Below are 56,988 nucleotides of genomic sequence, written 5' to 3' on the forward strand. Positions count from 1 at the left end.
CGACCAAATAAGCTCCATCAGCCATTCACTCAACCGCAATGCAGTTGAAATAGCCTGACAATGTACGTTTACAGCCAATTTATATCAAAAGAAAAACCTATGTGAAAGTTACAGTCTCCTCAAACGCAAAATGTGGGTTTATAAGTTCATCATTATGCGTGTCCTTTTCGATTACCTTCAGGAAAAAGTATGATCCGTTTCTGCACGGCACTGAAACCTGCCAGATGTCGGAAGTCTCTTCATCTGAGAAAGATTTTTCTGCCGCTACTTCGCCTTTATTGGTTATAATCTCAAGGCTGGATATTGGTTCGTCATCTTTGACCATGATTGTGAGCAGAATGGAATCATCATCAGTTATAACCGTTGAACCCATCCACGTATCACCTGACTTGAATATGACCCTCATGTTTGTATCGTCAGTCGCGTACGTCCGTCTTTCCTTAAAAGCCGCGAAGAGAGCTTCCCTTGTAAGGTCAGGGGCGATTATAACCGTCCTGTGTGAATTGATATGAAGCACATGGTTGTCCTGGTTTGCCGCTGGCCCCAGCTTCCAGCCCTTGTCCAGTGCGAGTATATAATTGGGCAGGTAATCGTTGGTATAGATGCCGTCATCCTTGTTGCCGGTTTCCATAAGCACGAAATTATCTGCGACTGTTTCATCATATTCAAATTGATTGAACATTTTTTCTTCCCTGCCGGGATGATTGAACTGTGCAATGGCATTTTTCCGGTCAATCCATGAGTAAATGCTTGGTGCCAGGCAGGGGAGGACCGGATCAAACGGTGTAATCAGGAAGTCTGTATAACAAGGCGTATCGAAGATGCATATATGTCCATAGGCGGGATTGCTCCATTCAAAGCCCCTGATAGCTACAAACTCGCCATCGGCATTGGCATCGTCGGCGGCTTTGCCTATCTCTTTCCAGGCCTTGTCATTGAGCCAGTATTTTGGTTTGAGGTTGATGTCCAGCCAAACGTCATGGTCTGTTACCGCACAGAAATCAAGGCCGAGGTCTTTTGCATAGGCAAATGAATCGGCCGGGGTATAACCCTTAACCTCGGGCCAGGAATAATTTGTATGTCCATGAAGGTTTCCGTAATAAATACTCATTTCTCCGAGAAGGCTCTCTTCTGTTATGGGTGTTTTCCGACTGTCATCATTTGTCTGTTCGTCGGAAGTATTCACCGGTTCTTCACTGCCAGAACTGGAGCAGGCACAGAACAAAAGCGCGAAAAGAATGGCGGTGAAAATATAAAGCCTCATCTTCATGAAAGCCTCCTGCGGTCTTCGTCTTAATTATATATGCACACCGGGTGCCAAGCGTAAGTAGCTGAAAAGGTTTCCGAAATTGGTGATAATGGAAAGAATATGCCCATAATTCAGGCAAATTAATGGCAAATTATTACATCTCGAAACGACTGATTAAATTATTGTCTTCAGGTGTGTGGCGGGGCGCTTTTGTTTAAGCCGCCCCGCATAACTTGTAAGATTAAACCGCTTCGATAGAGAGCGCCATTCCCTGGCCGCCTCCTATGCACAGTGATGCAAGGCCGAGCGATATATTTCTTCGCCTCATTTCGTGCATAAGCGCAACAATGATTCGCGCGCCCGTGCAGCCGATCGGGTGGCCGATTGAGATTCCAGAACCGTTTACATTGCAGATATCCTCGGATATGCCCAGTTCGCTGATGCAGGCAATTGCCTGGGAAGCAAAGGCCTCGTTAAGTTCGAAGAGGCCGTAGTCTTTAATGGATGTACCCGTGATCCTCAAGAGTTTGCGGATTGCAGGAATGGGTCCGAGTCCCATGTAAGCCGGATCGAGTCCGCCGGTTGCGTAGCCTTTGATTCTTGCAAGCGGTTTCAGTCCCATGGCTTTGGCCTTGTCTTCATCCATAAGCAGGCATGCCGCCGCGGCGTCATTGATGCCCGATGCATTTCCTGCTGTAACCGTGCCGTCTTTTTTAAATACCGTTGCCAGCTTGCCCATTTTTTCAAGTGTGGTTTCCATTGGCCTTTCGTCTATGTCGAATATTTTGGGGTCGCCCTTTTTCTGGGGGATTACCACAGGAATTATCTCGTCTTTCAGAATACCGCTCTTGATTGCGGCAAGGGCCCTGTTGTGGCTTGCAAGCCCCAGCCTGTCCTGCTCGGCCCGGCTGATACCGTATTTTTCAGCGATATTTTCAGCGGTGATGCCCATATGGTATCCGTAAAAAATCTCAAAAAGGCCGTCAAAGACCATCAGGTCCGTGATCTTGCCGAAGGGCATGTCCATGCGGTATCCCCAGCGTGCCTTGGGCATTGCATACGGGACATCGCTCATATTTTCCATGCCGCCTGCAATAATCGCCGATGCGTCTCCGGCCTTGATCGCCGCTGCGCCCAGTGCTATCGCCTTCATGCCGGATGCGCATACCTTGCTAACCGTAAAAGCGGTCGTTTCCTTCGGAAGACCGGCCATGATCATGGCCTGCCTTGCAGTGTTCTGGCCCTGTCCCGCATAGAGAACATTGCCCATGATAACCTCGTCAATGACTATATCATTGCCGTTTTCGAATCCGGCATATTTTTTTTCAATTTCGCTGAGGCCCTGCCCCTTGAGCTTGTCCGGGGCGTCAGCTTCTGCGTCTGCCGAAACAGCCGGTTTTAGGCCGATTTTTTCCAGCGCACCTTTTATTACGAGTGCACCGAGCTCTTTGACCGGGATATCTTTCAGTGTGCCGCCGAATGCTCCGACTGCTGTCCTTACACCGCTTACCAAGACCACATTTGCCATACAACCCTCCTTGAAAAACTTTCTTTTTTATGTTTTTTCAGAGAGGAAGTATCACATAAACACTATTTAATGGCAAGAATTCATAATTCATTTTTCTGCAGGGTCATACCGCCTGCAACAGGACTGTTCCCGGCCAATCAGGTGTGATATAAATAAAAGAATATTCCAAGCGAGGGGGGAGTTATGGCAGATCTCATAACAGGTGAAGGAAAAATAAGGTTCGGATTTTATGATGAGCCCGTTGACAACATAAACTATGCAGATTATGCGCTGGAAACGCCCATGGATATAAAGGTGCCCAGGCTGCTGAAAAAATTTCTTGTTAACCAGTTTCATTTTTCAGGAATAATAGGCCCGGAAGTAATAGTGGGAATGGCCGTGGTCGATCTCAAGTACATTGCCAATGGGTTTCTGTATGTATACGACCGGAAGACGAAAACCCTTGTTGAAACAAATAAGATCACACCCTTCGGAATAGGCGGCACCATTATCCCGACTGCCAGGAGCTATGACAGCTCGTTTTCATCGGGCGGCCTTGATATTGCAGTAACATCTTTCAGGATGATGGCCAGTGCGCCAGAAATAAACCTCGATATAAAAATTACAAAACCCACTGAACCTTTGCGGCTATGCACACGCACAGGTTACCGGGGATGGGTGTACATGGAGAAAACGACGCCGATACCTGTTTCGGGCAAGGTCACGTGTAAAGGAAAGACATATGAGATATCATCGCCAGATTATATGGGACTTATGGACTGGACGACAGGCACCATGCGCCGTGATACATACTGGGAATGGGCAGCGACCGCGACAACGTTGCCTGACGGAAGGCCATTCGGGCTCAATCTCTGCTGCGGGGTGAACGATACAAGCTTTACCGAAAACGCCTTCTGGCTTGATGGCGCCAGGACAAAGGTCGATACCGTCAATTTCGAATTCGATAATCATGACTTGCACAAGCCCTGGAGGATTACATCCTATGACAAAAGGGTGGCCCTTACATTCAATCCTGAAGGCATGCGCGGGGAGAAGCTTAATGCCGTGCTCGTCAAATCGAAATTCTCGCAGTTCATGGGGACGTTTGAAGGAACGCTCAGAACGGAAAGCGGAGAGATCCTTGAAATAAGAGATATACCTGGGTGGGCGGAGGATCATTATGCCAAATGGTAAATATACAGTATAGGGCGTTATAATTTTGCATACCTTTGTCGCTTCCTAGGCTCGTCACTGCGGCGTACGTCAATGTACGCCTCATTCCTCGCCGTCGTCGCTTCGCGGTCTGCTTTGTTATAACGCCCTATACAGCTTTCGCCGTTGATACCGGGCTTAATAACAATTGAGCATTCATTTTTTGTGACGATTGTTCAAGTTTCCATCACGTGGGATACTGTTGATTGCTGTAAAAACCGCTTTTAGTGCATATCTTCGGCAGAAGCATATAGTTTTTCAGCAATCAAAAAATGAAGATTTCTTTTGGTGATAACACCAGAAATAGGTTGCGCTACGGAGTGGTGTCAGCTGATTTGATTTGTTAAAGTTTGTTTTTATTTTCTAATTCTATTTCTACTGAAACTTCCTTTAGTTTAGAAATAAATTCTGTTCGCTCAGCAAACACATAATAATACCACTTGTTATCAGTATGTTGAATATATTTTTGTTTTGCTGTTTTTATTCCTATGCTTTTAAGATAATTATATGTATATTCTGCGGTTGTTTTCTCATTATCGTTAAATATTCTTACCGCTACCTTGGGAATACTTTCATATAAATAGTCTGCGCCATAAGAAAAACTCCCATCTTTGTACCATCCTGTTGTAGGTATTTCATAATCCTTCATTTTTTATTCCTTTAACGACCAAAATCACTCGCTGCTACCACAGCGGAGCTAGCTACTAAAAAATACCACTGGACGTGACGCGGAGCAAGCGCAGACGCATAGCAACACGCTGGTAGCAGTCGGGTGGATTTTATGGTAAGGCGAAATTTTCCAATAAATCGGTAATCCAATTTTTTATGACTTTAAAGCCAGGGTCAGAAATTCTAGTGAATGAATTTAGCATATTTATACCTATTTCTGATTTATTACTAGATTCTATGTCTGTCACATTTGAAGAAGAAATAATTGATACTAATGCTTTTGATAATTCTTTTATGGAGTAGAGAACTCGAGAAATGTATAGAGCCGCATATTTATCAAAAAATGCTATGTTCTCATTGAACATGATAATTTTTTCATTATCTATTTTTTTGTCTAACTGACTGTTATAAATTTGAAATAGAATGCCATCCTGAGGGCCATTAAAAACTATAGTAGAAGCTCCATAATGCACAATATCATCTCTTACACTTCTCATATTCATAAACCAAGATGAAGCGTATTTAATAATGCTTTCAATACTGCTATCAATACGAGAAGAATTTTTATTTGTCCATTCACACAACTTTCTAAATGAGTCTGGCAATTGCCCGCCATTGGGCAACAATAGTCCTATTGTTTGGGCAACATAATCCATTATTGAGCGTATCTCGGTATGAAAATGCTCAATATCAACACTTACATAACGATGCCAAGAGACATAAATTTCTTTTTTTTCAAGGGCAATGCTTTTTAACCATTCAATTCGCTCAATTATAATTCCAATATTTTTAAAATCTCTGTTGATTTTTTTAATGTAGGAATAAACTTTCTTATATTTCTCATCTTTATCTTCTAATTTTTCAATAAAAATTGCCAGTTGAACTTCTTTAAATTGAGTTTGCAGAAAAGATTCGCCCCCATCATCATTGAACAACAGCGCTACTTCTTCAAGTATTTTTTGAATGTCTGTTTCCATATTTACCCTCTATGTATTAGCCTAACAATTAATATACCCAATGACCTTTTTCGCAGTATTTTATTAAATAATACTTTTACTAACAGTAAATGAAAAGAGAAAATATGTCATAAAATCAGCAGATATCTAGTCTGACCACCGGGTATTTTATGAAAATAAAGACATAAAGCCCAGCGGATATATTATGGATAAATTGTCCGATGTAATCAGAACCGACATTCTTCCCGAGTTTCAAACCTTTCTTTTGGAGAAGAAACTAGTGCCGGAAAGGAATGTTTTCTTTTATGCCTTGCGGGCAAGTAAATATTTCACCAAGCAGTTGAACAGGTAAATAAATTAAGGAGTACATAGCGTCATAACTTTGCAGACCGCGAAGCGACGGCGGCGAGGAACAAGGCGTACATTGACGTACGCCGTAGTGACGAGCCAAGGAAGCGACAAAGGTATGCAAGGTTATGACGTTATGTACCCGTGCGTGACCATTGAATGCCACTCCTTGTATCTGATCGAGAGGATCAGGAAGTCTCTTTCATTGTCGACGTCAAGTGCGGCGCCGCCCTGAGAGGTTTCGACTATCTTGACCTGGGCGTCGAGTATCCCGGATAGAAGGCTTTCAAGCTCAGCCCTTGTAACCGGATAGCTGGTCAGTTTTGCCAGAGGCTTAAGCCCTATCGAGGAGAGTCCGGTCGATATCTGGAGCAGCAGATAGAGCCATAATGTCCTTCCGATATGCCTGGGCCCCAGTTTTACGATCTCTCCTATGGAGCGGATGATGTTCAGCAGCTCTTTCTGGTAGCGATATTCATATACCTTGAGCGCAAGCTCTATGCCGTATTTGAGCTTGAACGGTTTTGCCATGTGCATGTTGTTCTGGCGGAAATTTCCATCCCTGACATGAAAGGTCGCCATCTTGATGCCGGGCTTGCCTTTCCTGGGTTCAAAACGCTTCAGTATGGTCTCAGATGTGATGCCGGCGCAATAATCATATATGGACATGTCACATTTTTTTATGAACTCTTTCAATTCATTTACAGTCAGCAGCGGGATGTCGCCGGCCAGGCCGAGTACGGCCTTTTCCCTGTAATTATTTGAAATATTTTCTGTCAGGATTCCGGTATCGCGATATTCGGGAATGGTCTGAAGAAAAGCCTCCCAGCAATTTTCCATAAGGTTCCGCCGCTGCTCGATTATCCGGACATCAAGATCGCCTATTACTGCCTCGAACTTTTTCTTCGGACCGACTACTACAATCTGCCCGATTTCATCGCAGGACTTGAGTGTTTCGACGATGTGCCTGATGATGGGTTTTCCATCGACTTCCAGCAGGGCCTTGTTTTTCCTGAACACCTTCTTTGAGGCCCTTCCATCCCCGGCGGCTACAATGCAATCAACTATCATGAGAAACCTCCTGAGAGATATAAGCAGAAATATATCTTCTCTTATGCCAAGGTCAAGACGGGCTTCTACACTGCCAGTTTATTCAATATGGACAAGAGAAGCTTCCAGAAGTTGCCGACGCTTTCAATCCTCACCCTCTCAAAAGGCGAATGGGCATGCTCAATGGTCGGGCCGAGCGAGATGGTTTCAATGCCAGGGATCTTGTCCGCTATCACTCCGCATTCAAGGCCCGCATGGATTACTCTGACCTCGGGCTCCCTGCCGAACAGTTCCAGATGGGCCTCTTTGCAGACCCTGAGTATGCCGGAATCAAAATCGGGAATCCATGCGGGATAATCGTGATCGAAGGTGATCTTTGCACCTGCCAGTCTTCCGATTGATGCTATTCTGCCCGCAAGTTCCTCCATCGCCTCTTTATGGATGCTTCTCTGCATGGTTTTGACCGTGACGTGGCCTTCTTCTGTTCTTACAACACCAAGGCTTGTTGATGTCTTGATCATGCCATGAGGGACATCAACAGCCTCAACGCCTGAGGGGATTGCGTTCAGGGCCTCGATTATTGCTGAGGTCTGTTTTACGGAAATCACATCTTCCGGCATGGGTGCATCCTCAAATGTTATTGCGAGTCCTTCATCGATTCCTTTGAGCATTGTCCTGTATTTTCCGAAAAATTCTTCTGCATGCGCTTTCAGTTTTTTCAGTCTTGAAGGAGTAGCTGCTATCAGCGCTTCCGCCTCTCTCGGTATCGAGTTGCGCAGGTTGCCGCCTGATATTGAGGACAATCTGAATGCGATTCCGGATGAGGCCAGAAGGCCCGCCATGATCTTTATCGCATTGCCCCTGCCTTCGTGGATGTCCGTTCCCGAATGTCCGCCTTTGAGACCCTTGACCTTTACGGTTACGGCCTGAAGTCCTCCGGGGGTCTTGACTCTTTTGATACCGAATTTCAGATCTGTTTCTCTGCCGCCTGCGCATCCGATGTACAGGATTCCGTCTTCCTCCGAATCAAGGTTGATGAGTGTCCTGCCGTGAATGAGCGACGCATCCATTTTGACCGCGCCGGTCAGCCCTGTCTCTTCGTCAATTGTAAAGAGAAGTTCAAGCCCGGGATGAGTGAGCGAGAAATCCTCCATTATGGCGAGCATTGCCGCGCAGGCAATGCCGTTATCGGCGCCGAGCGTCGTTCCGCAAGCCTGTACCCATTCTCCGTCCCGGACCAGTCTGATCGGGTCCTTTTCAAAGTCATGCTCGGTATCCTTGTTTTTCTCGCAGATCATATCCAGGTGGGCCTGGAGGATTACGGTTTTGTCATTTGCACTGCCCATGGCAGGTTTATAGACGACCACGTTTCCAGCCGGGTCAGTTTTATAGTCAAGGCCGTATTCTTGTGCCTTGGCTATGACGAAATCCCTTGACTGTGCCTCGTTTTTGGAATTCCTCGGGATTGCCGAGAGCTGGACGAAACTCTGCCAGAGCGACTTTGGTTCAAGGCTGCTTACCGTATCCATTAATTTACCCCCCGATTGCTTTTTTCAATGTCCTGGTTTCAAAGAAGGATTTCAATGTCTGATGTGGTATTGATGTTGGAAAATATCCTTAACGGATCCCCGAATTTATTTATAGATAAATTTCCTATATATTCCGTATTCATCTGTTCGATGAGATTCAATATCTTGAATCTGTTCTTTTCCAGCAGCGTTTTTATGACCGGGATTGCGGCTTTTGAATAGATTGCATGCAGAGGCTCAATGCCCTTTGACAGTCTCGGTATTATTATGTCCGCCTTTTCCTTGAGTCCGGCCATATAACTGATAAGTTTCATATTGAGATTTGGCATGTCCGCAGCGAATATAAAGCAGTAAGGATTGGCTGATGAGACTAGCGCCGTATATATTCCACCGAGCGGCCCACATCCTGGAATGATGTCGGAAACAGTCTTATATCCTGCAATCTCCTGCCTGAAATGGCCGACAAGGATTATTTCCGAAAACAGGGGGTTCAGCACGGAAACGACCTTTTCCACCAGCATGACGCCGTCAAGAGGCTCTATCACCTTGTCGCGGCCGAAGCGGCGGGATTTCCCGCCGATCAGTACCGCTGCTGTTATATCCGGAAGTATGCCCTGTTCAATCAAAGGCTAAATCCACTTCAATATGCCAGCGAATACGATCAGCATGACCGCGTTCAATGCGAACATGCCGCCGATCACTCTGATCTGTGTTTTTGGCTGCCAGTCATAACAGTACATCGCTACTACCCAGAAAGGGATATATACAGTAATGAAGACGGTCAGTGCGCCCCACCATGGATAAACCCAAACAAAGCAGGGCGTCTTTACAAGGAATATCTCGAATATCGAAAAGAAGGCTGCATTAAAGAGGGCTATTAAAAGCCTGTTATTGATGCCTAATATTTTTGCCTTGGGGTCTTCAGGCAGGATTTTGCTGAATATGAGGCCTGCTATTGAAAACATCAGACTCAATTCGACCCCGACGCCAATAAGCAGCAGAAAGGCAGTGCCCGTCGGGACCGTCCACAAAGCATGACCGGTAAAATGCTGAATAAGTGCGTTTACGATTTCCACAAACCAGTGGACCATGTAAAGTGAGAGCCCTGCCGCAATACCCTTCCAGTTCTTTTTCTCTATCTCATTGAAATAGACATAAAAAACCAGAGCAAGAAGAGTTATCACATACCACTGAAAAGGCTGGCCGCTCCTCAGGATGCTCAATGCCTGATCTGTCGCCTGGGGGTTGTTAAGCATAATTTGCCTCCTTCATTTTATTTCTTTATGGAGATGCCTATTATCAATAAACTTGTTCGCGTCGTCAATTGAACAAATGGTTATATTAAAGCTTGCTGAGTAAAACCACACTGTGTTAACGGATTCCTATGCAAAACAGCCTAAAGCATGTCGCAATAATAATGGACGGCAATGGCAGATGGGCACAGAAACGGGGGCTCCCCAGACTATCAGGCCATGAGGCCGGCGCCAGGGCGACCAGAAAGATTGTCGAGCTTGCCAAAGAACGCGGGATAAAATATCTAAGCATTTATGCCTTTTCATCCGAGAACTGGCAACGACCTATTGAAGAGGTTGAGGGATTATGGCAGCTGCTTGACCGTTTTATTGACGAGGAAGTTGGAAGGCTCAGGGAAACAGGGGTCAATTTCAATGTTATCGGTGATGTATCAAGACTTTCCGGCAGGCTCCAGACAAAAATAAGAAATACAATTGATCTTACAAAAGAAAACTCTGATGTCTTTCTCACAATCGCGCTAAGCTACGGCGGCAGGGATGAGATTTTAAGGGCGGTCAGGGCAATTGTTAAAGACGGTGTCGCACCCGAAGATGAAGAGGCCTTTAAAAGATATCTTGATACAAGTGAAATCCCTGACCCGGATTTATTGATAAGAACAGGTGGAGAATGGCGCATAAGCAATTTCATGCTCTGGCAGATCGCCTATACCGAAATATACTTCACGGATATTCTATGGCCTGATTTTGACGGTGCTGCGCTCGATAATGCAATTGCATGGTTTACTTCAAGGCAGCGCCGCTATGGAATGACAAGCGAACAGATCGAGGAAAAATAATGATCACAAGACTCTTAAGCGCCCTGGTTCTGATTATTGTTCTGGCCTTGCCGGTTGCATTCGGCCCCGCATGGGTGGTGCTTGTGTTTGCGATGATCGTCGTACCCTGGTGCGCATTCGAACTCATGAAGGCGACATTGTCTAAAACCGCACACGTCCTGGGCTACATCCTGATGGTGGGAACCGAGGGATTACTTTGGTATGCACATAAGGGAGACTTCATGCTGCTCTTCATGGTCAGCACATGCACTGCTCTATCGATAATTATTGCAGGACTCTACCTTTACGAAAAAGGATGGGCGACAGGCAGGGATGTTGCCATAGCCCTTTCAGGGCTTGTATATCCGTCAGGGCTTTGCTGCTTCGTTGTGATGCTCAGGTACGCGCCTGACGGCAGGTTCTGGATGATATTCGCCATTGTATGCACATTTATTGCCGACGGCGGTGCATATTTCGCCGGGAGGTCTCTTGGCAGGCACAAGCTCAGCCCGAACCTGAGCCCAGAGAAGACGATCGAAGGCCTTGCAGGAGGCATAGCGGCAAGCATGGTGTTCGGCTTAATTTTTGCCCTATGCTATACAAAAATCTCAGAACTGACGACGGTGTGGGAGCCCTTGATAAGGACGTATCCCGTATGGCTTTACATAGTGCTGGGGTTAGCGGCAGCGCTTCTAGGCCTTGCCGGAGACCTGAACGCATCAATGTACAAAAGGGAATTCGCGATCAAGAACTTCGGCAACGTCATCCCCGGGCACGGTGGCATGCTCGACAGAATGGACAGCGGTATAACGGTGGGCGCCGCTCTCTACATAATTCTGAGCTTCATAATCTGAGATGGAAATGATCGTACAGATTGCATATGCCGAAATATACTTCACGAATATTCTGCGGCCTGATTTTGACGGTGCAGCACTCGATAATGAAATTGCATGGTTTACATCTCGGCGGCGCCGTAACTGAATGACATGCAAACAGGTTGAGGGTAAATAATGATCAAAAGACTTTTAAGCGCCCTGGTTCTTGTTATTGTTCTGGCCCTGCCAGTGGTATTCGGCCCGGCATGGGTTCTCCTTCTCTTTGCCATGATTGTAATACCATGGTGCGTATATGAACTTATGCATGCAACTCTTTCAAAAAGCGCTTCCGTCCTCGGTTATATCCTGATGGCGGGTACCGTTGGCTGTTTATGGTATTCGTATCAGGCTGATTTCTTCCTGCTGTATGTTATCATGGCAGGGATTACTCTGAGCATTATTATTGCTGGACTTTACCTTTTCGAGAAAAAGATGGCGACAGGCAGGGATGTCGCGTTGGCTCTCTCGGGAATTATCTATCCCATCGGGCTTTTTACTTTCTGGGTACTTTTAAGGAATGCCCCGGATGGTAGGTTCTGGATGATATTCGGGCTTTTATGCACATTCATTGCCGACGGCGGGGCATATTTTGCCGGGAAGTATCTTGGAAAGCATAAGCTGTCTCCACGGCTGAGTCCTAAAAAAACAGTCGAGGGGCTGATCGGGGGCATTGCTGCAAGCGTGATATTCGGGCTGCTATTGGGGCTGGGCTATGACAAGATAACGGATTCAGTCTCCATTATGGAGCCTTTCATAAGAACTTATCCGGCGGGTCTCTTCATCCTGCTTGGTTTTGTAATCGCACTGCTTGATCTGGCAGGCGATCTCACAGCATCCATGTTCAAGCGCGAGTTCGGAATCAAGGATTTCGGCAATATCATCCCGGGACACGGAGGCATGCTTGACCGTATGGACGGTGTCATACCTGTCGGAGCGGCTTTATACATTATTCTTAGCTTCATTAATTGAGGTTGAATATGGAAAAAGTCATAATCCTTGGATCTACAGGTTCCATAGGAAATTCTGCACTTGATGTGATCAGGTCTAATCCTGACAGATACAAGGTTATCGGTCTGTGTGCCAGAAAAAGCTCGATTCAACTTGCAGAGCAGGCGCGGTTTTTCGGTGTTGAAGATATTGCCATTACCGATGAGACGACAGATGCAGGCGAGAAACACATAATCAAGGGACGCGATGCCGCGATAAATCTCATCAGGAAATTGTCTCCCGATATTGTTGTAAACGGAATATCCGGGGCGGCGGGTTTTCTTCCCACCCTTGAAGCCTTGAAGAAAGGTGTGAAACTCGCACTGGCAAACAAGGAATCCCTTGTGGTGGGGGGAAAGTTTGTAAAAGCCACAGCAAAGAAATACGGGGCGAAGATCATCCCGGTTGATTCCGAACATTCAGCCATTTTCCAGTGTCTTCAGGGAGAAAGAAAAGAAGACGTTGAAAAGATAATCCTGACAGCCTCCGGCGGACCTTTCAAGGACAGGCCCAGAGAAACATTCGCATCGGTCACTCCGGAAGAGGCGCTGAAGCACCCGACCTGGAACATGGGTCCGAGAATCACCATAGACTCTGCAACAATGGTAAACAAGGCCCTTGAGATCATTGAGGCGAGCTGGCTTTTCGACATGCCAGGCGAGAAGATAGATGTCTGGATACATCCTGCGAGCATAGTCCATTCGATCGTGCAGTTCAGAGACTCCAGCTTCAAGGCGCAGGTTGGCATTCCTGATATGAGGGTCCCCATTGCCTATGCCCTTTCATGGCCTGAAAGGCTTCTGCTGGATCTCCCGCGCTTTGATTTCCATGATATGATGTCCCTTGAATTTTCCAAACCCGAAGAGGGCAAGTTCAGGGCGCTTCGCCTTGCTCATGATGCCCTTAAAAAACCGGATACACTGCCGTGCGTAATGAATGCTGCAGATGAGGTTGCTGTCGATGAGTTTCTGAAGAGGAACTTATCATTTGACAGGATACCAATTATAATCGAAAGAACAATGGATAAACTCTCTGGAGAGAAGGCTGATACAATCGAAGAACTTATCGAACTCGACAGGAAGTCAAGAATAACAGCAAAGGAAATGATATGATAACAACAATTGTGGCATTTATTATTCTGCTCGGAATATTGATATTTTTCCACGAACTCGGCCATTTCCTTGTTGCCAAGGCGAGCGGCGTAATGGTTCTGAAATTTTCACTTGGCTTCGGTCCTTCAATTATAAAAAAGAAGATTGGCGAAACTGAATACATGATTTCCGCACTGCCGCTTGGGGGCTATGTAAAGATGCTCGGTGAGGGCAAGCAGAACGGCGAAGAGATGATCATGCCTGTTGATCCTTCACGTTCCTTTGAGGCAAAGCCTCTTAGAATCAAGGCGGCGATTGTTGCCGCAGGGCCGGCCTTCAACCTTGTTCTTGCTTTTTTCATATATGTCCTTGTTTCATGGATCGGCATACCCACGCTTTCACCGGTAATAGGTGAGGTTCAGGAAAAGACCCCCGCATATGACGCCGGACTGATGAAAGGGGATAAGATAGTCTTAATCAATTCCAGTCCAGTGAAGGAGTGGGAAGATATCCCTTCAATCATGTCGAATAATCAGACAGGGAAGCTTAACATTGTAATTGAGCGGAACGGCACCCAGTTCAAAGTGGAGGTCAGGCCCAAAATAGTCAGTGCCAAAAACTTGTTCGGAGAAAACATCAACCGTCCTTTAATAGGCATATCTCCTTCGGGTGAGACATTTATAACAAGATACGGCCCGATATCGGGACTTGGCTACGGCATAAATCAATGCTGGTGGGTTGTAAAAATGACAGGCATTGCATTTTCCAAGATTATTGAAGGGACAGTCCCGATCAAGGAAAGTCTTGGCGGGCCTATCATGATTGCGCAGGTCTCAGGTAAATCATTCAAGGCAGGTCTGCTGCCTTTTCTTGGCCTCATTGCATTTATCAGCATAAATCTGGCCATAATAAACATCCTGCCAATACCCGTACTTGACGGCGGGTATATACTGATATTTCTGATAGAAGGCATAATAAGAAGACCGCTCAAAGACAAACCGAAAGAGATTGCCCAGCAGATAGGGCTTTTTATTCTTATACTCCTGATGCTGTTCGCCTTTTACAATGATATCGCCAGGATAATCGCAGGCAAGTAAGCATGTATATCCTTGCAATTGACACCTCGACCGACATCTGTTCGGTGGCTGTTCTCAGAGATGAAGAACTCCTTGAAGAAACAAGCCGGAAGGTGAAGGCCGGCCATTCGGGCACGGTCCTGAATCTCATCGACGAGGTGCTGAAAAATTCAGGCCTTAATAAAAAAGATATCAATCTGATTGCAACCGGCCTCGGCCCGGGGTCGTTCACGGGCATCCGAATCGGTATTGCCACAGCCAAAGGTCTGGCTGCAGCTCTGAACTGTGAAGTCAGGGGTGTTGTTACACTGGATGCCGTTGCAGCGAATGTGCCCAAGACCGACAGGCATATAATGCCTGTACTGGACGCCAGAAAGGGTGAAATTTTCTGTGCTTTGTATGATAAAGACAGACATAGACTATCGCCTCAGGTCAATATCGAACCGTCTCAGGTCAAAGACATGATATCCGGGCCGACACTTTTTACAGGAAACGCCATAGCTCTTTACGATGAGGTATTCAGCAACAGCCTTGGAAGCCTGTATCAGGCCGCAGATAAAGATCTGTGGTATCCAAGGGCTGCGGTTATAGGAAAGCTTGCTCTCAACCCGTCTTTTGCGGTTAAGGATATCAGTCCCGTTTATATCCGTGCCTCAGATGCGACCCTGCTTTTGAAAAGGATATCACCTGAATCCTGATTAAGCTTTTTATTGACGCCGTCGCTTTAAAAAGGATACCATCCGGTTTGCCTCAATCGATATTAATACTGCCAGGAGGTGTCTAGTGTATAAGGATTTATCAGGGAAAACAGCTCTTGTAACAGGTTCGGGAAAAAAAACCGGAATAGGTTATGCAATTGCCGAGAAACTTGCCTCAAACGGCGCAAACATCATCATTGCAGACATGGGGGCGCTTGCCGGCGCGCAAGGTGAAGTGAGTACCGGCACAGGTAATGAAATGGCAGCCATTGTATCCGAACTTAAAGAACGTTTTAACGTGGATGCGATGTCTGTGGACGTAGATGTGACAAACAACGGTACGATTGCTGCAATGGCAGAGGCTGTAAAGGTCAGATTCGGCAGGGTCGATGTCCTTGTAAATAACGCTGGTGCCTCGTTCGGTGTGCCGAATTCATTCCTCTATTATGATGAGGCGGCATGGATGAAAACGATAGACGTCAATCTTCACGGCCCCTTCAGGGTTTCAAGGGCGATAATTCCCATGATGCCGCCCGGGTCGAGCATTATCAACATGTCCTCACGCGCAGGAAAGGTCCCTCCGTTATTCAACGGAGCTTATGCCGTTGCAAAATCCGGCCTTATCATGCAGACAAAGGTGATGGCGAAAGAGCTTGCGCCGAATATCCGCGTTAATGCAATAGCCCCGGGTCAGATCGGCACGGAACTCGAGCACTGGAGATTCGGTCTGGAGGCAAAGTTCTTCAATACAACGATCGAGGACAGAAGGCAGGAGATGATAAAAACCATACCGATGGCGAGAATAGGAGATCCGGCTGATGTGGCTAATCTGGCGGCATTTCTGGCGTCATCCGAGTCATCGTATATAACCGGTCAGGCCATAAACATGACCGGCGGGCAGCTGATGGAGCTGTAAAAAAGAAAATTAAAAAGAAATTAAGGAGGAAGAATAATGGAAACAGTAATCGGCGGAAAGCTTGCTGCAGATGCGCTTATCGATCTTGGGATAGAATATATCTTCACGATCTCGGGGGGACATATCACACCCATCTACCAATACCTTGAAGGTTCGAACGTAAAGCTGTTCGATACGCGCCATGAGCAGGCTGCGTGCTTTATGGCAGAGGCAGTGGGACGTCTGACAAAGAAGCCGGGAATTGCAATGGTAACGGCAGGCCCCGGTTTTACTAATACACTCTCGGCAATTGCCAATGCGAAGCTTGCAAACTCTCCGATGGTACTTATTTCAGGCTGTGTCGGCATAGAAAGCTGCGAGAAACTGGACCTGCAGGATATGAGACAATTCCCAGTCATTGAGCCGATAGTAAAAAAGGCGTTTTTGTGCCAGAGGGCGGAGCGCATCCCTGAATTCATAGACATGGCATACCGTACCGCGATTACCGGAAGACCCGGACCCGTTTACCTTGAGCTGCCTGTAGACGTGCTCAACACGCCAGTGAGCATGGACAGGGTTAAAAAGACAAAAACCATTCCCATGTCCAGACCTGTCGATCTTGAGAAGACTCCAAAACTGATTGAAATGATACTTGCCTCCGAAAGACCGCTGATCATAGCCGGAAGCGGGGCATGGTATTCTGGAGCGGAGGATGAATTAAAGGCATTTGCCGAAATGACAGGCATCCCTGTAATGACGGTCAATGCAGGCAGGGGGGTTCTGCCCGACACGCACGAACTATGCTTTGAAGGCTCTCTTGCAATCAGACCGGGGGCTGCATTCATGGCGAACGCATCAGCGGATCTCGTCATACTTTTAGGTTCAAGGATAAGCCTCTATTATCTGTTCGGCGATGTCTTCCCTGCAACGGCCAAAATGGTGCACGTTGATATCGAAGCGGAGGAGATCGGCCGAAACCGCTCGATCGATCTGGGCATTGTCAGCGATGTCAAGGCCTTCCTGGGCGAATGCACCAAGGTTATCGGCGCCAAGGCCTTCGGACCCGGGATGCAGAAGAAATTCAGACCATGGGTTGAGACACTCAAAGAGGCTGATATCGCAGGAAAGGCAAACATGAAGGAAAACTGGGAAAGCTCAGGTGTTCCCATTCATCCCATAAGACTTATGAAAGAGCTGAATGACATCATGGACAGGGAAGATGATATCATTATAACCGATGGAGGCGATACGCAGGTCTGGATGGGTATGACCCGGACAGTGAGAAAAGCCGGACATTATATGGACAGCGGCCTGTACGGCTGCCTCGGAGTGGGCATACCTTACGCAAACGCCTCTAAGCTCCTTAATCCTGATAAAAGGGTACTGCTTGTGACAGGCGACGGTTCAGTCGGCTTTAATTTCATGGAATTCGAAACCGCAATAAGAAAATGCCTGCCCACAGTCGTAGTCATAAACAACGATCTGGGGTGGGGCATGATAAGGCATTCCCAGCAGCTCAGAATGGGACATGCAATCGCATGCGGCACCGAGATCGGTCCGATCCAGTACCAGAAGATGGTCGAGGCGATAGGAGGCCTTGGAATACTTGTTGAAAAAATTGAAGACGTAAGACCTGCAGTTGAAAAGGCTTTTGCATCGGGCAAGACCTGCTGCATAAATGTCATGACTGACCCTGCGCCGATAAGCCCTGGAAGTGTGGCGCTCGCTAACATGGGGGCGTATAAGGCTTAAATGAATTGTTAAGCGGGTGGTAAAAGAAGGGACGCGTGCTTTGCTTGCGCGCCCCTGATTCAAGTAAAATCAGATTTCCCGGGATAAGGGAGGCAAGGATGAAGGACGAACAGGGCTATCTCGTTTCAAAGCGTTATGCATGGTACGTATTTTTCCTGCTTTTCCTGCTTTACATGTTCAACTACATGGACAGGCAGGTTATTGTATCTCTCTTTCCTTTTTTAAAGGCGGAATGGTCGCTTAGCGATACACAATGCGGATTTTTCGTAGCGGCGGTATATTGGGCTATAATCATTTTCACCTTTCCTATTGCCCTTCTTGTCGACCGCTGGAGCAGAAAGAAATCTATAGGGATCATGGCTCTACTGTGGAGTGCGGCAACGGCGGCCTGCGCTTTTACAGGCAGTTTTTATCAGCTTTTCGCTACAAGGACAGCAGTCGGAATCGGTGAAGCGGGTTATGCCCCCGGCGGAACCGCAATGATTTCAGCGGCATTCCCGGAAAATAAGCGAGCCTTTGCTATGGGCCTGTGGAACGCATCCATCCCTCTCGGCAGTGTTCTGGGAATAATAGGCGGGGGCATGATTGCCGATCATTTCGGGTGGCGGCATGCTTTCGGATGGCTGGCAATTCCCGGGGCGATCGTGGCCCTTCTTTTCTTCCAGATCAGGGACTACAAGACCGTTGATCTTACAAAGACAACCGAACCGGGCAAAAAAGTTTCAATGGGTTTTAAAGAAATCAGCCGTGATTTTATATATAAGCCATCGCTCATTTTCGCTTATCTCGGGTTTGCAGGCAGCGTCTTTGTAACGACCTCGCTTATAAGCTGGCTTCCAACTTATTACCACAGACTTGAAGGGCTTCCGATGGCTCAGGCCGGAACCAAAGGCTCACTTGTCCTGCTTCTTGCGGTGATAGGGACTCCGCTGGGAGGTTTTCTGGCGGACCGCTGGCTTAGAAGAAGAGAGAATGCCAGGCCGCTATTCTGTGCGGCATCTTCAGCAGTAACCGCCGTGACACTTTTCATAGCCTTTTCTGTCGTGGGCGATAACCTGGAATATCCGATACTGCTTTTTGCCGGCATGGCGGGGTCGGCTTTTGTCCCAGCGGCGGTTGCAATAACGCAGGATGTTGTTCATCCGGGTGTGCGCGCGATATCGTATTCCCTGTGCGTGATTGTTCAGCACCTGCTGGGAAGCGCCCTTGGCCCAATTTTCATAGGCTTCATGTCCGATAAATTCGGTCTTGTGACTGCCCTTAAATTCCTGCCGATATTTTCACTGTTTGCAGGGGTGATGTTCCTGATGGGCTCTTTCTGGTATGTGAGAGACTATGCAAAGACGGAAAAAATTGCAGTTGAAGTTCAGGAATAAATAAACCTTAAGGCAACCCGTACATCGTGCGGGTTGCCTGTCATGACTGTTATTCTTCTTCTATGGATTCGTCATAGAACGATACGTAATCGGTGCGGTTTTTATCAAGAAAACTCATGGCAGAGCGCGGATGGATATTGAGCTGACCGGTAATCATGTACGGGATGTCGAAGCCCCAGGATATCTTCTGCCTGAGCGGTACGATGTGATCCTGTATGCATTTTATAAAAGGCCTTTGATGGAACTTGGGATTCTTAAGAAAACCGAGCAGAAGTTCAATCGGACAGTTGCCTGCTCCACGCCCCAGACCAGCAACTGTTGCATCCAGAAAGCTTGCACCAAGTATGAGCGCCTCGATTGTATTCGCATATGCAAGCTGCTGGTTGTTGTGGGTATGTATACCGACCTGTTTGCCTGATGCCCAGGCATATTTGAGATATTTGCGCGTAAGGGCCTGGATGTCTTCCGAATACAAAGCACCGAAACTGTCGACAAGGTAAATGACCTTGACCTCGCTCTGGGCGATTATTTCAAGGGCCTCGTCAAGCTCATGTTCTCTGACAACGGAGATTGCCATGAGGTTCAGCGTTGTCTCATAGCCCTTGTCGTGAATGGCCTTTATCATATCCAGGGCGGTGGGAACCTGGTGAATATAGGTTGCCACGCGGTACATGTCTATTACACTCTGGGATTTCTGCGGGATATCTTCATGATAATCCGTGCGCTCAGCGTCCGCCATGACGGAAAGCTTCAAGTCCGTATCATTGTCACCCACGATACGCCTGACATCATCTTCACTGCAGAATTTCCATGTGCCGAATTCAGACGGGGAATATATCTTTCTCGAACCCTTGTAGCCTATTTCCATATAGTCGATGCCTGCGGCGACACAGGTGTCATATATCGCCTTGACGAATACGTCATCAAAATTGCAGTTGTTGATGAGGCCGCCGTCACGGATCGTACAGTCGAGCACTTTTATGTCCGGCCTGAAGGTCAGCCAGGTGCCTTTTTTTTCAGTTAAGTTGCCTTCTGAATTTCTCTTTTCCATACAAACTCCCTCAATATATTCTTTCGTAACCTGCCGTCACATGCAGAGGTGCAAGTTCAAATAATTGCCATTTCAACAGATTTTAATCAAGAGCAAAAAACTGTCTGACTATCATCCTACCGTGATTCGCACCTTTAAAATGCGGTTTTTCCTCATGCGTTCTATGCCCAGCCTCAGGTTCTGCCATTCGATATATTCCCCTTCCTTGGGGATTCTGTCGAGCTGTGAATAAATAAGGCCCGCAACCGTATCCACATCTTCGGGAAAATCGCGGTCGATTATACGCTCCAAGTCCCTCAGTGGAGTGCTTCCGTTCACGATGTACGTATACTGGCCAACGGGTATGATGCCCTCAACCGGCTGGTCGTGTTCGTCCGAAATATCGCCTGTTATCTCTTCGATTATGTCTTCGAGTGTAACGATGCCCTTGACCGTGCCGAACTCATCGACAACAAAGGCCAGATGGCTGCGGGTCTTCTGAAAGTCTATCAGCTGCCTGTAGGTTGACTTTGTTTCAGGGACAAAATGGGCCTCTCTCAGACAGTCCCGCAACGAGAAGGCATCCTTATTACTAAAAAATCTCCATGCATCCCTGGTATGGAAATAGCCTATAATGTTGTCCGTTGTGCCGTCATAAACAGGGTAGCGGGCATATTCCTCTGCAGTAACGATCCTGATGATATCATCTAGCGATGTATTGATCGGAAAAGAGACCACGTCACTCAAAGGGATCAGTGCCTTGCGTACGGGAACGGTATCAAGATCGATGACGTTCATCAGCATTTTTGCCTTCGGTTCGGTTATCGCCCCGTCCTTGTGTCCGACATAAATGGCCGAGCCGATGTCTTCTTCCGTAATATTCTGTCCGTGTGAATCGGGATTTACACCAAAGAGTTTTGCGATTCCCATCGATACAAAATTAATCATGTATACCAGGGGTTTTAAGATAATGATCAGCCATTTCATTGGAGTCGCTATGATCAGCCCCAGGTCATCCGCCCTGTAGGCGGCAATGATTTTAGGCGTAATCTCACTGAACACCAGGATCATGAAGGTCATTATTGCAGTCGCATATAAAATGCCCTCGCTGCCGAACATTACTACAAGTACAGCAGTTGCAAGGGCGGAATTCAGGATGTTTACAAAGTTGTTGAGCAGGAGCAGGGTGCTCAAGAGTCTGTCCGGTTCCTTTATAATTTCATTGAGTCTTCTGGCGGAATGATTTCCCTCTTCCGCCATGCGACGTATTCTTACCCTGTTGACACGCATAAGGGCAGTTTCGGCAGCCGACGTCAGGGCACCTATTATCAGAAGAATCACAAGCGGGATAAGATAAAACAAATTTCCCATCAGTCTCCTCTATCAGAAGAGTGTTAACTGTTCTTTTCGGCGTCTGAGTGTTTCATCATTAATTTCCGGGCGTTCATATTCAATCATCTGCTTCTGCATTCCGGCAGGCGCATCCTTCAGGGCGCTTATGACACCGAACACACCGTCATAGCCGGGTTTCCTGATTACCCTTCCTGAGCGCATATTGGAAACCGCAAGTCCCAGTTTTTCGTCAGAGGCCTTGACGATATCCTCAATAGGGACATCAAGAAGGATGTTCAGTTCAGGGCCGAGCTTCTTTATCAGGGATTCATAGATTCTCTCAACCTTTGCTGAAGCAGGGCCGACATCGAAGCATTCCCCGAGCAGTTCTTTCAGTGGTATTGCATAATCAAACGGCCTTGCCTTCGGCGCTGTGCCATTAACCCTGTCAGACAATTCATGGACGCGGTATAGAACACCTATGGTAAGAGGCTTGCCGCAGACCGGGCAACGGCCATTAAGCTTTTCAGTCTCGTCAGGTTCAAGAGTAACCCCGCAGTCTCGATGGCCGTCCAGATGGTACTTGCCTTCTTCCGGGAAAAATTCGATTGTACCGGCAAGGCCTGAGCCTGTTTTCATGGCATTAAGCATTTCATAATAGCCAGGTTCGCATTCGAAGATAGTCGCCTCCCGGCCCAGCTTGTCTGCGGAATGTGCATCCGAATTCGAGACGAGAAAATAGGCATCAAGACTTTTCACCATGCGGTTCATGGGCGGGTCGGATGAAAGCCCTGTCTCGCAGGCGAAAATATGTTCAGCAAGGTCCAGGTAGCATTCTGAGATGGAATCAAATCCTGATTTTGAGCCAAGCGCCGAAAACCAGGGGGTCCATATGTGTGCAGGGATAATAAAGGCATCGGCGCTTGCATTTAGAACAAGGTCGAGGAGGTTTCTGGAACTCATGCCTATTATAGGCCTGCCATCGGAATTTATATTACCGATTTTTGAAAGTGCTTCGCTGATCCTTCTTGCCACACCCATATCCGGCGCGCCTATCAGGTGATGCACCTTCCTGACCCTGCCATCCTGCTTGTAAATGGTGCTGATTTCGGCGGTGAGCATGAAGGATATCTCTTTGCGGCCGGGTAGAAAGTAAAGCCCGCTGCCGTTTTCCCTGAGCCCGGTCTCGATCTCATCGAGCCATACGGGATGGGTGAAGTCTCCGGTCCCTATGACCTTTATGCCTTTAAGTTCGGCGCCTTGAGCCAGTACCTCAAGGTTGAGCGTCCTGCTGGTCGCGCGAGAAAACCTGGAATGTATGTGAAGGTCTGCAAACAGTCTCATCTAATCACCTTGTTTCTCAAACGGGCTTTATGGTATTTCAAGTTTCATGAAAGCGAAAATACTGATTCTTTTTATCATATCGACCCTTGTTTTCTTAGCATGCTCAAAGGCCAATAACAATAGCCCGGGTCAGAATGAGGCTTCGGGAGGAACGCCCGCATACGGCGATGTCTTTGTGGACTCTTCGATAGGGGATGCCTCCAACCTCATTACGATGCTTGCCACGGACGGCGCCTCCCATGAGGTAGCGGCAAATATCTATAACGGCCTCGTGAAATACGATAAGGACTTTAATATAGTCCCTGATCTGGCAGAAAGCTGGGAGATAAAAAACGACGGCAAGACAATAATCTTTCATCTGAGAAAGAACGTGCTCTGGCATGACGGCAAACCTTTCACCGCAAAGGATGTCATGTTCTCATACAAGATCATAATCGACCCAAAAACACCAACGGCATATGCGGAAAAATATAAAGAGGTGAAGTCTGCCAGGATCATCGACGACTACACGTTTGAGGTCAATTATGACAAGCCGTTTGCCCCCGGTCTCATAAGCTGGGGCCTGGAAATGCTGCCAGAACACCTCTTGAAGGGAAGGGATATAACGACGACCCCGCTTTCGAGGGCTCCTGTCGGAACCGGCCCATACAAGTTCAAAAGCTGGAAGACGGGCGACAGGATAGTTCTTGAGGCATTTGACAAGTACTTCGAAGGCAGACCCTATTTTTCAGGAATAGTCTACCGTGTGATCCCTGATCAGGCGACACAGTTCATGGAACTCAAGGCCCAGAATATCGACATGATGGGCCTGACTCCGCTTCAATATATCAGGCAGACCGATACGCCTGATTTTAAAAAAAATTATACCAGATATAAATATCTGGCCGACGGCTATACATACCTTGCTTTCAATCAGAGAAGGCCGCCTTTCAACGATAAAAAGGTCAGGCAGGCGATAGCCTATGCAATCGATAAGGATGAGATTATCAAAGGCGTGCTTATGGGACTCGGGATGGAAGCGACCGGACCTTATAAACCGGGTACCGTCTGGTACAATCCGAAGGTGAGAAAATATCCGTACAATCCTGAGAAGGCTGTCGAACTGCTCAGGGAGGCCGGTTTCGCGGATTCCAACAATGACGGGATCGTGGAGAAAAAAGGCAAACCGTTTACAATCACAATTATTACAAACCAGGGCAACTCCCTGCGTGAAAAAACCGCTCAGATAATCCAGCAGAGGCTCGGCAGGATAGGCATCAAGGTAAACATAAGGATTGTTGAATGGACATCGTTTATCAAGGAATTCGTTGATAAGTATAATTTCGATGCGATAATCCTGGGTTTCAATATCCTGCAGGATCCTGACTGCTATGCGGTATGGCATTCAAGTAACGCCGTTCCGGGCAATCTCAATCTGGCCAGCTTCAAGAATGCCGAAGTGGACAGGCTTATTGACGAGGGCAGGCACACATTCGATGCGAAGAAAAGGAAGGCCTGTTATGACAGGATTCAGGAGATACTGGCCGAAGAACAGCCTTTTGTTTTCCTTTATGTTCCCTACAGCCTGCCTATAGTAAGCTCGAGGATAAAGGGGATAGTGCCTGCACCCGCAGGAATCAGCTATAATTTTACCAAATGGTATGTCCCGAAAGATATGCAGAAGTATCAGGTAGTACCTTGACATGCTCAGATATCTCTTAAAGCGCTTATTAATCCTGATTCCCACTTTCATCGGAATCACTATAGTCTGCTTTGCGGTCATACACCTGGCCCCCGGTGAGCCTACGGCTTTGCAGTCGGAGCTCAACCCTGACATTTCGAAGCAGGCTATAGAACGCATGAAATCACATTACGGGCTGGATAAGCCCGTTTATGTCCAGTATGCCCTTTGGATGAAAAATCTTGCCCGGCTTGATTTCGGGAAGTCGATTTCATCCGATGAAAGGCCGGTATGGAACAAGATAAAGGAAAGGCTGCCAATAACAATTTATATAAATATTTTAGCCCTTGTGCTGGAATTCCTCCTTGCCATACCGCTCGGAGTTCTTTCGGCCGTCAAACGGGGGAGTCTTTACGACAGGTCGGTCACTGTTGTTGTCTTTATAGGATTTTCAATGCCCGGTTTCTGGCTTGCACTTATCTGCATGGACTTCTTCGGCGTGAGATTGGGCTGGCTTCCGATTTCGGGTGTCATATCGCCGGATTTCTCTCAACTGGGGGCGGCGGGAAAAATATGGGACGTAACAAAACACCTTATGCTGCCTGTCTTCATTTCCGCTTTCGGCTCGCTTGCAGGCCTGAGCCGCTACATGCGCGCAAGCATGCTTGAGATTGTTAAGCAGGACTACATCCTGACCGCCAGGGCAAAGGGCTTAAGCGAATTTGTGGTCATTTACAGGCATGCCATGAGAAACGCCATGCTGCCGGTCATAACAATCCTGGGTTTGTCCATTCCGGGGCTTATCGGAGGCAGCGTAATCTTTGAGAGCATATTCGCCATTCCGGGTCTGGGGCAGCTGTTTTACCAGGCCATTATGATGCGGGACTACAATATGATAATGGGAAGCCTAACGATAGGAGCTGTTCTGACTCTGCTCGGAAATCTAGTGGCCGATATCGCATACAGCGTGGCTGATCCGAGGATAAGGGTGAAGTGATGGGATTCTGGAAGCGTTTTCTGGCTGACAAACTGGCCATAGCGGGACTTGCTGTGGTTCTTGCATTTTTTGCCGTGTCTGTCCTTGCTTCGGCCATTGCGCCATATGATCCGGGCAGGATCGATGTGAACAATATCCTATCACCGCCATCGGCAGAGCACCTTCTCGGTACCGACGACCTTGGAAGAGACGTGTTATCCAGGATGCTTTACGGTGCCGGGATTTCGCTTAAAGTGGGGTTTGTAGCGGTCGGCATCGCCGTCCTGATAGGAATAATCCTGGGAGCGGTTTCGGGATATTACGGCGGATGGATAGATGTTGTAATAATGCGTCTGGTGGATATCATGCTGTGCTTTCCGTCATTTTTTCTTATCCTTTCCGTGATAGCTTTTCTGGAGCCGAGCATTTTCAACATTATGGCGGTTATCGGGCTTACGTCGTGGATGGGCATAACAAGACTGGTGCGTGCTGAATTCCTTAGCCTGAAGGAACGCGATTTCGTACTTGCGGAAAAGGCTATCGGGGCTAGTGCTCCGAGGATTATCTTCATGCATATCCTTCCCAATGCCCTGGCGCCCGTGCTTGTATCTGCAACACTGGGCATCGCAAGTGCTGTCCTTACAGAAAGTGCGCTCTCGTTTCTGGGAATCGGCGTTCAGCCGCCCGTACCCAGCTGGGGTAATATGCTGACACAGGGGAAGGAAGTGCTTGGCGTGGCCTGGTGGATGTCCGTGTTTCCCGGGATAGCGATTTTGCTTACAGTGCTCGGGTATAACCTTCTTGGAGAGGGCATCAGAGACGCCATTGATCCAAGGCTGAAGGGATGATTAAATCACTCCTTGAAATTATTCATATGATGACACAAGATGTTTTTAATAAACCGCATTATGGAGATCTTGAGTGAAGATACTTGAAAACAACCCTATGAATATTCAAAAAGCCGAACTTATTGTCGGGATACCTTCCTTGAATGAGGCAGGGACAATAGCAAACGTTGCCGTTCAGGCGGCAATTGCGCTCGGTGAATATTTTCCGGAAACATCATCAGTAATCATAAATTGCGATAACAACAGCACTGACGGCACAATGGAAGCCTTCATGAATGCCGAAACAGGTGAAATTCCCAAGATATACATAACCACACCCGAAGGTATCAAGGGAAAGGGAAACAATATAAGAAACCTCTTCAAAAAAGCCCTGGCCCTTGAGGCAAAGGCGATTGTGATAATCGATTCGGATATAAGGAATATTTCTCCCTTATGGATAAAGAAGCTCTTTGAACCTCTTCTTGCAGGATTTGAGTATGTGACGACATTGTATATGAGGCACAAGTATGATGACCTTCTGTGCTCGCTCTTTACCTATCCAATGACCAGATGCCTTTACGGCAGAAGGGTGAAACAGCCTATGGGGGGAGAATTCGGCCTGTCTGCGGCAATGGTGAAGGAGCTCCTTAAAAGCCCTCTGTGGAACGAGGATGTTTCGCAGTTCGGCATAGATCTGTGGATGACCGCAATTGCAATAAACGAAGGAATGCAGATTTGCCAGGTTTATCTCGGCGCGCCGAAACTCCATCATGCCAGGGATTATATAATGGAGATTACACCCCTTTTCAGGCAGAGCGTTTCAACGGTTTTCTCAATGATGGAACCGTTCAGCAAAGGGTGGTCAATTACAAAATGGAGCAAGCCTACAGCAATATTCGGTTTTGATGAAGGCGAAATACTTATGCCTCCTGAGACAATGGTGAGCAGGGAAAAGTTGTATTACAAGTTCAAAGCAGGCTTCTCCGACAACTGGGATGCCTACCGGGCAGTGCTTTCGGGTGAAAATTTCCAGAAATTGAGGGAGATCGCATCACTTGAGATGGACAGCTTTGAGATGCCCTCAAGCCTCTGGGCGAGGATTCTTTTCGATTTCGCAATCAGGTTTAATCAGAAGACCTGCGACAGACCCAGAGCAATGGAGTTACTGTTTAAAATGTATCAGGGAATGGTACTGTCGTATGTCAACAAGACATCATCGATGAATAACATGCAGTCTCAGGAGATTGTTGAAGAGATATGCCTGCAGCTTGAGCAGACAAAGCCTTATCTGGTCGACCGCTGGAAGAAATAAGGAGGAAAAAATGGCCAAGGTTCTAATAGTGGATGACGAGAAGCATATCCGGTCACTTTATTCAGACGAACTTAAAGAAGAAGGTTATGAGGTTGCCACTGCTCCAGATGGAAATGATATCTATAACCTTATCGAAAACGAAAAACCCGATGTTATCCTTCTTGATATAAAACTGGCCGACAGCAATGGCCTTGACGTCCTTCAGCAGATAAGGAACAGGTATTATAATCTGCCGGTTATCCTTTGCAGCGCATATGGCAGTTTCAAGGTCGATATCAAAGCCATTGCTGCTGATGCATATGTCGTCAAATCCGCAGACCTGTCCGAACTCAAAAAAAGGATCGCCCAGGTACTGGAAGCAAACGCTTCACTGAAAGAGGCCTGATAAATGGACAAAGCGGATCTTCATGTGCATACAAAGGCCTCCGATGGAGACCTGACTCCGGAAGAAATTGTAGAACTGGCCGGAAAAAGAGAACTCCTTGCAATAGCCGTTACAGACCACGATACTATGACTGGTGTGCCACAGGCCTTGCAGACAGGCAGGAAGCTTGGTGTAAATGTCATTCCCGGTATAGAGATAAGCGCGGTGTATGATCCGGGAACACTTCATATGCTGGGCTATTTCAAAGAGTTCCCGGCAGGTCTTGAAGATGATCTTGAGAAAATCCAGAAGGGCAGGCTCGATCGGTTTCCCAGGATAATCGAAAGGCTCAACAGTATCGGATTTGATATAACCATTGAGGATGTAAGCAGTATCGCAGGTAATGCACAGATAGGAAGGCCCCATATAGCCAAGGCTCTTATAAAAAAGTCATATGTGAAAGATTTTGACGAGGCCTTTGACAAGTATCTGGGAAAAGGAAAACCCGCCTATGTTGAAAAGGAAAAGCTCACATGGGAAGAGACAATAGGGCTTATAAGAAAGCATGAGGGAATATCCGTACTGGCCCATCCCTTTACGCTTGAACTTGAAAGCGGTGGATTGAAAAATCTTATTATCCGCATGAAGACGTCGGGTTTGAGCGGTATGGAGGTCTATTATCCTGAGCATACGTATGAACAGACAAAACTGTATAAAGCAATTGCCGAAGAAGCTGGGCTTATCCTGACAGGCGGTACTGATTTCCATACCCATGATAGAGGGGCATTGCTTGGCGATTGCGGAATAGGCGAAGAATGCCTGAAAATTATTCTTGATCATCTCGATTATCACTGATTTTAATACAACCAAGGAGACGGCTTATGTTTTCAAACGGGGTTCTCGAACAGATAGGAAACACACCGATTGTCAGGCTAACTGCATCTACAGGCGCCAATATATATGCGAAGGCCGAGTATCTGAATCCGGGCGGAAGCATTAAGGACAGGATTGCGCTTTTCATGATCGATGATGCGCTGAAAAGGGGCCTCCTTGATAAAGACACCATAATTGCCGAACCGACTTCAGGCAATACCGGTATAGGCATTTCACTGGTGGGAGGGTTGATGGGGTTCAAAGTTATTATAGTTATGCCTGAAAATATGAGCCAGGAGAGGAGAAAGATTATACGTGCACTGGGTGCTGAGCTTGTACTTACACCTGCTGAAGAAAGCATTGAAGGTTCAATAAAAAAGGTTAATGAAATAAAGGAAGCATACGGAAATGTCTTCATTCCGAATCAGTTTGAAAATCAGGCCAATCCGCTTGCTCATTACATTACGACAGGGCCCGAGATATGGATGCAGCTGGGTCGTAATGTGGACATGTTCGTATCAGGACTCGGAAGCGGCGGAACACTTCAGGGCGTAGGAAAGTTTCTTAAAGAAAGAAACCCTTCAACCAAGATTGTTGCAGTTGAACCGAAGAATGTATCCGCCCTTCTCGGGCATGAACCCGGGCTTCACAGGATTGAAGGCATAGGGGATGGTTTTATACCCCCTGTCCTTGATACATCAATCATAGACGAGATCGTAGAAGTCGATGACGATGATGCCGTTGAAACGTCACGATTACTTGCCAGGAAATCAGGACTCCTGGTGGGTACTTCTTCAGGTGCAAACGTCTGGGCCGCAACGCAGATGGCGAAGAAATACGGAAATCAGAAAGTGATAGCAACGATACTTGCAGACAGGGCGGAAAGATACTTCAGCACAAGTCTTATATAAAATTCAAGGAAAATTAATTCCATTTTTATTGCTATTCTTTGCCTCGAATATAAGGTGTTATAAATTTTAGAGGTTTTAATAGCAAGGAAATTAGCAATGTTACAATTTTCTTGGATTTTGGCATTAACATTGCTACAATTTAATTTGTAATAATGTCTTCAGGAGGAAATAATTATGAAAAGATTTTTTACATATACCATTATCTGTGCGCTCTTTGCCGTAATGCTGATGGGTGCGAGTTCCTGTAACTTCATGACATTGAAGGTTTTTACAAATAACAGCGCCTGTGAAACTGCGACTGCGACAATGATTTTATCTTATTATAAAGGCACCATGATTGGAATACCGCAAACATTTACATTTTACGATCCGGGGTTTGGGCCATACACCGCACCGGATCCCAATGCATCGTCATACAATTTTTTACCTTCACTGGACTATATTATCACAGTTCAGGATCCGGGCAATGGTTTAACGGCTCCGGCCGGAATCTCCATTCCGAAGATAAAGGCATCCGGTAATGTAGAGGTTTATGCACCCTTCAGATATAAGGATGCGGATTCTGCACTGGTGGTCTGGAGCCTTGACGGCAATGGGTTGAACTATGCGACAGACGGTGCAGGATCAACGGTGAATGCTTTAAATATACCCGCCGAAGGGATATCCTGGATAAGTTATACCAACCCTACTGTCGTATTTCCTGAAGGTTCAAGAGATCATAATGGTATTAAAATTAACAATAGCGCCACAACATCGCCTTCAGCGGTTATTGATTTCACCGGTGCGAAAGGCGTTACAATTGAGATGTGGATCAATGCAGATGCCGTATCAGGAAATGCATTTAACCTGTTCCAGATCGGTGACAGCATGTCAGGATATTTTGACAGCAATGGAATTTCATTTACTGCGGGTTCGACAACAATAGCAGCAGAATCCACATTAAGCTCCGGGGTATGGTATCATGTTGCATTTTTATACTCGAATGCGGCCATGAAGATTTATTTTAACGGCAGGGAAGTGGCATCGGCAATTGTAGTTCCAACAGGACTTACACCGACAGGCAGTACTCAGGTTTATGTCGGAGGAAACGCAACAGCTCCTTCGGTTAATCTGAGTCTGGATGAGGTCAAGATTTTCGCTTATGCAGCCAGACAGATTAATATCTCATATGACGCACTGATAGTACCTGAAGATACAGATAAAGACGGCATCTGGAATTCAATCGATAATTGCCCCAATATGGCAAACCCGGACCAGATGGATACAGACCATGATGGTTACGGTAATGCATGTGATAATGACGACGATGGTGATGGTGTTCCTGATTCTTCTGACAACTGTCCGCTGTACCCGAATATCAATCAGCTTGACAGCGATGGCGATGGTTTGGGGAATGCCTGCGACAATTGTCCATTTGTAGCAAATCCCTTGCAGGAAGATTATGACGGTGACGGTGTCGGAGATGTATGTGACAACTGTCCGACAATGTTTAATCCGGGACAGGAAGATACCGATCATGATGGTATCGGTGATATCTGCGATCAGAACTGAGATTATAATACAGTTTGAACTAAAAAAAGAGGGGCTTATAAGCCCCTCTTTTTTTTATATTTTTTCAGGAATGAATTATTACGGAAGGATGGAAATTTCTACTCGGCGGTTCATTGCCATGCCTTCCTCAGTACTGTTCGCAGCAATTGGACGGGTGTCTGCATAAGCTATTGCACACATCTTATCCCCGTTGATGCCGCCTGTTTCAAGGGCCTCCAGAACTGATAGTGCCCTTGTTTGAGAGAGGTACCAGTTATTCGGATATGTTTTTCTCAGGCTGTCAGGAATTGGTGATTTGTCCGTATGGCCGCCGACTTCGATATATGCAGGGTCAATTTGTTTTAATCCCTTTGCGATTTTAACAATAAGCTTTTCACCCTTTGGTTCCAGCCATGCGCTTTTGGGGCCGGCAAAAAGCTCTCTCTGCGGTATTATTATCTTTATTTTGTCATTATTCTTTATAATGAAAACCTGTTTTGCTTTACGTTCCAGGTCTAGCAGATTCAATATGTATTCATATGCCTTTACCGAACGGCTGCTGGTATCTTTTCTTTCCTGAATTATTGTTTTGTAGCTGGACATCTGTTGAAGAAGTGTCTTGTTGTACTGCAGTGCTTCGATGTTTCTGTCAAGAAGCCCCTGCATATCCTGAAGGCATTGGTCCTTATCGATTTTTGACTTTTTCAGATCCTCTTCGAGGGCCGTAATCCTGGCCTTCATGATCGTGTTGTCCTGGGAAACTACTGCGCATGCCTGTTCGCATACTGAAAGCTGAGTCTCAACCGTTTTATATTCGGATTCCGTATGTCTGTGTGCGCATCCTGTAATTAATAAAATGATTGGAAATATTATAAGATAACGGTTCATATTTTACCTGCCTTGTGGAAAATACCCTTAAACAAAAATTGTGTCAATGTGAAGGGGGTAATCAATATCTTAGTATATCCTTCAAGGGATCATTATTATAGAGCGGTCAATATATGGGGTCCATCCGGTGTTATGGCAATTGTATGTTCGAAATGTGCAGACAGTCTTCCATCGGCTGTCAGTGCAGTCCACTTGTCTTTTAATATCCTGATTTTCCACGTCCCCTGATTTATCATGGTTTCTATGGCCAGGGTCATTCCTGTTTCCAGAAGAGGTCCTGTGCCCTTTTTCCCATAATTGGGAATCTGTGGTTCTTCATGAAGTCTTTCACCAATGCCATGGCCCACAAAATCCCTTACAACTGAATATCCGGCATCTTCCGCGGTTTTCTGAATAGCCGAAGAAATGTCATAAAGCCTGTTTCCGGGAACTGCCTGTTCAATGCCAGCATGCATGGCGGCTTCGGAAGTCCGCATGAGAGCTTTGGCGTGAGCTGGCACTTCCCCAACGGGCAGGGTAATTGCGGCGTCAGAGTAGAAGCCGTTAAATAAAACACCGACGTCCAGACCGATTATGTCTCCTTCCTTCAGCTTTATCTGACCAGGTATACCATGGATTATGCAGTCATTGACAGATGTGCACAATGTTGCAGGATATCCCCTGTACCCCTTGAATGCGGGTTTTGCATTGTTCATGACTATGAACTTTTCCGCCTCTGAATCCAGCTGGGCTGTAGTAATTCCCGGTTGAACCATAGGCTTGATATGTTCAAAAAGCATTGCAAGGATTCTCCCTGCATCTCTCATCTTTGTTATTTCAAGGGGGGTCTTTCTCGGTATCATCAGTTCAGGACCTTTTTCAGCGGATATTCTATGATTCCCTTTGCTCCGGCTTTGAGAAGTTTCGGTATAAGGTCCCTGGCCTGAGATTCCTTGATTATTGTTTCGACCGACAACCAGTTCTTGTCATGCAAAGTTGAAACAGTTGGTGATGTCATTGCGGGCAGCATCGATATTATTTCATCTCTGCCCTCGACAGGGACATTCATTTTAAGGCCGGTCATATCTGATGCGGCAAGCGCGCTTTTAAGCATCATCGAGACCTGTTCAATCTTGTTTCTTTTTGCTTCATCTCTCCATGATTCCCTGTTGGCTATTATCTTGGTGTTTGTAACGAGAAGATCCTGCAAAATCTTAAGATTATGGGCTTTTATCGTCGAGCCTGTTTCTGTTACTTCGACAATGGCATCAACCAGACCGTCAACAACCTTTGCCTCTGTTGCTCCCCATGAAAATTCGACGTCAACATTTATACCGCGTTCCGTGAAATATTTTTTTGTATAATTGACAAGCTCGGTTGCAATTTTTTTGCCCTCGAGGTCTTCAGCCTTTTTTATATTCGAGTTTTCTGCTACAGCCAGTACCCATCTTGCCGGTTTTGCGGTTGCCTTTGAATAGACAAGGTCTGCCACTATCTCGACATCGCTTTCATTTTCCAGTATCCAGTCAAGCCCGGTCAAAGCCATGTCAAACAGGCCGTTTTCCACATATCGGGATATTTCCTGAGCACGAACAAGCGCACATTCAATTTCCGGGTCATCAATGGTCGGAAAATAGCTTCGTGAACTCGGTACAATACGCCATCCGGCGTCCTTGAACAGGTCTATCGTGGACTGTTGAAGGCTCCCCTTTGGTATTGCAAGCCTTATAATACTCATTTTTTGTAAACCTCCTTTGGATCAAAAATCCTTTCGCCGTCTGTTATAAGTTTATTGTCAAAGACTTTTCTGTAAAAACATGACCTGTATCCTTCATGACATGCGGCATCACCTATCTGCTCCACTTTAATAAGCACCGCATCTTGGTCACAATCTACCAGTATCTCATGAACGATCTGGACATTTCCGGATTCTTCCCCTTTCCTCCATAATCTGTTTCTTGAACGGCTGAAATAGCAGGCCCTGCCTGTTGCAAGAGTTTCCTCAAAGGCCTCTTTGTTCATCCATGCTATCATCAGAACCTCGCCGGTTCTGTAATCCTGGGCAATTGCCGCAACGAGTCCGCCTGATTTTTCATAATCCAACATTATGCTCATAATATGCCTCCGCTTATCAGCGCTTAACAAATATGCTCTTGGCGGTCAAGGATTCCATCCTTCAGGAATACATTTATTCAACAGGCCTCAGAAAGCGGCATGTCTATTGAATGTTCTTGACATAGTCCTGAAATGGCTTATATTTTTCCACTAATGCCGTACATCAAGGAAAAAAGGATATTCGAACGAATTCCGGTGCCCAATGTCTTTGGCCTGGTAGAGGTCAAAGGTGTCCGAAAAGATGTATCAATCGTCAACGCATGCAGCGGAGGTATGTGTATATCCGGTGCAGCCGTACCGATAGGGACTGTTGTCAAACTCCATATTGACCAGCCTGAGTCTGCACAGGGCAAAATATCTCTGTACTGTAAAGTTGTGTGGGCTCAGAAAAACAACGGAAGTTCCATGTCCGGTCTGGCCCTTCTAAACACCAACAGGATACTTTTTGAAAAGGATCTGGAATACTACGGTAAAATGCTTGAAGCTGTCGTCATTGAAAAATAGGCCGTTATTGACTGATTAACCGCCGATCCTGTTCATATCCCCTTTTCCATTTTTTCCATCTATGTGTATTCCATGACCTGGTTTTAATTTTACTGATTCCTTTATAAATGAAGACAATTCCTTATCGCTGATTCCTTTCCTCATTATACTGAGCAGATCAATGCTGTCTTCCGAAAAAAGGCATAGTTTAAGATGTCCGTTTGCAGTAAGCCTTATGCGGTTGCAGCGACTGCAGAATGAATGTTCGCTCATGGGATCGATAAAACCGATTTTACCCTTTGCCCCTTTTATTTTGAAAACTCTAGCCGGACCGAGGCCGCCTTTAACGGGATCAAGTGTCCCATATTCGGATTCAATGATATCCTTGAGTTCTTCTGCCTTGAAAACATTGCCGTTACCGAATCTGGCAGCACATCCCATCGGCATCAGCTCGATAAAGCGTATCTCTATGTCTTTATCAAGCGCATGCATGGCAAAATTGATTATTTCATCATCATTGAATCCTGATATTGCGACCACATTTATTTTTACTATGAATCCAAGCTCTATCGCTTTCTCGATGCCCCTCATCACATTATCAAAGGCATCGACTCTGGTAATATATGAGTACTTTTCTTTTTTAAGGGTATCCAGACTTATATTCAGTCTGGTGATGCCTGCCGACTTCAGGTCTTGAGCTGCTTCATAAAGGAGAACGCCATTTGTTGTAAGCGATAGGTCATTGATTCCTTCAATTTCTTTTATCCTTTCAATGAAGCCCAATAAGCCTTTTCTGATGAGAGGCTCACCACCCGTAAGACGGACTTTATCAACCCCCATTTCCGAGCATATATGAATAATTCTAAGCATTTCCTCATAGCGCATGATGCCTTCATGAGGAAGCCACTGAACTTCTTCATCCGGCATGCAGTACCTACATCTGAGATTGCACCTGTCGGTTATGGAAATGCGCAGATACCTTATTTTTCTTGAAAAACCGTCAATCAACATGCTTGCCCGTTCTCCACAGGCCATACTGTATTGCATCCCTGACGGGTTGTGTCAAATTATAGATTTGCCAGGCCTTCGATTTCCAGAAGATAGCGTTTTTTTTCTAACCCTGAACTGTATCCCCCGATTGTCGAAGCTGCTATAACCCTGTGGCATGGTACAATAATTATCAGGGGATTTCTGCCGCATATCCCGCCGACTGCCCTTGCAAGCCCCTTATTCCCTGCATCAGCTGCTATTGAACCATAGGTTTTTGTCTCTCCATATGGGATTTCGGAGATTATCTTCATTACTGTTTCGGAAAGGTTCCCTGGAGTTGTTTTATGCCCGATTTTTCTCAGCCAGAGGGTATCATTGTTTCTAAAATACAAGCCGCCGGTAAAAACCTTCAGAGAGCCTTTCAGATAAAGAGAAAGCTCATCGGTGAACCAGTCGAGTTCTCCTTTGTGATCCGGGATGCCGGTGTTTATTGTCGGTTCCCACGAAACTGAGGTTATAAAGTCCTTGTTGCCTGTTATAAAGATATTTCCCAGTGCCGTATTAATCTTGCATTTATGCAGATTTGTCTGTTCCATTGGCACCATTAAAATCAATCATGCCTACAAGCCTTTCAAGGAGCAGTCTTGTTCTTCTCTGTTCTTCGAGAATTGCATCCATTGTTCTTTCAAGTCCGTGATTAACCACCTTCTCGTCAAAAGATACTTCCCTTACAGATGATGGATTGGAATCGATGGCGGCAAGCCTTATAAGGCGTGAAAAAAATTTGTCCGTTTTTGTTTCAATTTCTTTCTGGCTTAGCAGCGTCGATGTTATCATCCTATAGCATCTGGCAGTATCGGATGTCGGGTGTTTAACGATCAACGGGATATGTTCGCCTGCAGCAGGAATGGATATATCATCAAGTAAGACAGGGCCAACGTAATTGATGTGAGTATTTACAAAGCGCTGTGAGACAAGAGAGAGCTTCCTGAATAGTTCGTGGCCGGCGGAATAGTCCTTGACCATGCTTGCAAACATCGAGAATCTCGGATTTTCCCCATTCGACCGTAATTCCTTTATCAATGCATATGACCCGGTGAGGGATTTGTCGTCATTGTTTATGGCGATGACGATTTCAGGTGCACCTGAAAGAAAGCCCAATGTCCTGCTTGAAACCCCGCTGGGGGCATCGGCTATGATAAAATCATATTTTGCCGTTATGTTTTCCAGGTCTTTGCTGATGCAGTTAACCCTGTCTTCATCGGGAACATCGATAATTCTTAGCCCTGACGATGCAGGGATAAGGTCAATTTTATATCCGGTTTTGATTATAATATTTTCAGGATTGGCATCACCTGCAATAACATCCACGAGTGTTTTAAGGGGCATTATTCCCATCATTACATCCAGGTTGCTCAGGCCCATATCCGCATCCACAAGCAGAACCTTGAAATCCATTTTGCCCAGAGCTATACCGGCGTTAAGGACGAAGCTCGTCCTTCCGACACCATCTGACCCTGAAGTAACAGTAATAAGTCTTGGCATGATAATTACCTCTATTACATTACAACCAGTACTACAACACCAGCAAATAGAGTATTTTTCAATAGCAAATTTATCCTTGCAATTGAGCAGGTGTCTTCAGATATGATATGTACACCAAAGCATTTAAAATAGACAGGAGAATTGAATGTCCACTCACGTGACAAGCGATGATCTGAAAAGGTATTTTCTTAAGGATAGATTTGCGTCCTATATAGGCATCGAACTTTTAGATGCCGGAGATGGCAGGGCAAAGGCCAGGCTTGAAATCAAACCGCATCATCTTAACGGCGTGGGTATCGTACACGGGGGCGTCACATACACTCTTGCAGACCTTGCATTCGCTGCAGCAGTCAATTCAAGAGGGCATGTGGCACTGGCGATAAGCAACACCATATCTTATGTGAAGGCGCCGAAGGGAACGGTTATCTTTGCAGAGGCTGCAGAAGTGACAGCAAACCAGAGGCTTGCCACCTATGCAGTTAATATATTTGACGAAGAAGGCGAAATCGTATGTGTTTTTCAGGGAATGGCCTATAAAAAGAGCCAGAAAGTGGATTATTTTGAAACAGCCTGAGGAACCGCCGGATAATTGCCAGGCAGCCGTCAGAAGATTCTTATCATTATAAATATTGCCAGCAGCGCCACACCGATGGCAACCTGGTGTTCATTGTTTTCTATAGCCTGTGCGAACGACCAGGGTTTCATTTCAGCATCCGAGTAAGGAAGAGTTTTAGTGGGTATTAGATAAGGTACTTCGCTTTTATATTTCAGGAATTTTTCCCCGAAGTGCTTTTCAAGTCTTGCCCATTCCTTTTCCTGCTTTCGCGGGATGTATGACAGGAAATAAACCGCTGTTGCAATAACCCATATGACCGAATTTCTTGCCATGATGCACATGCCCGTTGCTATTATAAAACTCCCGAGATACATCGGAGATTGGATATATGCATAAGGTCCTGAAGTTGTGAGCTCTTCATTCTTCTTTATATGACCGGTTGCCCAGAAACGAAGCGCCTCCCCAGCTGCGACAATCAGAATACCGAAGAAGCATGCCATAACTGATGGATTTGCCAGTATTACAAGCAGTCCGGTCATGGCATAAAGAACCGCTGTCCTGCTTGTTATTTTTTCCAGTTTTCGCTGGATATCCATTCCTGCCTCCTCGAGACGATATGTTTGAGTAGACTATACGGTCCCTTCTTCCTGTTTCAGACCGCGCCAGCCAAGATAGCAAAGTGCCGATATGGCCGCAAGTCCGAGCTTGTGTTTCAGGAGGAAGGACAGAAGTATCCTAAGAAATTTAATTGCCATTTTCAGACCTATAATTGAGGCGATAATCAGAACGACAATTTTTATTCCATTGACCGCATCCTCTTTCAAAAACCCGTACCTGATGCCGAGTTCACTTCTGAGGGCCTTTAATTCAGCAATCAGGGCATCAATATCCTTTCTCATTTCTGTCTCAGACATTTTATATCCTTTCCAGCCTGGCTGAATGAAGCCCTGGCACGTGCTAAGTCTTTCTTTGCCTTAATGAGCCCGATAAGGGCCAACAGAATTCCCGGGATAACAAGTGCTCCGGCAACTATGAGTGCCGCCGCCCAGGGCTGAAGCCATATGCAAAGGATAAGCACCGAGGTGACAAGAAACATGAGTCCGCCCAAAGCAAGCAGAATCAGCCCCGCAACTGCAAGGGCTAAACCGACAGGAGCCTGGGATAATCCGGCCTTGACCTCTTTCTTGACATACGCCTTTTCCATGCCGGCCAGTTTCATAATCCCTTTCAGGTATGTTAAGACAAGGGCGGGCAACGATAGTTTTGGTATTTCTTCAACCTTCATCAATCAATCTTCCTTAAATTTTAATCAATTCCCAAGGAGCGGCCGTTTTGCGCTCTTGCGAATTTCTTTTTCATCGGCCCATTCAAGAAGGCCGGTGGATATATTTACTAGATTAAGAGTTATTTTGAAATAGACATCCTCAACCTTGCCAGCCTTTTTCTTTATGGACGTGATTTCACCGTAAAGAAAATAGTCCGCACCGACCTGTTTTCCGATATTCTTTCTCGTGCCGGGGTCTACATAGTCTGTCAGATTCTGATATTCAAGCTGTTTTATGATTTCGTCGTTTGCTTCACTTACAGCCGAAAACTGCACCCTTCCGGACTTGAGCAGGGTAACCTTTATCTTGTCCGTTATGGATTTTGTGTCTATGTGCTCGTCAGTTTTGTTCTTGACGTTTGATACATACATGACAGGCCTTTTCCCTGACTGAAGAAGCGGTGTTGCAAGAAGCGAGTTCACCATCTTTTCAGCGATCATCTGCAGATCGGTAGAGCCGAAGTCCGCTGTGACTGTTTCAACCTGTTCGGGATTGCCGTAACTTACATTGGGCGTGCTGGCGCATCCTGATGAAATAATTATTGCCAGAAGAATGGATAACAGTATCATAAGCTTTTTCATAATTTTGCCTCCTGGTTGGTATTTTACCTGAATTTCATCTAATTGAAAGGTGTGATTGCGTGGGGTCTTCTTATCATCATCTTGTAGCCGACGGATGCTTCGGATGGAGGAGTCGATTTGAATCCCCTTGTTTCCCCGCCGGTCAGAACCGCAGGAATCCAGTTGGTTATCGTGGATGTCTCTACCCCGCTTGAATCATACCATATGAAACGGTATTCAAAACTGACATCCCTGCTGACCTTGTTCTGAAGTTCCACCTGGACTTCGGCCCCGTTTATCCTTATTTCGCCGAAGGTTATCTGACGATTCAAGGCCCCGTCATTGATGATTACGGTCTTTTTTCCATCCAATCTTGCATCGATAATATTTGTAGCAACGCCGCCGCATCCGGCAAGAATCAGGCAGATGAGAATAAAAAGCAGACAATTTTTTTTCATATGTTCCCCCTTATGTTAATATGACTTTGAAGAGACTGTAATATTGCTGTCGGTTGCCCTTGCCAGCACGACAACATGCCTTGCGTTGGGAGGTATCTTAATCTTTTCTGAAAATTTTCCCGGAACGCCCGGCAGTGCCGTTACCGTGAGCTCGTCAGTCCCCCTTGGTACGAAAAGCCTTGCAACATGAATCTGCTTGGGAAGCGTGGACCATGTCCTCAAATCAGCCTGTTCCGTTATGGCAAATGCAACTCCTGCGGCAAGCTGTGCCCAGCCGCCGTACTGCTTGCCGGCTTCCCTTGTTGCGGTACCCTTGAGTGCTGCTCTTACAGCCTGTTTTGCCAGCAAAATCGGATAGTCGTCAAGAAGGTTTCTTGAAGCGATTGCATCAGTGTCGGACACAATGCTGGTCTCGTCAGACAAACCACCCGCAGTTATAAATCCGCCTGTGACGAGAGAGGGGATATAGGCATATACCGGTACGGCAACAGATACAAGGCCCACTGACGGAATGGGGAGCACGAGCTTGAATTCCTCTCTGTACGGGGCGAGCCCCAGTTCGAAAATGACGAATATATCAACTGAATCCTTTGGAAGAGGAGTGAATCTACCGAACCTGTTCTGCCATCTGTCAAGGTCATCCCTGTAGCCGAGGTCCCTGCTCATACGGATCAGATCCCTCTGCAGGGCAACGCAATTCGGGGCTGACAGGATGGCCTTTTTCAGGTCGATGTAGGCCTCGTCCTCTTCGCCGTTCAGTTCATAGACCAGAGAACTTATGTAGTATGCGAATGCATTCTGGTAAATGCTGACCACCGAACTGGCGGTCTCTTTCATCCTGTTATAACTGTCGCTGCCGGATGTTTTGAAGGAATCTTCATAATTCATGCCTTGGGAATCCTTCTTTGCCTTTTCAATATCCTTATAATGTTTATTATACAGGTCCTGCTGGACACGGTATGAGTTCCTGATCTCGACTCTTGCATCTTCCGTATTTCCCATCATCAGATAATTGAGCGCATCCAGAGTATGCACCATTACCTTTTCAAAATTCTGGCCTTCGTACGGGATCACCTTCTCGTTTACAAGAAGCGATGCCGTCTGATAAGCCGCCTCTGAGGCAGAGATTACCGCCTTGTTTTCCTGTTCTTTTATGAGACCCGCTGCCAGCTCAAATTCTTTGGTGCTGAACTGAAAATCGCCTGTTGCCTGCAGAAGCGTTCCCCTTTCCATTCTTATCAGAATTTCGTTGCCTGACTTTGCCTTTGATTCCGGGAATTCCTTAAGGGCCTGCTGGAAATTCCCCTGTGAAATGCTGATCCTGGCTTTTTCGGTATCTCTCGTATAGTTGCTGAAGGCCGCACAGCCGCTCAATGCTGCAGACAGAACGAGACACAAAATTACATAAAAAAATCTTTTCATTAATAATTCCCGGTCACGGTTTAAAACCTGTCCTTTTCTTTGAGTTTCTCATAGGGGTCTCCCGGCAATATCAGAAGGTCCCCCTGTCTGACAGAGGCTTTTGAACCGCTAAAATTCAGCGTGCATGCCTCCTTCTGTACCGAAACTACAGTTGCTTTTCCAATAACGGTTTCCTGTTTCCCGATTATTTTATCGGTATCGGGGTCTTTAATAGATTCTCCTGTCCTGATCACATTATATACGTCTCCTGCGTTGATCCCGAAATTGCTGCCCCTGTTTGCGGTTAATGTGCTGTCCTCAACGTTGATCACCCTGAAAGGAAAGAATGCATTAACCGTTTTTGTTGTGAGGTCATTGCCTAGGGCATCGTACAGGTCATGCATAAAAGGTGTATCGAAAAAAGGGTCATACTTTTCAAGTTCTGCACCATAGGCCTTTTTTTCCAGGGATTTTGTCCGTACTGCTATGCCTTCTCCAATTACAGAGCTTATGATTCTGCCTGTGGCTGTCTCAATTATCCTCAATTCAACCCTGATTACACCCTTGTCCCTTACCTGCTGTTGCTCGGTATAGGGTATTTCCCTTATTTCAAATCCAAGGTCTGCCTGGAAAACCGTACCTATGGCAAGGTATTCGGCGCCTAGCATCTTTCCTTTATTTATGGCGGATGCGGGATCCGTAAGGCCTGCTTCACTCATGGATATCTCACCGAGTATCCTGTCCGCCTTGGCGCGTTCAACCACCGTGAATTTGCCGCTTTCGACCAGATGCCTTATAAAGACGTCGGTGAGATTCGGCAGTTCGATTTCCTTTAGCCTGCTTCTGCCGTTTTGAATGTTTATTTGTGAGTATGTCGTCCCGCCCCATGGGGTATAGCTGCTGACGTTTGTTGCACTTATCCGGCCTGTATTATCTACGGTCCATACGGACAGCCTCGGAACGGCTATTGTTATCATCTTTGCATATGCAGGCCAGCAGCACAGAAAAAAAATCACCAGTAAAATGAAAATCGGGCGGGCTGATTTTCTTATCATGAGAGGCCTCATATATTATCAGTTGAATGCGACTCCAAGGCTCACTACAACGCCTCTTCTGGTGTGATATCCAAGGCCCATCATAAAGCCCTGCACCGCATAACGAAGCCCGAGCATGCCGGTTACTGCATTCTTACTTGATGAATCAACGAGGTATCTGGTCCCTAGAATGGGATCTGTAACCGTCTCTTCGTTCCACCATGCGTATCCTCCTCCTAGATTAAGGAAGAAAGAAGGGGCCAGCTCTGCGCCGAGACATATGTTTGCCTCATATTCATTACCGTCATAGTAATCGCTCGATGGAACATAGCTGCCCAAACCTGCCGGCAATTTTCCATTATAACTGGGGACTTTGTTGCTGCTTTTGGGGACAGACACCGAGAAACCCACCCCAGCACTGAATGACCCGCCGGTAGGATGAAGACTTGAAAGGAAGATGCCTCCGAATTCCGCACCCGCACTCCAGTTCCCGGCGCTTGTTGTATCTGAAGGGGCGCCGAAACCGAAGTTGCCCAGTACATATCCTCCGGCATAAGACATACCCGGTACCGCAAGTGTAAGAAGCATCAGTATGCATATTGTTTTTTTCATGACATGCCTCCAGTGAATTATTGATGTAATAAAAATCTGGCTGAACATTAACATGAAAGCCCTTTATTCTACAATAAGGCATTGTTGGCGGAAGCTTCAGCTTGTTTGTTTGCGGTGAAATTTTTTCTCAAAGCTCTGGAATATTATAAATGTGAGTGTTAATATAAAAATTCATTCTTAATTAAGGATAATACCATGGAACAGGCGATTCAAAGGGCAAAAATACTTATCGAGGCGCTGCCTTATATAAAGGATTTCAGGGGCAGAAGGATTGTAATCAAATATGGCGGGCATGCCATGATCGACCCTGAACTCAAACGCACTTTCGCACGCCAGATAGTACTCCTTCAGTATGTGGGGATTCAGGTCACGGTTGTGCACGGTGGAGGACCGCAGATAAACGAGGCTTTAAATAAGCTTGGAGTAAAGTCTTCGTTTATCGAAGGAAAGCGTGTTACGGATGAAGAAACGCTTAAGGTCGTGGAAATGGTGCTTTCAGGCCAGATAAACAAGGAGATAGTGAACCTTATCAATATAGAAGGCGGCAAGGCCGTCGGCATATCAGGCAAGGACGGAGGGCTTATAAAGGCTGAAAAGCTGCTTATGAAGGACGGTGCGGATGGAAAGCCGGTTGACCTCGGGCTTGTAGGCGAGGTTTCAGGTGTTGATAACGGCATTGTGGACACGGTGGAGGCCGGAGGATTTGTTGCGGTAATCGCACCTCTTGGGGTGGATAAGAAAGGCCGCACATATAATATCAATGCCGATACCGCCGCCGCAGCCATCGCATCAAGCCTTAAGGCTGAAAAGCTAATACTCCTCACAGACGAAGCCGGTGTCCTGGATAAGGGGGGAAGTCTCATTTCCAGTATATACTATGACGAGATTTCCGACATGGTTCTGAATGGCGTTGTAACAGGCGGCATGATACCAAAGATAGAATGCTGCAGGGACGCCATAGGTGCCGGTGTCAGGAAGGCCCATATCATTGACGGCAGGGTTCCCTATTCGATACTGCTTGAAATGCTTACCGACAGCGGGATAGGCACACAGATTACGAAAGGATGAAAGAAGTGGAATATTTAATGAACACACCGGCAAGACTGCCGGTCGGACTTGTAAAAGGAAACGGCTGCCGGGTAACGGACGAGGCAGGAAAGACATATCTGGATATGGTCGCAGGCATTGCGGTCTGCAATCTAGGCCACTGCCATCCTGCGGTTGTCGAAGCCCTCAAATCTCAGGTTGAGACCCTGTTCCACTGCTCCAACCTGTACCGCATACCGGTACAGGAAAGGTTTGCAGAAATGCTTTCCAAGAATGCGTTTAATGGAAAACTGTTTTTCTGCAATTCCGGGGCGGAAGCGAACGAGGGTGCAATAAAGCTTATAAGGCGGTATTCTGCCGATAAAGGTAAACGCGGGTCAAAAATCATCACCTGCTCCGGCTCATTTCACGGCAGGACCATAACAACGGTTGCTGCGACTGGCCAGATCAAGTTCAGAAAAGGATTCGATCCAATAACCGAAGGATTCGTACATGTTGATTACGGCAGTATCGAGGCTGTAAAAGAGGTCCTTGACGAGTCCATTGGCGGGATAATTCTTGAACCTATTCAGGGTGAAAGCGGCATACGGATACCTCCCTCCGGTTATCTTGAAGAACTGAGGGATCTCTGCGACAGAAGCGGCATTCTTCTGTGTCTGGACGAGGTTCAGACAGGGTTTTCAAGGACCGGCAAGCTCTTTGCCTATATGTACGAGAACATGACACCTGATATCATGACCATGGCAAAGGCCATCGCCAACGGATTTCCGGCCGGTGCAATAATGGCCAGAGAAGAAGTTGCCGAGGTCTTCGTTCCGGGTACGCATGCATCGACCTTTGGAGGAAACCCTCTTGCAATGGCGGCTGGGCTTGCAACGCTCGAGGTTATGATAAAGGAAGATATGCCGTCGCGCAGTATGAAGATGGGGGCCTATTTTACAGGCAGGCTACAAGAACTCAAGAAAGTGCATCCGTCATTGATTGAAATACGCGGAAAAGGTCTCATGATAGGCGCAGAATTCGATACGGACATCAGTTTTATGACGAAAGAAGGGCTTGCCAGGGGAATTCTGCTTAATACCATTGGCGATCGGATAATAAGGCTTGTGCCTCCGATCGTTATAACCGAATCAGAGATTGACATGGCGGTTTCTTTGATTGATGAGATACTCAAGGAAAAAGGATTATGAAAAGGGACCTTCTATCATTAAGAGATCTCACAAAAGAAGAGATATACGGGCTGTTCGATAAATCCAGAACCTTTAAAATGGGAGATGTGCCCCAAAGCCTTAAAAACAAAGCCGTAGCGCTTGTCTTTGAAAAGGCCTCGACGCGCACACGGATTTCCTTCGAAGTGGGCGTGTTCCGGCTGGGTGGACACCCCGTGGTTCTGATGCCCGGGGGAAGCCAGATGGCCCGAGGTGAACCGCTAAAGGACACGGCCAGGGTGCTTAACAGGTATTGCGACATGATCGTCATGAGAACCTACGCGCATTCCAATGTAGAGGAAATGGCCAGATATACTGATGTGCCGGTAATAAACGCCCTGACTGATTTGCTCCATCCCTGTCAGGTGCTGGCTGACTGCTTTACAATAATAGAGAAATTCGGAAGTATCGAAGACCGCAAAGTCGCATGGCTGGGTGATGGATTCAATATGGCCAATTCATGGATAAACGCTGCCGCCATTCTTGGTTTTGAGCTCATGCTTGCCTGTCCCAGGGGTTATGAGCCTGATGCCGGGATTATGGACAGGGCTGTCAGGGAAGGGGCAAAGGTGAGCCTTGTAAGCGATCCGATGCTTGCAGTTAAGGGTGCAATAGCAGTGAATACGGATGTGTGGGCCAGTATGGGCCAGGAGGAAGAAACACTTGACAGGGTAAAGGCATTTGATGGTTATAAGGTTACTTCTGAGATCATGGATCATGCGCTTCCAGATGCAGTTTTCATGCACTGCCTTCCAGCACACAGGGACGAAGAGGTCAGCGAGGAGGTTTTCGAGGGACCACGCTCGATCGTGTGGGACCAGACAGAGAACAGACTTTATGTTCAGGAGGCCGTAATGGACTTCCTGGCATCACATAAATAAGGAGAGATGCAACATGGCAAAGGCAAAGAAAAAGATTGTTCTTCTGTATTCAGGCGGACTGGATACTTCGGTTATGCTCAAATGGCTTCAGGATGAATTAGATTATGAAGTGATCTGCTACTGTTCAGATCTGGGTCAGGCTGAAGAGCTTGACGGACTTGATGCTAAGGCAAAGAAAACCGGGGCAAAAAAACTTTATATAGATGACTTGAGGGAAGATTTCGTAAGAGATTACGTATTCCCGGCATTCAGGGCCGATATCGTTTATGAGGGCCTTTACCTCCTCGGGACATCGCTTGCCAGGCCTCTGATTGCAAAGCGCGCCATTGAGATAGCCCATAAGGAAGGGGCCGAAGCGGTCGCCCACGGTGCAACCGGCAAGGGTAACGACCAGGTGCGTTTCGAGCTTACATTCTGGGCGCTGGATCCGCATATAAAGGTGGTAGCCCCGTGGAAAATGGACGAATGGAAGCTCCGTTCGCGCGATAAGATGATTGACTATGCAAAAAAGCATGGCATACCGGTGCCCGTGACCAAGGCGAAGCCTTACAGCATGGACAGGAATCTGCTTCATATCAGCTATGAAGGCGGCATACTGGAAGACCCGTGGAATGCCCCGAATGATGACATGTACATCCTGTCAAAGTCACCTGAGAAGGCGCCGGACAAACCCACTGAAATCACCATCAGTTTCAAGGACGGCGATCCTGTGGCCATTAACGGCAAAAAGATGTCGCCTGCAACGCTCCTTGCAAGGCTTAATGAACTGGGTGGAGAAAACGGTATAGGCCGAGTCGATATCGTCGAGAACAGATATGTAGGTATGAAATCGCGCGGCTGCTATGAGACGCCCGGCGGGACAATAATGAAGATCGCGCACCGTGGAATCGAACAGATCACCATGGACAGGGAGGTCATGCATTTAAGGGATGAACTCATGCCGAAATATGCAAACCTGGTTTATTACGGCTACTGGTTTGCCCCTGAAAGGGTTGCACTGCAGAAGCTTATCGACGAGAGCCAGAAGAATGTTACGGGTGATGTCAGGGTCAAACTCTACAAGGGCAACTGCATTGTGACGGGCCGACGCTCGAAGTATTCTCTGTATAACCCGGAGGTTGCCACTTTTGATGAAGATATGGTCTATGACCAGAAGGATGCAAAGGGCTTCATCAGGCTTAATGCCTTGAGGCTCAGAATGAGGGCTCTGAGGAAAAATGGATAAACCCTGGTCAGGGAGATTCAAGGACGAGACTGATGCTTCAGTAGAAGCGTTCACCGAAAGTGTGAGCTTTGATAAGAGGCTCTGGCGAGAGGATATTGAGGGTTCTATCGCCCATGCAGGCATGCTAGCATGTTGCGGCATCATTTCAGGAGAAGAAGCCGGAGTTATTGTTAACGGACTGAAAGCGATCGCTCTCGATATAGAAAACGGTAATTTTAATTTTGATCCCAAGCTGGAAGACGTTCACATGAATATCGAGGCCGAGCTTATAAAGCGCATCGGTAAGCCCGGCAAGAAGCTCCATACCGCAAGAAGCCGCAATGACCAGGTGGCCCTTGATCTGAGGCTTCATGTAAAAAATGGCCTAAAGGATATAAATGAAGCCCTTATAGGTTTCATGAAGGTCCTGGTGGAGAAGGCATCTGATCATGTCAATGATATAATACCTGGCATGACACACATGCAGTTCGCACAGCCTGTGAGCTTTGCCCACCATCTGCTCGCCTATTTCGAGATGGCATTAAGGGATTACAGACGTGTAAGTGACGCGATAAAGGGATTGAACGAATCGTTTCCGCTTGGAGCGGCAGCCCTTGCAGGCACGCCTCACCCGATAGACCGGTTCATTACGGCAGCGCGGCTTGGTTTTGACTGGCCGTCAAGGAATTCCATGGATGCTGTAAGCGACAGGGACTTTGCCCTTGATGCCATTTATGCCTGCAGTGTCATCATGATGCACCTGAGCAGGCTTGCAGAAGAGATCATAATCTGGAACTCGCAGGCATACGGCCTTATCGAACTCCCGGACAGTTATACGACCGGAAGTTCAATAATGCCCCAGAAAAAGAACCCCGACGTGGCCGAGCTTGTCAGGGGCAAAACCGGACGTGTCTACGGAAACCTGATCAGCCTGCTTACGCTCATGAAAGGCCTGCCCCTTACCTATAACCGTGATATGCAGGAGGATAAGCCGCCGATATTCGACACAATCGATACGACATTATCCTCTCTCGTTGTCATGACTGGACTCGTCAAAGGCATAACGCTGAAAAAGGAATCCGCCATGGCTGCCGTCGATAAAGGTTTTATCACTGCAACGGACATTGCTGACTATCTGGCATCAAAAGGCGTGCCATTCAGGGACGCGCACCATATCACAGGTGAGATTGTCTCCTGGCTGATCGGGGTTAAAAAGACGATAACCGACATGACAATCGAAGACTTCAAGTCATTTTCAGACAAGTTCTGCGAAGACGTGCTGGAATATGTCAAACCCTCCTCATCGGTTGACCGTAGAAAGAGCTTTGGCGGTACCGCAAGAAAAAATGTCAGGGATTCGATAAAAAAGGCCAGGCGTATGCTTGATAAGATGAAAAACTGATTTCATCTACTGTACGAAGATTATGGATATTACGTTCTTTAAAAGAGTATTCAGAAAAAGAGGCAGTTCAGCGTTCAGACATATGGCCTGCCTGCTTTTATTTTTTGCCTTTACCCTTCCGGCCTGCGGCAGAAAGCTTGATCCGCTGCCTCCTGTTGAAGATTCCCCCGCAGTAATAAGGTCGGTAAAAACAGATGGAACGGCTAATATCATCAAGGTCAGAGTCAATGCGGATGATGCCGACATAACACTCCTGGGGAAACCTCAGGGTTTGTGTCCGCAGTGTGAAGATGATCTCATAAAGAAAATTAAAATACATACATCATCCGGTACCGTTATCTTGAGAGATGAAAAACCTGAGGAACCGTGTATGGTTTACAGGGTCCTTTTTGAAAAGGGTGACACCAGGTGGTCGACTCCGGCCAGGGTATACTGCAAATGATTAAATATGATGGAAAGGAAATATTAAAGTATGCATGACTATTCTTACATAAAAAATGAACTCTGCTGCGGCGACATAAAACTTTCAGAAATAGCAGCAGATGTGGGAACCCCTTTTTACTGCTACAGCCTGCCCACTTTAAGACGGCATATAAAGGCTTTTGAAGAGCCTTTGAAAGACGTGCCTCATCAGACCTGCTTTTCGATGAAATCAAATGCTAACATGGCAATATTGAGTTTTATGTCATCCATGGGCCTCGGCGCAGATGTTGTTTCAGGCGGAGAGCTCTTCAAGGCCATGAAGGCTGGCATTCCTGCTGAAAGGATAGTCTATTCGGGTGCGGGCAAGACAACCGCCGAAATAGACATGGCGCTTGAGGCCGGAATAATGATGTTCAATATCGAAAGCCCGGAAGAGCTTGATGTAGTCAATGAGAGGGCGGGCATCATTGGGAAAAAGGCCCCGATAGCAATACGCGTCAATCCGGATGTCGACCCAAAGACCCATCCCTATATTTCCACAGGCATGAAGAAAAACAAGTTCGGCATCGATATAGAAGGTTCGATAGCTCAATATATGAAGGCTAAAAACCTGCCACATGTGGAAACAGTAGGAATCGACTGCCATATCGGCAGCCAGCTTACTGAAATCTCCCCTTTCAGGGATGCGGCTGAACGCCTGAAAATCCTTGTCGGAAAACTTAGAGAAAACAGTATTGCTTTAAAATACCTTGATCTTGGCGGGGGTCTCGGGATTACCTATTCGAATGAAGAACCGCCGCAGCCCGCTGATTATGCAAAAACGGTTATTGAGGAAGTCGGTGGATTGGGGCTCAAACTCGTTTTCGAGCCTGGAAGGGTTCTTGTGGGCAATATAGGAGTTCTTGTTACAACGGTTCAATACAGAAAGGTAACCCCTGCAAAAACATTTATCATCGTCGATGCCGGGATGAATGACCTTGTAAGGCCGTCACTCTATGATGCATATCACGAAATAAAACCTCTTCTTGACAGGAAAACTGATGTCGAAAAGGTGGATGTTGTGGGTCCGATATGCGAATCCAGCGATTTTCTGGCTAAAGACCGCGACCTTCCTCAAGTCGGGCGCGGTGATATGCTGGCAGTGATGAGTGCAGGCGCATACGGTTTTGCCATGAGTTCGAATTACAATGCCAGGACACATATTCCCGAAGTCCTGGTAGATGGGAACAGGTACTTTGTGGTAAGGAAGAGGCAGACTTACGAAGAGCTGATCTCCGGCGAGATTATACCGGAGTCATTGCTGGGAGGATAGACATGTTTTCCGGAGCGATAGTAGCGATTGTAACACCCTTTAAAGACGGCATAGTTGACGAAAAGGCATACAAAAAGCTTATCGATCATGTTATTGCCGGCGGAGTGTCGGGAATCGTTCCCTGCGGAACCACGGGCGAATCAGCCACGATGTCGCACGAAGAGCATAAAAGGATAATCGATCTGAGCGTAGCCGAGGTCGGAGGGCGCGTAAAAGTTATTGCGGGTACAGGCTCGAACTCTACTGATGAGGCGATAAGCCTTACGAAACATGCAAAAAAGGCCGGTGCGGATGGTGTCCTGTCTGTTGTGCCATATTACAACAAGCCTACACCCAAAGGTCTTTTCGCCCATTTCGAAGCAATTGCCAAATCATGCGACATACCGGTGGTGCTTTACAATATACCCGGAAGGACGGGTATAAATATGCCTGCTGCTACAACGATTGCGCTATCAAAAATAGATACGATAGTCGGTATAAAAGAGGCGAGCGGAGACTTGAGCCTGGCGTCGCAGATCATAAAGCATGCACGTGGTGATTTTTCTGTCCTTGCCGGAGATGATGCGCTCACGCTACCGATGCTTTCTATCGGAGGCAAAGGGGTAATTTCAGTAACGGCTAATATCCTGCCGGATAAGGTTGCGGGATTGATAAAGGCCTGGGAATCAGGGGACTCGGCAAAGGCGACCGAGATGCATCTTGATCTTATCGAGTTTCATAATGCCATGTTTATTGAAACCAATCCCATTCCTGTGAAAACAGCACTTTCACTGATGGGATTTATAAACGAAGAATTCAGGCTTCCGCTGTGCAAAATGGATACGGCGAACAAGGAAAAACTGGCTATGGCACTAAGAGAGAAAGGCTGCATATAAGGAGAAGTTCAGTGATTAAAGCCGGTGTTATAGGCATAGGCGGCAGAATGGGAATGCTTATAGCCAGGGGAATAGCTGATGCCCCCGATATGGAGCTTGCCGGTGCACTCGAAATAACAGGCCACAGACTCATAGGAGAAGATGCGGGCCTTTCCATTGGCAGAGAAAGATGCGGTTGTATAGTTTCAGATAATCCAAGGGCGGCCTTTAAAAATGCAGATATTATCATAGATTTTACATTTCCCGAGACCACACTTAAAATGATTTCAATAGCCTCCGAGAATAAAAAAGCAATGGTAATAGGAACTACTGGCTTATCCGATGCACAGAAAACCGAGCTTATGGGTTATGCATGGACGGTTCCCTTTGTTTTTTCTCCCAATATGAGCATTGGCGTAAACGTAATGTTCAAGGTAGTTGAAGAACTGACACGGCTTTTGGGTGATTCCTATGACATAGAAATAGTTGAGGCACATCACAGACTCAAGAAAGATGCACCATCAGGAACAGCACTGGGACTTGCACAGTCCGTTGCAAAAGCAAGAGAAGTTTCTCTGAAGGACAAGGTCCGGTTTGAGCGCCATGGCATGATCGGTGAAAGACCTGATGGAGAAATAGGAATCCAGACTGTAAGGGCAGGCGATATCGTTGGCGACCACACCGTCTATTTTGCCGGCAATGGAGAAAGGATCGAGCTCAAACACCAGGCGCATTCAAGAGAGAACTTTGCGGCAGGTGCTATTAAGGCAACAAGGTGGATTGCCGGAAAGGCCCCTGGGGCCTATACGATGATTGATGTCCTGGGGATCTGAAAAATTATCATGAAAATCGGCAGGGCCATTACCGGGGATAATTTGATCGTTAATTTCTGTATGGTGGATGGCGTCACACCGCGACTCTGTGAAAATGAATCGGGAAAACCGGGTAAAGAGATTTCAATTAAAAAAATTCTTCCGCCTGTTGTTCCTTCAAAGGTGGTGTGTGTAGGTCTTAATTATCGTGATCATGCAAAAGAGCTCGGTCTTGACCTTCCGAAAGAACCGCTCATCTTCATCAAACCGGGCACTTCAGTCATCGGCCATCTTGATAACATCCTTTACCCCGTTCAGTCCGAACGTGTGGATTATGAGGCCGAACTTGCCGTTGTTATATCAAGACCATGTTCAAAGGTAAGCCCTGAAGAAGCGGCAGGTTATGTTCAGGGATATACATGTCTTAACGATGTAACCGCACGGGACCTTCAGATCAAGGACGGACAGTGGACGAGGGCCAAATCATTCGACACCTTCTGCCCCATTGGTCCCCATATTGAAACAGAAATAAGCGATCCCAATAATCTTGATATAAGGCTTGTCCTTAACGGAGAAATCAGGCAGGCATCCAATACCTCGAATCTGATTTTTCCGGTGAATGAGCTTATTTCCACGATCTCTCATATAATGACCCTTAATGAAGGTGATATAATTGCAACCGGGACACCATCAGGTATAGGCCCTATGAATAGGGGCGACAAGGTATGTGTTGAGATAGAAGGCATAGGTGTCCTTGAAAATATGCTTGTATAATGCTCGGTTATCTTTCGATAGGATCAAACATCGGGAACAGAAAGAAATACCTTGAAAACGCCCTGTCAGAATTGACACTTAGAAAAATCAATATATTAAAGAAATCCTCCATATACGAATCGCTGCCGTTTGAAACAGATGATTTTCAGGGAAACTATCTGAATATGGCGGTGATGGTATCATTTGATATGGGGCCGTTTGCGCTTTTAAAAGACTGCCTTGATATTGAAAATAAACTGGGGCGTATAAGACCATATCGCCATGCACCGAGGACTTTGGATATTGACATCCTCATGGTTGAGCATATTTTTATTCGTACGGATGTTCTGATACTGCCGCATCCGGGAATTGAAAAACGTGCTTTTGTAATCTGGCCGCTTGGCGAAATTTCACCGGATATGTTACTGCCGTCAGGCAGATATATTCGTGAGGTTAAAGAATCATTAAAAGATAGTGAAAATTTAAATATATGGAAAATATAGATCAAACTTCAGAATCCGAGCAGAAACGAAAGGTCCTGGTTATTGACGACAATCAGATCGTCAATAAAGTTATTTCAGATTATCTGAAAGAATACGGGTTCATGGTGAATCAGGCATATGACGGTCCTTCAGCCATAGAGATATTCGACAAAGAAAGGCATGATCTTGTTTTTCTTGATTACCGCATGCCGGAAATGGACGGCATGGAGGTTTTAAAGGGAATAAAAAACCTTGATGAAAATGCATTTGTTATCTTCATGACCGGCGAAGGTTCGGAAGATATTGCAGTAACCGCAATGAAATCGGGTGCGGTGGATTATCTGACAAAACCCATATCATATACCGACCTTGCCCATCTGGCCGGAAAGTGGATAAAGGAACATGATCTCCTTCTCGAGAATATCAGATTAAAGACTGTTTCGGAGGCACATAAGAATTATATAGTCAGTATTACGGAAACACTGGGGGAGGCGGTGATTACCACAGATCCTCAAGGCAGGATAAACTTTATGAACTCTACCGCCTTAAGACTCTGGGGGGCAACCGGCAGCCTCAACGGACAGGATATCGGCATTTTATTACATAACCTTCATCGTGACATCTTTGCAGAGCTTAACAGTGCCCTGGATGAAGGAATTGACAAGTATGAGGTTGAGTGTCTGTTCAAAAGACTTGACGGGTGTACTTTCCCGGGATTTATGACTGCATCCAGGCTTAATATAGATCCATACCAAGATTATATAGTCGTAGTTGTGCGCGATCTGAGCGATATCGATGAAATGCGCAGGCGGATGATCAATACGGAAAAGCTTGCATCCCTTGGCAAAGTAGTAGAAGGGGTCGCTCATGAAATAAGAAACTCACTGACCTCACTGGGTGGTTTCTCGAGGAGACTCGGAAAGGTAATTCAGGATTCGGGAGAACCCAAGCTTTATCTCGATTATATCATGGATGATGTAAGAAGACTTGAGAACGTGATCCAGGAAATAGAAGAATATGTAAATTATACAAAAATACATAAACCCATGTTCGTTCAATTGGATATCAGAGATGTTATCGATGAAGCTATTCAACAGATTTTTGCCAATGGATCATTTCCAGGGATCAGGTATATGGTGAATACCCCCGATGGGCTTCCTAATATACAGGCTGACAAGGATTTCATTATTGAAGCGTTCGGAAACATTATAAAAAATGCCTGTGAGGCAATGGGATTGGAGGGGTTGCTGGAAATAAACGTAGAGATTGACCCTGAATACATGATTGTGGATTTTGTCGATACAGGAAGAGGTATTCCGCCGGACGAGATAAAGGAGATATTCAATCCGTTTTTTACCACCAAACAGAAAGGTGCCGGGGTGGGACTGACAAAAGTATATATGATCCTGGAGGAGCATGGCGGTTATATAACTGTAAAAAGTGCTCTCGGCAAAGGCACCAGAATGAGGGTATATCTCCCGAGGTTCCTGTCCCAGAAAAAGCTTATGGCGCAAAGCTGCTGATTTATGATAATTAATGGGTTCACCTGAAAAGACCGATTAGAAAATGTAAGGATAAAAATATGTTTTCATCAAGAGTGAATGGCATAATTAAAATTTTAAGCTTTACGCTGATAGCCATTTCTATCCCCTTTTTCCCATGCAAAGCGGACATTTATAAACAGGTGCTTCCTGACGGTACATTATATTTCACCAACTGCCCCATAGACAGAAGCGATATGAAGCTTTATTTGAAAGAGAAGCGCAAGATAAAAACGAAGTCATATTCCGGCATCAGCCGCATACCGCAGTTCAAGCTTTCAAACAAAAAATACGACCAGTTGATTCAGGAATATTCAAGGCTTCACGGGGTAGACCCCTTACTGGTAAAGTGTGTCATGGAATTGGAATCGGGTTACAATCCCATGGCGCTGTCCTCGAAAGGGGCAATCGGGCTCATGCAGCTCATGCCCGGAACTGCAAGCATTCTAGGCGTCAATCCCTGGGATGAAGAGGAGAACATCAAGGGGGGTACAAGATATCTGGCAGATATGCTGAACCGGTATAACTGGGATATCGAAAAGGCGCTTGCCGCATATAACGCAGGCCCCGGCGCAGTCGATAAATGGGGCGGCATCCCTCCTTATCAGGAAACGCAGGATTATGTTCGAATTATCAAGGCGAATTACAACAGTAAGGTAAAATAACTATGAATATAGCCAATATCCTTACAATGTCCCGCATCGTGATGGTTCCGATTATAGCCGTGCTAATGGTTTATGAATCATTCTGGGCTTCCATTGCGGCGGCGGCTATTTTCGGTCTGGGAACATTTACCGATTTTCTGGATGGGTATCTGGCCAGAAACTACAACATGGAATCAAACCTCGGGAAACTGCTGGACCCTCTTGCAGACAAATTGATGGTATGCACGATCCTGATATTTCTTATTCCGATGGGAAGGGCTCCTGCCTGGATAGTTGCAGTAATAATAGGCCGGGAGCTTGCCGTAACAGGTATAAGGGCAATCGCTTCAGAGCAGAATGTGATAATCGCCGCATCATGGCTGGGGAAATACAAGACAGCCTTTCAGTGTACGGCGATTATCGGACTCCTGATTCATTATACAATACTCGGTATAGAATTTCAGAAAGCAGGCGAATTTTTTCTATTGATAGCCTGCTTCTTCACCATCTGGAGCGGTTGGGATTATATTTACAGCCACATCAAGGCTGTCGCATGATCAGTGAGACGCCTTCTGCTCGGGGGCTGTCGTGATGCCAAGTTGCTCGTAAAGCGGGCAATAACCAGACATAACACTTGAGATCAGGGATGCTCCGCCAAGCATCAGAAGAAGCCCGAACTTACCTTTAAGCCACCCTTTCAAAAAAGCGATAGAAGTCAAAAAAACAATAAGAGCCCTGACAAGTCTGTCGGCTGTTCCTACATTTTTATCCATTGAAGCCTCCATAAGGATTTTGTTTGTAATTATTTCAGTCAAAAACCAGAAGCAGTTTAACCTGAAAATATCATTCCTGGCAATCCCTGATGCTTATTGACACCAGATAATACTTGTTTATTCTTTTCACAAGATATCATGAAGGAGATAACATGGAACTGAGCTTTGTTTATATAACGGCTTCAAATGTGGCTGAGGCAGAAAAAATA

Annotated in this window: 62 protein-coding genes (1 of these 62 only partly in view); 35 read left to right on the top strand and 27 right to left on the bottom strand. The window is 46.4% G+C overall.

Annotated elements, in window-relative coordinates; translation table 11 throughout:
- Window positions 1-97 precede the first annotated feature (97 nt).
- Window positions 98-1,270 (bottom strand): CehA/McbA family metallohydrolase, encoded by a 1,173-nt coding sequence (locus VIS94_13975; protein HEY9162180.1) that lies wholly within the window; start codon window positions 1,268-1,270, stop codon window positions 98-100.
- Window positions 1,271-1,490: 220 nt separating this feature from the next.
- The gene (locus tag VIS94_13980; protein HEY9162181.1) at window positions 1,491-2,777 is read right to left on the bottom strand and encodes an acetyl-CoA C-acetyltransferase; all 1,287 of its coding nucleotides are present in this window, start codon (window positions 2,775-2,777) and stop codon (window positions 1,491-1,493) included.
- Window positions 2,778-2,960: 183 nt separating this feature from the next.
- On the opposite strand from VIS94_13980, the gene VIS94_13985 reads away from it, so the two are divergent.
- Window positions 2,961-3,950: a DUF2804 domain-containing protein gene (locus VIS94_13985; GenBank protein HEY9162182.1), complete on the top strand. Its 990-nt coding sequence runs from the start codon at window positions 2,961-2,963 to the stop codon at window positions 3,948-3,950.
- Between the two features lie 361 nt (window positions 3,951-4,311).
- Here the strand turns inward: VIS94_13985 and VIS94_13990 are convergent, their stop codons facing one another.
- The 6 genes from VIS94_13990 to VIS94_14015 all read right to left on the bottom strand — a co-directional run bounded on the left by VIS94_13990 (window position 4,312) and on the right by VIS94_14015 (window position 9,776).
- On the bottom strand, window positions 4,312-4,617 hold the full coding sequence (locus VIS94_13990; GenBank protein HEY9162183.1) for a hypothetical protein: 306 nt from the start codon (window positions 4,615-4,617) through the stop codon (window positions 4,312-4,314).
- A 130-nt stretch (window positions 4,618-4,747) separates the two neighbouring features.
- Window positions 4,748-5,614, bottom strand: coding sequence for a hypothetical protein (locus VIS94_13995; GenBank protein HEY9162184.1), 867 nt, complete (start codon window positions 5,612-5,614; stop codon window positions 4,748-4,750).
- 453 nt (window positions 5,615-6,067) lie between these two features.
- Window positions 6,068-7,012 carry a nucleotidyltransferase family protein gene (locus VIS94_14000; GenBank protein ID HEY9162185.1) on the bottom strand — a complete coding sequence of 315 codons (945 nt, stop codon included), beginning with the start codon at window positions 7,010-7,012 and terminating at the stop codon, window positions 6,068-6,070.
- Between the two features lie 65 nt (window positions 7,013-7,077).
- Entirely contained in the window at window positions 7,078-8,520 is a 1,443-nt protein-coding gene (locus VIS94_14005) for an aminoacyl-histidine dipeptidase (GenBank protein HEY9162186.1), read from the bottom strand.
- A 38-nt stretch (window positions 8,521-8,558) separates the two neighbouring features.
- A complete protein-coding gene (locus tag VIS94_14010; GenBank protein ID HEY9162187.1) occupies window positions 8,559-9,146 on the bottom strand; it encodes a molybdenum cofactor guanylyltransferase in 588 nt (195 codons plus the stop codon).
- A gap of 3 nt (window positions 9,147-9,149) precedes the next feature.
- Window positions 9,150-9,776 carry a hypothetical protein gene (locus VIS94_14015; protein ID HEY9162188.1) on the bottom strand — a complete coding sequence of 209 codons (627 nt, stop codon included), beginning with the start codon at window positions 9,774-9,776 and terminating at the stop codon, window positions 9,150-9,152.
- A gap of 128 nt (window positions 9,777-9,904) precedes the next feature.
- Between VIS94_14015 and uppS the strand changes: the two genes are divergently transcribed.
- The 9 genes from uppS (at window position 9,905) to VIS94_14060 (ending at window position 19,338) form a co-directional block, all read left to right on the top strand.
- Window positions 9,905-10,609 (top strand): polyprenyl diphosphate synthase, encoded by a 705-nt coding sequence (gene uppS, locus VIS94_14020; GenBank protein ID HEY9162189.1) that lies wholly within the window; start codon window positions 9,905-9,907, stop codon window positions 10,607-10,609.
- A complete protein-coding gene (locus tag VIS94_14025) occupies window positions 10,609-11,442 on the top strand; it encodes a phosphatidate cytidylyltransferase (GenBank protein ID HEY9162190.1) in 834 nt (277 codons plus the stop codon). The genes uppS and VIS94_14025 overlap by 1 nt, the downstream gene beginning before the upstream one ends.
- Window positions 11,443-11,598: 156 nt before the next feature.
- A complete protein-coding gene (locus VIS94_14030) occupies window positions 11,599-12,432 on the top strand; it encodes a phosphatidate cytidylyltransferase (protein ID HEY9162191.1) in 834 nt (277 codons plus the stop codon).
- 8 nt (window positions 12,433-12,440) lie between these two features.
- Window positions 12,441-13,562: a 1-deoxy-D-xylulose-5-phosphate reductoisomerase gene (gene dxr, locus VIS94_14035; protein HEY9162192.1), complete on the top strand. Its 1,122-nt coding sequence runs from the start codon at window positions 12,441-12,443 to the stop codon at window positions 13,560-13,562.
- On the top strand, window positions 13,559-14,638 hold the full coding sequence (gene rseP, locus VIS94_14040) for an RIP metalloprotease RseP (protein HEY9162193.1): 1,080 nt from the start codon (window positions 13,559-13,561) through the stop codon (window positions 14,636-14,638). Before dxr ends, rseP begins: the two co-directional genes overlap by 4 nt.
- 2 nt (window positions 14,639-14,640) lie before the next feature.
- Complete coding sequence (gene tsaB / locus VIS94_14045) at window positions 14,641-15,315, top strand: tRNA (adenosine(37)-N6)-threonylcarbamoyltransferase complex dimerization subunit type 1 TsaB (GenBank protein HEY9162194.1); 675 nt, start codon at window positions 14,641-14,643, stop codon at window positions 15,313-15,315.
- A gap of 85 nt (window positions 15,316-15,400) precedes the next feature.
- Window positions 15,401-16,231 carry an SDR family oxidoreductase gene (locus VIS94_14050; protein HEY9162195.1) on the top strand — a complete coding sequence of 277 codons (831 nt, stop codon included), beginning with the start codon at window positions 15,401-15,403 and terminating at the stop codon, window positions 16,229-16,231.
- Window positions 16,232-16,267: 36 nt separating this feature from the next.
- Window positions 16,268-17,962: a thiamine pyrophosphate-binding protein gene (locus tag VIS94_14055; protein ID HEY9162196.1), complete on the top strand. Its 1,695-nt coding sequence runs from the start codon at window positions 16,268-16,270 to the stop codon at window positions 17,960-17,962.
- 98 nt (window positions 17,963-18,060) lie between these two features.
- Entirely contained in the window at window positions 18,061-19,338 is a 1,278-nt protein-coding gene (locus VIS94_14060; protein HEY9162197.1) for an MFS transporter, read from the top strand.
- A 49-nt stretch (window positions 19,339-19,387) separates the two neighbouring features.
- Here the strand turns inward: VIS94_14060 and VIS94_14065 are convergent, their stop codons facing one another.
- From VIS94_14065 to VIS94_14075, 3 genes are all read right to left on the bottom strand, one after another.
- Window positions 19,388-20,389, bottom strand: a complete 1,002-nt coding sequence (locus VIS94_14065; GenBank protein HEY9162198.1) for an aldolase catalytic domain-containing protein — start codon at window positions 20,387-20,389, stop codon at window positions 19,388-19,390.
- A gap of 111 nt (window positions 20,390-20,500) precedes the next feature.
- Window positions 20,501-21,739, bottom strand: coding sequence for a CNNM domain-containing protein (locus VIS94_14070; protein ID HEY9162199.1), 1,239 nt, complete (start codon window positions 21,737-21,739; stop codon window positions 20,501-20,503).
- Window positions 21,740-21,751: 12 nt separating this feature from the next.
- A complete protein-coding gene (locus VIS94_14075; GenBank protein HEY9162200.1) occupies window positions 21,752-23,044 on the bottom strand; it encodes an endonuclease Q family protein in 1,293 nt (430 codons plus the stop codon).
- A 46-nt stretch (window positions 23,045-23,090) separates the two neighbouring features.
- On the opposite strand from VIS94_14075, the gene VIS94_14080 reads away from it, so the two are divergent.
- The 8 genes from VIS94_14080 to VIS94_14115 all read left to right on the top strand — a co-directional run bounded on the left by VIS94_14080 (window position 23,091) and on the right by VIS94_14115 (window position 31,518).
- Window positions 23,091-24,725, top strand: coding sequence for a peptide-binding protein (locus VIS94_14080; GenBank protein ID HEY9162201.1), 1,635 nt, complete (start codon window positions 23,091-23,093; stop codon window positions 24,723-24,725).
- 1 nt (window position 24,726) lies between these two features.
- Window positions 24,727-25,701 (top strand): ABC transporter permease, encoded by a 975-nt coding sequence (locus VIS94_14085; GenBank protein ID HEY9162202.1) that lies wholly within the window; start codon window positions 24,727-24,729, stop codon window positions 25,699-25,701.
- A complete protein-coding gene (gene opp4C, locus VIS94_14090) occupies window positions 25,701-26,528 on the top strand; it encodes an oligopeptide ABC transporter permease (protein HEY9162203.1) in 828 nt (275 codons plus the stop codon). Before VIS94_14085 ends, opp4C begins: the two co-directional genes overlap by 1 nt.
- A 73-nt stretch (window positions 26,529-26,601) precedes the next feature.
- Window positions 26,602-27,819, top strand: coding sequence for a glycosyltransferase (locus tag VIS94_14095; GenBank protein HEY9162204.1), 1,218 nt, complete (start codon window positions 26,602-26,604; stop codon window positions 27,817-27,819).
- Between the two features lie 10 nt (window positions 27,820-27,829).
- Window positions 27,830-28,204, top strand: a complete 375-nt coding sequence (locus VIS94_14100) for a response regulator (protein HEY9162205.1) — start codon at window positions 27,830-27,832, stop codon at window positions 28,202-28,204.
- A gap of 3 nt (window positions 28,205-28,207) precedes the next feature.
- On the top strand, window positions 28,208-29,038 hold the full coding sequence (locus VIS94_14105) for a PHP domain-containing protein (GenBank protein HEY9162206.1): 831 nt from the start codon (window positions 28,208-28,210) through the stop codon (window positions 29,036-29,038).
- A gap of 26 nt (window positions 29,039-29,064) precedes the next feature.
- On the top strand, window positions 29,065-29,967 hold the full coding sequence (gene cysK / locus VIS94_14110) for a cysteine synthase A (GenBank protein HEY9162207.1): 903 nt from the start codon (window positions 29,065-29,067) through the stop codon (window positions 29,965-29,967).
- Between the two features lie 174 nt (window positions 29,968-30,141).
- Window positions 30,142-31,518, top strand: coding sequence for a thrombospondin type 3 repeat-containing protein (locus VIS94_14115; GenBank protein ID HEY9162208.1), 1,377 nt, complete (start codon window positions 30,142-30,144; stop codon window positions 31,516-31,518).
- Between the two features lie 78 nt (window positions 31,519-31,596).
- Here the strand turns inward: VIS94_14115 and VIS94_14120 are convergent, their stop codons facing one another.
- The 4 genes from VIS94_14120 to hisI all read right to left on the bottom strand — a co-directional run bounded on the left by VIS94_14120 (window position 31,597) and on the right by hisI (window position 34,479).
- Complete coding sequence (locus VIS94_14120) at window positions 31,597-32,385, bottom strand: OmpA family protein (protein HEY9162209.1); 789 nt, start codon at window positions 32,383-32,385, stop codon at window positions 31,597-31,599.
- Between the two features lie 95 nt (window positions 32,386-32,480).
- The gene (gene map / locus VIS94_14125) at window positions 32,481-33,227 is read right to left on the bottom strand and encodes a type I methionyl aminopeptidase (protein ID HEY9162210.1); all 747 of its coding nucleotides are present in this window, start codon (window positions 33,225-33,227) and stop codon (window positions 32,481-32,483) included.
- Entirely contained in the window at window positions 33,227-34,102 is an 876-nt protein-coding gene (gene hisG, locus VIS94_14130) for an ATP phosphoribosyltransferase (GenBank protein HEY9162211.1), read from the bottom strand. The genes map and hisG overlap by 1 nt, the downstream gene beginning before the upstream one ends.
- Window positions 34,099-34,479, bottom strand: coding sequence for a phosphoribosyl-AMP cyclohydrolase (gene hisI, locus VIS94_14135; protein HEY9162212.1), 381 nt, complete (start codon window positions 34,477-34,479; stop codon window positions 34,099-34,101). Before hisI ends, hisG begins: the two co-directional genes overlap by 4 nt.
- A 132-nt stretch (window positions 34,480-34,611) precedes the next feature.
- On the opposite strand from hisI, the gene VIS94_14140 reads away from it, so the two are divergent.
- On the top strand, window positions 34,612-34,983 hold the full coding sequence (locus VIS94_14140) for a PilZ domain-containing protein (protein HEY9162213.1): 372 nt from the start codon (window positions 34,612-34,614) through the stop codon (window positions 34,981-34,983).
- Window positions 34,984-34,998: 15 nt separating this feature from the next.
- On the opposite strand, the gene moaA is transcribed toward VIS94_14140, so the two are convergent.
- Genes moaA through VIS94_14155 form a run of 3 tightly spaced genes read right to left on the bottom strand, consistent with a single transcriptional unit; the run spans window position 34,999 to window position 37,497 of the window.
- Window positions 34,999-35,997, bottom strand: coding sequence for a GTP 3',8-cyclase MoaA (gene moaA, locus VIS94_14145; protein HEY9162214.1), 999 nt, complete (start codon window positions 35,995-35,997; stop codon window positions 34,999-35,001).
- 32 nt (window positions 35,998-36,029) lie between these two features.
- Window positions 36,030-36,548, bottom strand: coding sequence for a methylated-DNA--[protein]-cysteine S-methyltransferase (locus tag VIS94_14150; protein HEY9162215.1), 519 nt, complete (start codon window positions 36,546-36,548; stop codon window positions 36,030-36,032).
- On the bottom strand, window positions 36,526-37,497 hold the full coding sequence (locus VIS94_14155; protein HEY9162216.1) for an AAA family ATPase: 972 nt from the start codon (window positions 37,495-37,497) through the stop codon (window positions 36,526-36,528). Before VIS94_14155 ends, VIS94_14150 begins: the two co-directional genes overlap by 23 nt.
- Before the next feature lie 145 nt (window positions 37,498-37,642).
- Between VIS94_14155 and VIS94_14160 the strand changes: the two genes are divergently transcribed.
- Window positions 37,643-38,071, top strand: coding sequence for a PaaI family thioesterase (locus VIS94_14160; protein ID HEY9162217.1), 429 nt, complete (start codon window positions 37,643-37,645; stop codon window positions 38,069-38,071).
- A 29-nt stretch (window positions 38,072-38,100) separates the two neighbouring features.
- Here the strand turns inward: VIS94_14160 and VIS94_14165 are convergent, their stop codons facing one another.
- The 8 genes from VIS94_14165 to VIS94_14200 are packed head-to-tail and all read right to left on the bottom strand — an operon-like array spanning window position 38,101 to window position 43,443.
- Window positions 38,101-38,649 carry an isoprenylcysteine carboxylmethyltransferase family protein gene (locus tag VIS94_14165; GenBank protein HEY9162218.1) on the bottom strand — a complete coding sequence of 183 codons (549 nt, stop codon included), beginning with the start codon at window positions 38,647-38,649 and terminating at the stop codon, window positions 38,101-38,103.
- Between the two features lie 33 nt (window positions 38,650-38,682).
- Entirely contained in the window at window positions 38,683-38,967 is a 285-nt protein-coding gene (locus tag VIS94_14170; protein ID HEY9162219.1) for a hypothetical protein, read from the bottom strand.
- Entirely contained in the window at window positions 38,949-39,338 is a 390-nt protein-coding gene (locus VIS94_14175; protein HEY9162220.1) for a phage holin family protein, read from the bottom strand. The genes VIS94_14170 and VIS94_14175 overlap by 19 nt, the downstream gene beginning before the upstream one ends.
- A 24-nt stretch (window positions 39,339-39,362) precedes the next feature.
- Window positions 39,363-39,959: a penicillin-binding protein activator LpoB gene (gene lpoB, locus VIS94_14180; GenBank protein ID HEY9162221.1), complete on the bottom strand. Its 597-nt coding sequence runs from the start codon at window positions 39,957-39,959 to the stop codon at window positions 39,363-39,365.
- Between the two features lie 38 nt (window positions 39,960-39,997).
- On the bottom strand, window positions 39,998-40,396 hold the full coding sequence (locus VIS94_14185; GenBank protein HEY9162222.1) for a YcfL family protein: 399 nt from the start codon (window positions 40,394-40,396) through the stop codon (window positions 39,998-40,000).
- A gap of 15 nt (window positions 40,397-40,411) precedes the next feature.
- Entirely contained in the window at window positions 40,412-41,818 is a 1,407-nt protein-coding gene (locus tag VIS94_14190) for a hypothetical protein (GenBank protein HEY9162223.1), read from the bottom strand.
- A gap of 20 nt (window positions 41,819-41,838) precedes the next feature.
- A complete protein-coding gene (locus tag VIS94_14195) occupies window positions 41,839-42,852 on the bottom strand; it encodes a CsgG/HfaB family protein (GenBank protein ID HEY9162224.1) in 1,014 nt (337 codons plus the stop codon).
- A gap of 18 nt (window positions 42,853-42,870) precedes the next feature.
- Window positions 42,871-43,443, bottom strand: a complete 573-nt coding sequence (locus VIS94_14200; GenBank protein ID HEY9162225.1) for a hypothetical protein — start codon at window positions 43,441-43,443, stop codon at window positions 42,871-42,873.
- A gap of 195 nt (window positions 43,444-43,638) precedes the next feature.
- Between VIS94_14200 and argB the strand changes: the two genes are divergently transcribed.
- From argB to pgsA, 14 genes are read left to right on the top strand one after another with little or no spacing between them, the layout of a single operon-like run.
- Window positions 43,639-44,511: an acetylglutamate kinase gene (argB, locus tag VIS94_14205; GenBank protein ID HEY9162226.1), complete on the top strand. Its 873-nt coding sequence runs from the start codon at window positions 43,639-43,641 to the stop codon at window positions 44,509-44,511.
- Between the two features lie 5 nt (window positions 44,512-44,516).
- Entirely contained in the window at window positions 44,517-45,680 is a 1,164-nt protein-coding gene (locus VIS94_14210; protein HEY9162227.1) for an aspartate aminotransferase family protein, read from the top strand.
- Complete coding sequence (gene argF / locus VIS94_14215; GenBank protein HEY9162228.1) at window positions 45,677-46,579, top strand: ornithine carbamoyltransferase; 903 nt, start codon at window positions 45,677-45,679, stop codon at window positions 46,577-46,579. The genes VIS94_14210 and argF overlap by 4 nt, the downstream gene beginning before the upstream one ends.
- Window positions 46,580-46,592: 13 nt before the next feature.
- Window positions 46,593-47,804: an argininosuccinate synthase gene (locus VIS94_14220; GenBank protein ID HEY9162229.1), complete on the top strand. Its 1,212-nt coding sequence runs from the start codon at window positions 46,593-46,595 to the stop codon at window positions 47,802-47,804.
- Window positions 47,797-49,185, top strand: coding sequence for an argininosuccinate lyase (argH, locus tag VIS94_14225; GenBank protein ID HEY9162230.1), 1,389 nt, complete (start codon window positions 47,797-47,799; stop codon window positions 49,183-49,185). The genes VIS94_14220 and argH overlap by 8 nt, the downstream gene beginning before the upstream one ends.
- A 22-nt stretch (window positions 49,186-49,207) precedes the next feature.
- Window positions 49,208-49,627 carry a hypothetical protein gene (locus tag VIS94_14230; protein ID HEY9162231.1) on the top strand — a complete coding sequence of 140 codons (420 nt, stop codon included), beginning with the start codon at window positions 49,208-49,210 and terminating at the stop codon, window positions 49,625-49,627.
- Window positions 49,628-49,657: 30 nt separating this feature from the next.
- The gene (gene lysA, locus VIS94_14235; GenBank protein HEY9162232.1) at window positions 49,658-50,920 is read left to right on the top strand and encodes a diaminopimelate decarboxylase; all 1,263 of its coding nucleotides are present in this window, start codon (window positions 49,658-49,660) and stop codon (window positions 50,918-50,920) included.
- A 2-nt stretch (window positions 50,921-50,922) separates the two neighbouring features.
- Window positions 50,923-51,795, top strand: coding sequence for a 4-hydroxy-tetrahydrodipicolinate synthase (dapA, locus tag VIS94_14240; protein ID HEY9162233.1), 873 nt, complete (start codon window positions 50,923-50,925; stop codon window positions 51,793-51,795).
- Window positions 51,796-51,806: 11 nt separating this feature from the next.
- Window positions 51,807-52,607, top strand: a complete 801-nt coding sequence (gene dapB, locus VIS94_14245; protein HEY9162234.1) for a 4-hydroxy-tetrahydrodipicolinate reductase — start codon at window positions 51,807-51,809, stop codon at window positions 52,605-52,607.
- A 60-nt stretch (window positions 52,608-52,667) separates the two neighbouring features.
- Entirely contained in the window at window positions 52,668-53,360 is a 693-nt protein-coding gene (locus VIS94_14250) for a fumarylacetoacetate hydrolase family protein (GenBank protein HEY9162235.1), read from the top strand.
- Window positions 53,360-53,842, top strand: a complete 483-nt coding sequence (gene folK, locus VIS94_14255) for a 2-amino-4-hydroxy-6-hydroxymethyldihydropteridine diphosphokinase (GenBank protein ID HEY9162236.1) — start codon at window positions 53,360-53,362, stop codon at window positions 53,840-53,842. The genes VIS94_14250 and folK overlap by 1 nt, the downstream gene beginning before the upstream one ends.
- On the top strand, window positions 53,830-55,344 hold the full coding sequence (locus tag VIS94_14260; protein HEY9162237.1) for a response regulator: 1,515 nt from the start codon (window positions 53,830-53,832) through the stop codon (window positions 55,342-55,344). Before folK ends, VIS94_14260 begins: the two co-directional genes overlap by 13 nt.
- A gap of 59 nt (window positions 55,345-55,403) precedes the next feature.
- Window positions 55,404-56,027, top strand: a complete 624-nt coding sequence (locus VIS94_14265) for a lytic transglycosylase domain-containing protein (protein HEY9162238.1) — start codon at window positions 55,404-55,406, stop codon at window positions 56,025-56,027.
- Window positions 56,028-56,029: 2 nt separating this feature from the next.
- Complete coding sequence (gene pgsA, locus VIS94_14270; protein HEY9162239.1) at window positions 56,030-56,563, top strand: CDP-diacylglycerol--glycerol-3-phosphate 3-phosphatidyltransferase; 534 nt, start codon at window positions 56,030-56,032, stop codon at window positions 56,561-56,563.
- Here the strand turns inward: pgsA and VIS94_14275 are convergent, their stop codons facing one another.
- Complete coding sequence (locus tag VIS94_14275) at window positions 56,564-56,779, bottom strand: DUF2892 domain-containing protein (GenBank protein HEY9162240.1); 216 nt, start codon at window positions 56,777-56,779, stop codon at window positions 56,564-56,566.
- Between the two features lie 152 nt (window positions 56,780-56,931).
- Here VIS94_14275 and cutA point away from each other — a divergent pair, with 152 nt between their 5' ends.
- On the top strand, window positions 56,932-56,988 hold the 5' portion of the coding sequence (gene cutA / locus VIS94_14280; GenBank protein ID HEY9162241.1) for a divalent-cation tolerance protein CutA. The gene runs 261 nt beyond the window's last position; only the first 57 of its 318 coding nucleotides appear in the window; it begins with the start codon at window positions 56,932-56,934; its stop codon lies beyond the right edge, outside the window.

It is taken from the genome of Desulfomonilia bacterium, from assembly GCA_036567785.1.
Taxonomy (GTDB): Bacteria; Desulfobacterota; Desulfomonilia; order UBA1062; family UBA1062; genus DATCTV01.

Bases quoted from the DNA above. Each gene is read 5' to 3' on its own strand.
- VIS94_14030 (HEY9162191.1), top strand. From the start codon at position 11,599: ATGATCAAAAGACTTTTAAGCGCCCTGGTTCTTGTTATTGTTCTGGCC.
- lysA (HEY9162232.1), top strand. From the start codon at position 49,658: ATGCATGACTATTCTTACATAAAAAATGAACTCTGCTGCGGCGACATA.
- argB (HEY9162226.1), top strand. From the start codon at position 43,639: ATGGAACAGGCGATTCAAAGGGCAAAAATACTTATCGAGGCGCTGCCT.
- dxr (HEY9162192.1), top strand. From the start codon at position 12,441: ATGGAAAAAGTCATAATCCTTGGATCTACAGGTTCCATAGGAAATTCT.
- VIS94_14120 (HEY9162209.1), bottom strand. From the start codon at position 32,385: ATGAACCGTTATCTTATAATATTTCCAATCATTTTATTAATTACAGGA.
- VIS94_14275 (HEY9162240.1), bottom strand. From the start codon at position 56,779: ATGGATAAAAATGTAGGAACAGCCGACAGACTTGTCAGGGCTCTTATT.
- VIS94_14250 (HEY9162235.1), top strand. From the start codon at position 52,668: ATGGTGGATGGCGTCACACCGCGACTCTGTGAAAATGAATCGGGAAAA.
- moaA (HEY9162214.1), bottom strand. From the start codon at position 35,997: ATGGCCTGTGGAGAACGGGCAAGCATGTTGATTGACGGTTTTTCAAGA.
- VIS94_13995 (HEY9162184.1), bottom strand. From the start codon at position 5,614: ATGGAAACAGACATTCAAAAAATACTTGAAGAAGTAGCGCTGTTGTTC.
- VIS94_13980 (HEY9162181.1), bottom strand. From the start codon at position 2,777: ATGGCAAATGTGGTCTTGGTAAGCGGTGTAAGGACAGCAGTCGGAGCA.
- VIS94_14055 (HEY9162196.1), top strand. From the start codon at position 16,268: ATGGAAACAGTAATCGGCGGAAAGCTTGCTGCAGATGCGCTTATCGAT.
- argF (HEY9162228.1), top strand. From the start codon at position 45,677: ATGAAAAGGGACCTTCTATCATTAAGAGATCTCACAAAAGAAGAGATA.
- VIS94_13975 (HEY9162180.1), bottom strand. From the start codon at position 1,270: ATGAAGATGAGGCTTTATATTTTCACCGCCATTCTTTTCGCGCTTTTG.
- VIS94_14220 (HEY9162229.1), top strand. From the start codon at position 46,593: ATGGCAAAGGCAAAGAAAAAGATTGTTCTTCTGTATTCAGGCGGACTG.
- VIS94_14140 (HEY9162213.1), top strand. From the start codon at position 34,612: ATGGCTTATATTTTTCCACTAATGCCGTACATCAAGGAAAAAAGGATA.
- VIS94_14115 (HEY9162208.1), top strand. From the start codon at position 30,142: ATGAAAAGATTTTTTACATATACCATTATCTGTGCGCTCTTTGCCGTA.
- VIS94_14065 (HEY9162198.1), bottom strand. From the start codon at position 20,389: ATGGAAAAGAGAAATTCAGAAGGCAACTTAACTGAAAAAAAAGGCACC.
- hisG (HEY9162211.1), bottom strand. From the start codon at position 34,102: ATGAGTATTATAAGGCTTGCAATACCAAAGGGGAGCCTTCAACAGTCC.
- VIS94_14015 (HEY9162188.1), bottom strand. From the start codon at position 9,776: ATGCTTAACAACCCCCAGGCGACAGATCAGGCATTGAGCATCCTGAGG.
- VIS94_14185 (HEY9162222.1), bottom strand. From the start codon at position 40,396: ATGAAAAAAAATTGTCTGCTTTTTATTCTCATCTGCCTGATTCTTGCC.
- folK (HEY9162236.1), top strand. From the start codon at position 53,360: ATGCTCGGTTATCTTTCGATAGGATCAAACATCGGGAACAGAAAGAAA.
- VIS94_13990 (HEY9162183.1), bottom strand. From the start codon at position 4,617: ATGAAGGATTATGAAATACCTACAACAGGATGGTACAAAGATGGGAGT.
- dapA (HEY9162233.1), top strand. From the start codon at position 50,923: ATGTTTTCCGGAGCGATAGTAGCGATTGTAACACCCTTTAAAGACGGC.
- VIS94_14155 (HEY9162216.1), bottom strand. From the start codon at position 37,497: ATGCCAAGACTTATTACTGTTACTTCAGGGTCAGATGGTGTCGGAAGG.
- VIS94_14160 (HEY9162217.1), top strand. From the start codon at position 37,643: ATGTCCACTCACGTGACAAGCGATGATCTGAAAAGGTATTTTCTTAAG.
- VIS94_14005 (HEY9162186.1), bottom strand. From the start codon at position 8,520: ATGGATACGGTAAGCAGCCTTGAACCAAAGTCGCTCTGGCAGAGTTTC.
- VIS94_14170 (HEY9162219.1), bottom strand. From the start codon at position 38,967: ATGTCTGAGACAGAAATGAGAAAGGATATTGATGCCCTGATTGCTGAA.
- VIS94_14200 (HEY9162225.1), bottom strand. From the start codon at position 43,443: ATGAAAAAAACAATATGCATACTGATGCTTCTTACACTTGCGGTACCG.
- lpoB (HEY9162221.1), bottom strand. From the start codon at position 39,959: ATGAAAAAGCTTATGATACTGTTATCCATTCTTCTGGCAATAATTATT.
- VIS94_14100 (HEY9162205.1), top strand. From the start codon at position 27,830: ATGGCCAAGGTTCTAATAGTGGATGACGAGAAGCATATCCGGTCACTT.
- uppS (HEY9162189.1), top strand. From the start codon at position 9,905: ATGCAAAACAGCCTAAAGCATGTCGCAATAATAATGGACGGCAATGGC.
- VIS94_14260 (HEY9162237.1), top strand. From the start codon at position 53,830: ATGGAAAATATAGATCAAACTTCAGAATCCGAGCAGAAACGAAAGGTC.
- VIS94_14195 (HEY9162224.1), bottom strand. From the start codon at position 42,852: ATGATAAGAAAATCAGCCCGCCCGATTTTCATTTTACTGGTGATTTTT.
- VIS94_14265 (HEY9162238.1), top strand. From the start codon at position 55,404: ATGTTTTCATCAAGAGTGAATGGCATAATTAAAATTTTAAGCTTTACG.
- tsaB (HEY9162194.1), top strand. From the start codon at position 14,641: ATGTATATCCTTGCAATTGACACCTCGACCGACATCTGTTCGGTGGCT.
- pgsA (HEY9162239.1), top strand. From the start codon at position 56,030: ATGAATATAGCCAATATCCTTACAATGTCCCGCATCGTGATGGTTCCG.
- VIS94_14000 (HEY9162185.1), bottom strand. From the start codon at position 7,012: ATGATAGTTGATTGCATTGTAGCCGCCGGGGATGGAAGGGCCTCAAAG.
- VIS94_14230 (HEY9162231.1), top strand. From the start codon at position 49,208: ATGGATATTACGTTCTTTAAAAGAGTATTCAGAAAAAGAGGCAGTTCA.
- VIS94_14165 (HEY9162218.1), bottom strand. From the start codon at position 38,649: ATGGATATCCAGCGAAAACTGGAAAAAATAACAAGCAGGACAGCGGTT.
- VIS94_14080 (HEY9162201.1), top strand. From the start codon at position 23,091: ATGAAAGCGAAAATACTGATTCTTTTTATCATATCGACCCTTGTTTTC.
- opp4C (HEY9162203.1), top strand. From the start codon at position 25,701: ATGGGATTCTGGAAGCGTTTTCTGGCTGACAAACTGGCCATAGCGGGA.
- VIS94_13985 (HEY9162182.1), top strand. From the start codon at position 2,961: ATGGCAGATCTCATAACAGGTGAAGGAAAAATAAGGTTCGGATTTTAT.
- VIS94_14190 (HEY9162223.1), bottom strand. From the start codon at position 41,818: ATGAAAAGATTTTTTTATGTAATTTTGTGTCTCGTTCTGTCTGCAGCA.
- cysK (HEY9162207.1), top strand. From the start codon at position 29,065: ATGTTTTCAAACGGGGTTCTCGAACAGATAGGAAACACACCGATTGTC.
- VIS94_14105 (HEY9162206.1), top strand. From the start codon at position 28,208: ATGGACAAAGCGGATCTTCATGTGCATACAAAGGCCTCCGATGGAGAC.
- argH (HEY9162230.1), top strand. From the start codon at position 47,797: ATGGATAAACCCTGGTCAGGGAGATTCAAGGACGAGACTGATGCTTCA.
- VIS94_14070 (HEY9162199.1), bottom strand. From the start codon at position 21,739: ATGGGAAATTTGTTTTATCTTATCCCGCTTGTGATTCTTCTGATAATA.
- VIS94_14175 (HEY9162220.1), bottom strand. From the start codon at position 39,338: ATGAAGGTTGAAGAAATACCAAAACTATCGTTGCCCGCCCTTGTCTTA.
- VIS94_14075 (HEY9162200.1), bottom strand. From the start codon at position 23,044: ATGAGACTGTTTGCAGACCTTCACATACATTCCAGGTTTTCTCGCGCG.
- rseP (HEY9162193.1), top strand. From the start codon at position 13,559: ATGATAACAACAATTGTGGCATTTATTATTCTGCTCGGAATATTGATA.
- VIS94_14150 (HEY9162215.1), bottom strand. From the start codon at position 36,548: ATGGAACAGACAAATCTGCATAAATGCAAGATTAATACGGCACTGGGA.
- VIS94_14060 (HEY9162197.1), top strand. From the start codon at position 18,061: ATGAAGGACGAACAGGGCTATCTCGTTTCAAAGCGTTATGCATGGTAC.
- VIS94_14025 (HEY9162190.1), top strand. From the start codon at position 10,609: ATGATCACAAGACTCTTAAGCGCCCTGGTTCTGATTATTGTTCTGGCC.
- hisI (HEY9162212.1), bottom strand. From the start codon at position 34,479: ATGAGCATAATGTTGGATTATGAAAAATCAGGCGGACTCGTTGCGGCA.
- VIS94_14085 (HEY9162202.1), top strand. From the start codon at position 24,727: ATGCTCAGATATCTCTTAAAGCGCTTATTAATCCTGATTCCCACTTTC.
- map (HEY9162210.1), bottom strand. From the start codon at position 33,227: ATGATACCGAGAAAGACCCCCCTTGAAATAACAAAGATGAGAGATGCA.